Source organism: Kocuria sp. CPCC 205258 (assembly GCF_040981005.1).
Lineage (GTDB): Bacteria > Actinomycetota > Actinomycetes > Actinomycetales > Micrococcaceae > Kocuria > Kocuria rosea.
Genome location: NZ_JAVKPS010000004.1, coordinates 225,874 through 282,953, shown reverse-complemented (window position 1 = coordinate 282,953; position 57,080 = coordinate 225,874). Strand labels below are relative to the sequence as shown.

General features: G+C 73.9%; 47 protein-coding genes and 4 tRNA genes (1 of these 51 running past the window's edge). 28 read left to right on the top strand and 23 right to left on the bottom strand.

Translation table 11 applies throughout. The features are described 5' to 3' along the window. A protein-coding gene (locus RF644_RS09640; protein WP_368796347.1) for a bifunctional [glutamine synthetase] adenylyltransferase/[glutamine synthetase]-adenylyl-L-tyrosine phosphorylase crosses the window boundary here: on the top strand, window positions 1–9 show its 3' portion. It extends 3,057 nt beyond the left edge of the window; only the last 9 of its 3,066 coding nucleotides appear in the window; the start codon falls outside the window, past its left edge; its stop codon occupies window positions 7–9. A 106-nt stretch (window positions 10–115) separates the two neighbouring features. Here the strand turns inward: RF644_RS09640 and glnA are convergent, their stop codons facing one another. After that, window positions 116–1,540, bottom strand: coding sequence for a type I glutamate--ammonia ligase (glnA, locus tag RF644_RS09635; RefSeq protein WP_368796346.1), 1,425 nt, complete (start codon window positions 1,538–1,540; stop codon window positions 116–118). Window positions 1,541–1,736: 196 nt separating this feature from the next. Between glnA and RF644_RS09630 the strand changes: the two genes are divergently transcribed. After that, window positions 1,737–2,183, top strand: coding sequence for an RDD family protein (locus RF644_RS09630; protein WP_368796345.1), 447 nt, complete (start codon window positions 1,737–1,739; stop codon window positions 2,181–2,183). Window positions 2,184–2,291: 108 nt separating this feature from the next. Here RF644_RS09630 and RF644_RS09625 read toward each other — a convergent pair whose 3' ends face one another. The 3 genes from RF644_RS09625 to lipB all read right to left on the bottom strand — a co-directional run bounded on the left by RF644_RS09625 (window position 2,292) and on the right by lipB (window position 4,996). Further along, a complete protein-coding gene (locus RF644_RS09625; RefSeq protein ID WP_109268761.1) occupies window positions 2,292–3,089 on the bottom strand; it encodes a DUF4191 domain-containing protein in 798 nt (265 codons plus the stop codon). Window positions 3,090–3,216: 127 nt separating this feature from the next. After that, window positions 3,217–4,224, bottom strand: a complete 1,008-nt coding sequence (gene lipA, locus RF644_RS09620; RefSeq protein ID WP_017834152.1) for a lipoyl synthase — start codon at window positions 4,222–4,224, stop codon at window positions 3,217–3,219. Window positions 4,225–4,294: 70 nt separating this feature from the next. After that, window positions 4,295–4,996: a lipoyl(octanoyl) transferase LipB gene (gene lipB, locus RF644_RS09615; protein ID WP_368796344.1), complete on the bottom strand. Its 702-nt coding sequence runs from the start codon at window positions 4,994–4,996 to the stop codon at window positions 4,295–4,297. Between the two features lie 95 nt (window positions 4,997–5,091). Between lipB and RF644_RS09610 the strand changes: the two genes are divergently transcribed. Beyond that, a complete protein-coding gene (locus tag RF644_RS09610; protein WP_368796343.1) occupies window positions 5,092–6,759 on the top strand; it encodes a hypothetical protein in 1,668 nt (555 codons plus the stop codon). Window positions 6,760–6,808: 49 nt separating this feature from the next. On the opposite strand, the gene RF644_RS09605 is transcribed toward RF644_RS09610, so the two are convergent. From RF644_RS09605 to RF644_RS09590, 4 genes are all read right to left on the bottom strand, one after another. Continuing rightward, entirely contained in the window at window positions 6,809–7,156 is a 348-nt protein-coding gene (locus tag RF644_RS09605) for a hypothetical protein (protein WP_035924038.1), read from the bottom strand. A gap of 132 nt (window positions 7,157–7,288) precedes the next feature. Next, window positions 7,289–9,577 carry a 2-oxoglutarate dehydrogenase, E2 component, dihydrolipoamide succinyltransferase gene (sucB, locus tag RF644_RS09600; protein WP_368796342.1) on the bottom strand — a complete coding sequence of 763 codons (2,289 nt, stop codon included), beginning with the start codon at window positions 9,575–9,577 and terminating at the stop codon, window positions 7,289–7,291. Window positions 9,578–9,686: 109 nt separating this feature from the next. Further along, entirely contained in the window at window positions 9,687–11,054 is a 1,368-nt protein-coding gene (gene lpdA / locus RF644_RS09595; protein WP_017834157.1) for a dihydrolipoyl dehydrogenase, read from the bottom strand. A gap of 143 nt (window positions 11,055–11,197) precedes the next feature. Further along, window positions 11,198–12,751, bottom strand: a complete 1,554-nt coding sequence (locus RF644_RS09590) for a leucyl aminopeptidase (protein ID WP_368796341.1) — start codon at window positions 12,749–12,751, stop codon at window positions 11,198–11,200. Window positions 12,752–13,018: 267 nt separating this feature from the next. Between RF644_RS09590 and RF644_RS09585 the strand changes: the two genes are divergently transcribed. The 4 genes from RF644_RS09585 (at window position 13,019) to RF644_RS09570 (ending at window position 18,578) form a co-directional block, all read left to right on the top strand. After that, complete coding sequence (locus RF644_RS09585) at window positions 13,019–13,936, top strand: proteasome assembly chaperone family protein (RefSeq protein WP_017834159.1); 918 nt, start codon at window positions 13,019–13,021, stop codon at window positions 13,934–13,936. Between the two features lie 93 nt (window positions 13,937–14,029). Continuing rightward, on the top strand, window positions 14,030–15,325 hold the full coding sequence (locus RF644_RS09580; protein WP_368796340.1) for a nitrate/nitrite transporter: 1,296 nt from the start codon (window positions 14,030–14,032) through the stop codon (window positions 15,323–15,325). Between the two features lie 120 nt (window positions 15,326–15,445). After that, window positions 15,446–16,894 carry a DUF4192 family protein gene (locus RF644_RS09575; protein ID WP_368796339.1) on the top strand — a complete coding sequence of 483 codons (1,449 nt, stop codon included), beginning with the start codon at window positions 15,446–15,448 and terminating at the stop codon, window positions 16,892–16,894. A gap of 187 nt (window positions 16,895–17,081) precedes the next feature. Next, window positions 17,082–18,578: an RNA polymerase sigma factor gene (locus RF644_RS09570; protein ID WP_031283343.1), complete on the top strand. Its 1,497-nt coding sequence runs from the start codon at window positions 17,082–17,084 to the stop codon at window positions 18,576–18,578. A 158-nt stretch (window positions 18,579–18,736) separates the two neighbouring features. Here the strand turns inward: RF644_RS09570 and RF644_RS09565 are convergent, their stop codons facing one another. Beyond that, window positions 18,737–18,937 (bottom strand): hypothetical protein, encoded by a 201-nt coding sequence (locus RF644_RS09565; protein ID WP_017834164.1) that lies wholly within the window; start codon window positions 18,935–18,937, stop codon window positions 18,737–18,739. 265 nt (window positions 18,938–19,202) lie between these two features. On the opposite strand from RF644_RS09565, the gene RF644_RS09560 reads away from it, so the two are divergent. Both RF644_RS09560 and RF644_RS09555 read left to right on the top strand, forming a co-directional pair. Next, window positions 19,203–21,311, top strand: coding sequence for a type IIA DNA topoisomerase subunit B (locus RF644_RS09560; protein WP_095651741.1), 2,109 nt, complete (start codon window positions 19,203–19,205; stop codon window positions 21,309–21,311). A 92-nt stretch (window positions 21,312–21,403) separates the two neighbouring features. Then, complete coding sequence (locus RF644_RS09555) at window positions 21,404–22,456, top strand: malate dehydrogenase (protein ID WP_368796338.1); 1,053 nt, start codon at window positions 21,404–21,406, stop codon at window positions 22,454–22,456. A gap of 3 nt (window positions 22,457–22,459) precedes the next feature. Here RF644_RS09555 and RF644_RS09550 read toward each other — a convergent pair whose 3' ends face one another. Further along, complete coding sequence (locus RF644_RS09550; protein ID WP_368796337.1) at window positions 22,460–24,961, bottom strand: DNA topoisomerase (ATP-hydrolyzing) subunit A; 2,502 nt, start codon at window positions 24,959–24,961, stop codon at window positions 22,460–22,462. A 127-nt stretch (window positions 24,962–25,088) separates the two neighbouring features. Here RF644_RS09550 and RF644_RS09545 point away from each other — a divergent pair, with 127 nt between their 5' ends. Genes RF644_RS09545 through RF644_RS09530 form a run of 4 tightly spaced genes read left to right on the top strand, consistent with a single transcriptional unit; the run spans window position 25,089 to window position 31,295 of the window. Further along, window positions 25,089–27,785, top strand: a complete 2,697-nt coding sequence (locus RF644_RS09545) for a GNAT family N-acetyltransferase (RefSeq protein WP_368796336.1) — start codon at window positions 25,089–25,091, stop codon at window positions 27,783–27,785. A gap of 15 nt (window positions 27,786–27,800) precedes the next feature. Beyond that, entirely contained in the window at window positions 27,801–29,366 is a 1,566-nt protein-coding gene (locus RF644_RS09540; protein WP_368796335.1) for a protein kinase, read from the top strand. A 46-nt stretch (window positions 29,367–29,412) separates the two neighbouring features. Next, window positions 29,413–30,123: a DUF5998 family protein gene (locus RF644_RS09535; RefSeq protein ID WP_035924032.1), complete on the top strand. Its 711-nt coding sequence runs from the start codon at window positions 29,413–29,415 to the stop codon at window positions 30,121–30,123. A 5-nt stretch (window positions 30,124–30,128) separates the two neighbouring features. Next, window positions 30,129–31,295, top strand: coding sequence for an alkaline phosphatase family protein (locus RF644_RS09530; RefSeq protein ID WP_368796404.1), 1,167 nt, complete (start codon window positions 30,129–30,131; stop codon window positions 31,293–31,295). Between the two features lie 132 nt (window positions 31,296–31,427). Here RF644_RS09530 and RF644_RS09525 read toward each other — a convergent pair whose 3' ends face one another. Both RF644_RS09525 and sepH read right to left on the bottom strand, forming a co-directional pair. After that, entirely contained in the window at window positions 31,428–32,168 is a 741-nt protein-coding gene (locus RF644_RS09525; protein WP_368796334.1) for a hypothetical protein, read from the bottom strand. A 157-nt stretch (window positions 32,169–32,325) separates the two neighbouring features. Beyond that, window positions 32,326–33,735 carry a septation protein SepH gene (gene sepH / locus RF644_RS09520; RefSeq protein WP_368796333.1) on the bottom strand — a complete coding sequence of 470 codons (1,410 nt, stop codon included), beginning with the start codon at window positions 33,733–33,735 and terminating at the stop codon, window positions 32,326–32,328. Window positions 33,736–34,034: 299 nt separating this feature from the next. Between sepH and RF644_RS09515 the strand changes: the two genes are divergently transcribed. Next, complete coding sequence (locus RF644_RS09515; protein ID WP_017834172.1) at window positions 34,035–34,334, top strand: DUF4193 domain-containing protein; 300 nt, start codon at window positions 34,035–34,037, stop codon at window positions 34,332–34,334. A gap of 94 nt (window positions 34,335–34,428) precedes the next feature. Here the strand turns inward: RF644_RS09515 and RF644_RS09510 are convergent, their stop codons facing one another. After that, complete coding sequence (locus RF644_RS09510) at window positions 34,429–34,950, bottom strand: DUF3093 domain-containing protein (RefSeq protein WP_368796332.1); 522 nt, start codon at window positions 34,948–34,950, stop codon at window positions 34,429–34,431. Window positions 34,951–35,004: 54 nt separating this feature from the next. Here RF644_RS09510 and dut point away from each other — a divergent pair, with 54 nt between their 5' ends. From dut to RF644_RS09490, 4 genes are all read left to right on the top strand, one after another. Continuing rightward, complete coding sequence (gene dut / locus RF644_RS09505; RefSeq protein WP_017834174.1) at window positions 35,005–35,490, top strand: dUTP diphosphatase; 486 nt, start codon at window positions 35,005–35,007, stop codon at window positions 35,488–35,490. A gap of 71 nt (window positions 35,491–35,561) precedes the next feature. Next, a complete protein-coding gene (locus RF644_RS09500; RefSeq protein WP_368796331.1) occupies window positions 35,562–36,293 on the top strand; it encodes a DUF3710 domain-containing protein in 732 nt (243 codons plus the stop codon). A gap of 3 nt (window positions 36,294–36,296) precedes the next feature. Then, a complete protein-coding gene (locus RF644_RS09495) occupies window positions 36,297–36,701 on the top strand; it encodes a hypothetical protein (RefSeq protein ID WP_255250988.1) in 405 nt (134 codons plus the stop codon). Continuing rightward, on the top strand, window positions 36,698–37,423 hold the full coding sequence (locus tag RF644_RS09490) for a DUF3159 domain-containing protein (RefSeq protein ID WP_017834177.1): 726 nt from the start codon (window positions 36,698–36,700) through the stop codon (window positions 37,421–37,423). Before RF644_RS09495 ends, RF644_RS09490 begins: the two co-directional genes overlap by 4 nt. A 15-nt stretch (window positions 37,424–37,438) precedes the next feature. Here RF644_RS09490 and RF644_RS09485 read toward each other — a convergent pair whose 3' ends face one another. Both RF644_RS09485 and RF644_RS09480 read right to left on the bottom strand, forming a co-directional pair. Then, window positions 37,439–38,122 (bottom strand): TrkA family potassium uptake protein, encoded by a 684-nt coding sequence (locus tag RF644_RS09485; protein ID WP_017834178.1) that lies wholly within the window; start codon window positions 38,120–38,122, stop codon window positions 37,439–37,441. Beyond that, a complete protein-coding gene (locus RF644_RS09480) occupies window positions 38,122–38,868 on the bottom strand; it encodes a TrkA family potassium uptake protein (protein ID WP_368796330.1) in 747 nt (248 codons plus the stop codon). Before RF644_RS09480 ends, RF644_RS09485 begins: the two co-directional genes overlap by 1 nt. Window positions 38,869–38,955: 87 nt before the next feature. Between RF644_RS09480 and RF644_RS09475 the strand changes: the two genes are divergently transcribed. The 4 genes from RF644_RS09475 to dxs all read left to right on the top strand — a co-directional run bounded on the left by RF644_RS09475 (window position 38,956) and on the right by dxs (window position 47,565). Further along, complete coding sequence (locus RF644_RS09475; RefSeq protein ID WP_017834180.1) at window positions 38,956–40,956, top strand: APC family permease; 2,001 nt, start codon at window positions 38,956–38,958, stop codon at window positions 40,954–40,956. After that, on the top strand, window positions 40,953–42,365 hold the full coding sequence (locus tag RF644_RS09470; protein ID WP_368796329.1) for a class I SAM-dependent RNA methyltransferase: 1,413 nt from the start codon (window positions 40,953–40,955) through the stop codon (window positions 42,363–42,365). Before RF644_RS09475 ends, RF644_RS09470 begins: the two co-directional genes overlap by 4 nt. Before the next feature lie 167 nt (window positions 42,366–42,532). After that, window positions 42,533–45,358, top strand: a complete 2,826-nt coding sequence (locus RF644_RS09465) for an aconitate hydratase (protein ID WP_368796328.1) — start codon at window positions 42,533–42,535, stop codon at window positions 45,356–45,358. A 167-nt stretch (window positions 45,359–45,525) separates the two neighbouring features. After that, a complete protein-coding gene (gene dxs / locus RF644_RS09460) occupies window positions 45,526–47,565 on the top strand; it encodes a 1-deoxy-D-xylulose-5-phosphate synthase (RefSeq protein WP_109243812.1) in 2,040 nt (679 codons plus the stop codon). 7 nt (window positions 47,566–47,572) lie between these two features. On the opposite strand, the gene RF644_RS09455 is transcribed toward dxs, so the two are convergent. Continuing rightward, window positions 47,573–48,010, bottom strand: a complete 438-nt coding sequence (locus RF644_RS09455) for a Rieske (2Fe-2S) protein (protein ID WP_035924026.1) — start codon at window positions 48,008–48,010, stop codon at window positions 47,573–47,575. A 246-nt stretch (window positions 48,011–48,256) separates the two neighbouring features. On the opposite strand from RF644_RS09455, the gene RF644_RS09450 reads away from it, so the two are divergent. Then, window positions 48,257–48,700 (top strand): hypothetical protein, encoded by a 444-nt coding sequence (locus tag RF644_RS09450; RefSeq protein WP_368796327.1) that lies wholly within the window; start codon window positions 48,257–48,259, stop codon window positions 48,698–48,700. Window positions 48,701–48,844: 144 nt separating this feature from the next. Here the strand turns inward: RF644_RS09450 and RF644_RS09445 are convergent, their stop codons facing one another. The 3 genes from RF644_RS09445 to msrB all read right to left on the bottom strand — a co-directional run bounded on the left by RF644_RS09445 (window position 48,845) and on the right by msrB (window position 51,450). Then, window positions 48,845–50,140 carry an HRDC domain-containing protein gene (locus RF644_RS09445; RefSeq protein ID WP_035924024.1) on the bottom strand — a complete coding sequence of 432 codons (1,296 nt, stop codon included), beginning with the start codon at window positions 50,138–50,140 and terminating at the stop codon, window positions 48,845–48,847. 103 nt (window positions 50,141–50,243) lie between these two features. Then, window positions 50,244–50,903, bottom strand: a complete 660-nt coding sequence (locus RF644_RS09440; protein WP_368796326.1) for a DUF3000 family protein — start codon at window positions 50,901–50,903, stop codon at window positions 50,244–50,246. Window positions 50,904–51,015: 112 nt separating this feature from the next. Further along, entirely contained in the window at window positions 51,016–51,450 is a 435-nt protein-coding gene (gene msrB / locus RF644_RS09435) for a peptide-methionine (R)-S-oxide reductase MsrB (protein WP_368796325.1), read from the bottom strand. A gap of 168 nt (window positions 51,451–51,618) precedes the next feature. Here msrB and RF644_RS09430 point away from each other — a divergent pair, with 168 nt between their 5' ends. Continuing rightward, the gene (locus RF644_RS09430; RefSeq protein ID WP_368796324.1) at window positions 51,619–52,932 is read left to right on the top strand and encodes an alpha/beta hydrolase family protein; all 1,314 of its coding nucleotides are present in this window, start codon (window positions 51,619–51,621) and stop codon (window positions 52,930–52,932) included. Between the two features lie 25 nt (window positions 52,933–52,957). Here RF644_RS09430 and RF644_RS09425 read toward each other — a convergent pair whose 3' ends face one another. The 3 genes from RF644_RS09425 to RF644_RS09415 are packed head-to-tail and all read right to left on the bottom strand — an operon-like array spanning window position 52,958 to window position 54,827. Next, a complete protein-coding gene (locus RF644_RS09425) occupies window positions 52,958–53,449 on the bottom strand; it encodes an aminoacyl-tRNA deacylase (protein WP_368796323.1) in 492 nt (163 codons plus the stop codon). 17 nt (window positions 53,450–53,466) lie between these two features. Next, window positions 53,467–53,922: a SufE family protein gene (locus tag RF644_RS09420; protein WP_035924019.1), complete on the bottom strand. Its 456-nt coding sequence runs from the start codon at window positions 53,920–53,922 to the stop codon at window positions 53,467–53,469. Then, the gene (locus tag RF644_RS09415; protein WP_368796322.1) at window positions 53,919–54,827 is read right to left on the bottom strand and encodes a sulfurtransferase; all 909 of its coding nucleotides are present in this window, start codon (window positions 54,825–54,827) and stop codon (window positions 53,919–53,921) included. The genes RF644_RS09420 and RF644_RS09415 overlap by 4 nt, the downstream gene beginning before the upstream one ends. A gap of 280 nt (window positions 54,828–55,107) precedes the next feature. On the opposite strand from RF644_RS09415, the gene zapE reads away from it, so the two are divergent. Beyond that, window positions 55,108–56,169, top strand: coding sequence for a cell division protein ZapE (zapE, locus tag RF644_RS09410; RefSeq protein ID WP_115162584.1), 1,062 nt, complete (start codon window positions 55,108–55,110; stop codon window positions 56,167–56,169). Window positions 56,170–56,305: 136 nt separating this feature from the next. On the opposite strand, the gene RF644_RS09405 is transcribed toward zapE, so the two are convergent. Continuing rightward, window positions 56,306–56,377 (bottom strand) — tRNA-Val (locus RF644_RS09405). Between the two features lie 298 nt (window positions 56,378–56,675). Here RF644_RS09405 and RF644_RS09400 point away from each other — a divergent pair. From RF644_RS09400 to RF644_RS09390, 3 genes are all read left to right on the top strand, one after another. Beyond that, window positions 56,676–56,748: transfer RNA gene (locus RF644_RS09400), tRNA-Gly, on the top strand. A gap of 60 nt (window positions 56,749–56,808) precedes the next feature. Continuing rightward, a tRNA-Cys gene (locus tag RF644_RS09395) sits at window positions 56,809–56,879 on the top strand. Window positions 56,880–56,929: 50 nt separating this feature from the next. Then, a tRNA-Val gene (locus RF644_RS09390) sits at window positions 56,930–57,004 on the top strand. Window positions 57,005–57,080: the final 76 nt, after the last annotated feature.

The following is a 57,080-nucleotide window of genomic DNA, read 5'->3' as shown; positions in this document are numbered from 1 at the left end:
GGGCACTGACGGTGCCACCGACGGTGTCGTCGTGCCGCCCGCGGCACGGGGAAGGCCCCGGACCCCCGCGCGGGGTCCGGGGCCTTCCCCGTGAAAAGCGGTCGATCCGTGCGGATCAGACGCCGTAGTACATCGAGAACTCCAGCGGGTGCGGGACCACGGACAGCGGCTTGAGCTCGAACTCGCGCTTGTACTCGATCCAGGACTGGATGGTGTCCTCGGTGAAGACGTCACCGGCGAGCAGGAACTCGTGGTCCGCCTCGAGGGCCAGCAGCGCCTCCTCGAGCGAGGCCGGGGCCTTCTTGATGTCCTTGGCCTCCTCGGCGGGCAGCTCGTAGAGGTCCTTGTCGATCGGGTCGGCCGGCTCGATGCGGTTGCGGATGCCGTCGAGGCCCGCCATCAGCTGGGCGGCGAACGCCAGGTACGGGTTGCACGAGGGGTCCGGGGCGCGGAACTCGAGGCGCTTGGCCTTCGGGTTGGTGCCCGTGATCGGGATGCGGATGCCGGCGGAGCGGTTGCCCTGCGAGTACACCATGTTGACCGGCGCCTCGAAGCCCTTGACCAGGCGGCGGTAGGAGTTCACCGTCGGGTTGGTGAAGGCCAGCACGGCCGAGGAGTGCTCCAGGAGGCCGCCGATGTACCAGCGGGCGATGTCGGACAGGCCCGCGTAGCCCTTCTCGTCGTAGAACAGCGGCTCGCTGCCCTTCCACAGGGACTGGTGGCAGTGCATCCCGGAGCCGTTGTCGTTGTAGACGGGCTTGGGCATGAACGTGGCCGACTTGCCGAAGGCGTCCGCGGTGTTCTTGATGACGTACTTGAACTTCTGCAGGTCGTCGGCCGCCCGGGTGAGGGTGCTGAACTTGTAGTTGATCTCGGCCTGGCCGGGACCGCCCACCTCGTGGTGGGAGCGCTCGACCTCGAGGCCCACCTCGTCCAGGGCCACGCACATCGCGTCGCGCAGGTCGGCCTGCTTGTCGACCGGGGAGACCGGGAAGTAACCGCCCTTGGTGGCGGTCTTGTTGCCCAGGTTGCCGCCCTCCTCCTTGCGCCCGGTGTTCCAGGACGCCTCGTCGGAGTCGATGGCGTAGAAGGAGCCCTGCGGCTGGATGTCGTAGCGGACGTCCTCGAAGATGAAGAACTCGGCCTCGGAGGCGAAGTTGGCGACGTCCGCGATGCCGGTCGACGCCATGTACGCCTCGGCGCGCTCGGCGACGCCGCGGGGGTCGCGGTGGTAGGGCTCACCGGTGCGGGGGTTCACGATCGAGCAGGTGACCACGAGGGTCTTCTCGACCCGGAACGGGTCCACGAAGGCCGACGTCGGGTCCGGGATGAGCTGCATGTCGGACTCGGCGATGCCCTGGAAGCCCCGGATGGAGGAGCCGTCGAACAGCTGCCCGTGCTCGAAGAAGTCGTCGTCCACGGACTTGGCGGGGAGGTTGAAGTGCTGCTGCACGCCGGGCATGTCCGTGAACCGGACGTCGACGAAGACGATCTCCTCGTCCTTGATGAACGTGAGGACTTCCTCGGGTGTCTGGAACATGTGCTGTTCTCCTTGTTAGGTGGGCTGGACCGCCGTGCCGGGAATGCTCGTGCGGCGTCCGTTTCCGGGGACAACGCTACGGACCGGGCATTAAGGCCCCGTGTCCCGGGTGTTTCCTCGGTGTTACGCGGAGGACCTCCGGGGAGCCACGGTCTCCCGTCAGTCTAGGGGAGTCCCGCCCCGATACCCTGAGGGGATGATCGACAGACGTGACGTGGGCTCGTGGCTCGAGGGGCCGGGGACCGGGCGGCAGCAGTACCCGGGGCAGCGCCTCGGGCGACCGGAGCAGGGGCCGGGCTCCGTGGGACGCGTGGGGCGGCGGATCGTGGCCCTGGTGGTGGACTGGTTCCTGTGCTGGGGCCTCGCCGAGTGGCTCGTGCCCCAGTGGAACGAGGAGGGCCTGATGACCCTGGCGTTCCTGTTCGTGCTCAACGTGCTGCTGGTCGGCGCGACCGGCCACACCCCCGGGCACCTGCTCCTGGGCCTCCAGGTGCAGGCGCTGGCCGGGCGGCCGGCGGGGTTCGCCCGCGCCGCGGTCCGCTCCCTCCTGCTGTGCCTCGTGATCCCGGCGGTCGTGTTCGACCCGGACCAGCGCGGCCTGCACGACCGGGCGGCGGAGACGATCCTCGTCCGCACGCGCTGAGCGCGGCGCCGGGCGCGGCACCCGGCACGACGACGACGGAGCCCCCCGCCTTCCGTGGAAGGCGGGGGGCTCCGAGCGTGTCGTGGTGCGTGTCGTGGGGCCCGCGGCTCAGCGGCCGCGCATGGCCCTGCGGTCCGGGCGGGCGCGCATCGGGTCCACGCCCTTGGGGATCGGCAGGCGGTTGCCCAGGGTGCTGATCCGCTTGTGCACGGTCTGCACCTCCTGCTGGGTGAGCTTCTTGTCGAGCTTCTTCATCCGCTTGGACAGCTCCCGCAGGGGCACCTGTCCCTCGCCCTTGCCGGTCTTGATGACGTGGATCGGCACGTTCTGGATCACGGGGCCGATCCGGCGGCGCTCCTTGGCGACGAGCTTGTCGACCCGCCCCGCGGGGCCCTCGGTCACGAGGACCACCCCGGGCCGGCCGATGGCCCGGAAGATGAGGTCGCGGGTGCGCGGGTCCATGGCGGCCGGCTGGTCCTCGACGATCCAGCCGCGGCGCAGCGCGGACAGCGCGGCGCCGGCGGCCCCGGGCTGGTCCTCGATCCGGGCGAACGCGGCGCGCTCGGCCCGCCGGGACAGGTAGAAGGAGGCGGCCAGCAGGGCGAACGGCAGGCCGATGAGCAGCCCGGTGATCCAGTTGCCGAGGAGCACGCCGATGAGCAGGAAGACCAGCAGGACCCCGAGGCCGATCAGCAGCATCCACCAGCCGATGTTGGGCTCGACCTCGCGGGTCATCTTGAAGACCTGCTTGATCTGGCCGAGGAACCCGGGTCCCTTGGTCGCCTTCCGCTGCTTCTTCGCCTCGCGCTTCTGCGCCCGGGTGGGCTTCCCGGACGGCTTGCCCGCCGGCTTCCCGGGGGAGGTGGATCGCGACGCGGGGCGCGACTTGGCGTGGGAAGGTGACACGGTGAGACCTCGTCCTGTGGTGCGGTGGCGGTGTTCCGGGGGGACCCGCGGCGTCAGGGCGTCAGGGTGCCCGGCCGTGGTCCGTCCTCCAGTTTAGCGGGTGGGCGGGGCCGCGCCCCGCCGGACCTCAGCGGAGTCGCTGGACGAGCGAGGAGGCCTCCTGGGAGGCGCTGCCGGTGTCCTCGATGTGCGCCAGGTGCTCCGGGATCGCCCGGCCCGACTTCTCCATGGCGCGGGCCCACAGCCGTCCGGCCCGGTAGGAGGAGCGGACCATGGGGCCGGCCATGACGCCCAGGAAGCCGATCTCCTCGGCCATCTCGGAGAGCTCCACGAACTCCTCGGGCTTGACCCACCGGTCGATCGGGTGGAACAGCGGGGAGGGGCGCAGGTACTGGGTGAGCGTGATGATGTCGCACCCGGCGTCGTTGAGGTCGCACAGCGCCTCGTAGATCTCCTGGTTCGTCTCGCCCATGCCGAGGATGAGGTTGGACTTGGTGATCATCCCGGCGTCCTTGCCCTGGGTGATGACGTCCAGGGAGCGCTCGTAGGTGAACGCGGGCCGGATCTGGCGGAAGATGCGCGGGACCGTCTCGACGTTGTGCGCGAAGACCTCCGGCGCGGCGTCGATGACCTGCTGCAGCCGGTCCGGCTTGCCCTGGAAGTCGGGGATCAGGATCTCCACACCGGTGTTCGGGTTCAGCGTGTGGATCGCGCGGATGGTCTCCGCGTACAGCCAGGCGCCGCCGTCGTCGAGGTCGTCACGGGCCACGCCTGTCACGGTCGCGTAGCGCAGGCCCAGCTCCTTGACGGACTCGGCCACCTTGCGGGGCTCGGTGACGTCCAGCAGGTCCGGCTTGCCGGTGGCGATGTCGCAGAAGTCGCAGCGGCGGGTGCACTTGGAGCCGCCGATCAGGAACGTGGCCTCCCGGTCCTCCCAGCACTCGTAGATGTTGGGACAGCCCGCCTCCTCGCACACGGTGTGCAGGCCCTTGCCGCGGGCCAGCGACTTCAGCTCCTGGAACTCGGGGCCCATCCGTGCGGTGTTCTTCAGCCAGGACGGCTTCTTCTCGATCGGCGTCTCGGCGTTGCGCGCCTCGACGCGCAGCAGGCGGCGGCCCTCGGGGGCAACGGTCATGGTCGGTCTCCTTGTCGAGATGTCGACGGTGGTGCGCTCACGGTCCCGGCGGTCCCGGGGGCGGCGCGGGTCAGCTGACGGCGGTGGGCCAGGGCAACGGACCCGGGGTCCCTGACGGGACGAACTGTTCGCACAACTCGTCCCGGCGGGCGGATATTTCCTGCTCCACGCGCGCGACCACCGTCTCCGGGGTCACGAGCCGGCCCGTCTCCTGCGAGAGGCTCGTGACGGAGGCGTCGGTGATGCCGCAGGGGATGATCCTGCCGAACGGCCGCAGGTCGTTGGAGCAGTTCAGGGCGAAGCCGTGCATGGTGACCCGCTTGGAGACCTGCACGCCGATGGCGGCGATCTTGCGGTCCGGCCCGTGCTCGTCCGCGAGCACCCAGGCCCCGGAGCGTCCCGCCACGGTGGTGGCCTCCACCCCGAGGTCCGCGACGACGGCGATGATGATCTCCTCGAGCAGGCGCACGAAGCGCACGACGTCGATGGGCGTGGTCAGCCGGACGACGGGATAGCCCACGAGCATCCCGGGGCCGTGGTAGGTGAGCTTGCCCCCGCGTCCGATCTCCACGACCTCGGCCCCGTCGGTGGGGTACTCGTGGGGCTCGGTGCGCCGTCCGGCCGTGTAGACCGGGGGGTGCTCCAGCAGCAGCACGGTGTTGTCCCGCTCGCCCGCGACGACCTCCCGGTGCACGTTCTTCTGCAGCTCCAGCGCCGAGCGGTAGTCGACGAGGTGCGGGTCGAAGCCGAGCCGTTCGAAGCAGATGGACATGTCCCCAGCCTATCGCGCGGCGGGGACAACGCGCGCCGGACGGGGGCTGTGGACGGCGCCCACGGCCCGCGGCGGCGGGCGGGCATGCTGGAGGCATGGAGCAGCGCCCCGCCGCGCACGGCGGCCACCACGAGCCCTCCCGGGCCCCGTCCGTCTCCGCCCGGGCGCGGCTCGCCGCGGCCGTCCGGGACGACGGTGCGGGTTCCCTCCCCGGCACGCGGGCCGAGGACACGCCTCCGCGGCTCCCGCCGGAGGACGGCCTGGAGCCGGTGCGCCGCCTGGGCGGCCGATCGTGGCTGGTGCGGGAGGCCCGGTCGGGGGAGCACTTCGTCCTGCGGCCCTGCCCTGACGAGCCCGGACCGGAGCGTGACCGGTCGAGGGCCGCGCTCCGGTCGCTCGCGGTCGCCCTGGCGGGCCGGGACGAGGCCTGTCTCGTGGCCGTGCGCGGCCTGCTGGGCCCGGCGGCGGCACCGGTCGGGCTGGTCGAGGACTTCCTGCGGGGCGGCTCCCTCGCCGACCGGCTGGCCGAGCGCGGCCGGCTGGCGCCCGCCGAGGCCGCCGCGGTGCTGCGGGACGCCGCGACCGGCTTGGCCGCCCTGCACGCCCTCGGCCGGTGCCACGGGGAGCTCTCCGCCCGGCAGGTCCTGTTCCGCGGCACCGTGACCCCTCCGGAGAGCCCGGCCGCGGGCCCGGCGGAGAGCACAGGGGAGCGCACGGCGGCCGCGGACGGCGCGGGGCACGTCGCCGCGGTGCGCGCGGGCACCGCGGCAGGGAGCCCGGAGGAGGATGTCCGCGCGCTCGGGGCCCTCGGGTGGGCGGCGCTCACCGGGCGGGCCCCGGCCCGGGAGGCGCGGCGGGCGCCCCTGTCCCTGCTGTGCCCCGGCGCCCCGCCCGGCCTCGTGCGGGCGGTCGAGGCGGCCCTCGCCCCCGACGCCTCGGCTCGGCCCACGGCGGCGGAACTGGCCGACCGGTTCGCGCGGGCCCAGGAGCCGGACCCCGGCGGGCGGCGGGTCGCCGCCGCCCGTCCGGAGCCGGTCCGGACGGGCGGCGGTCGCCGGGCCGTGCTCGTCGGGGCGGCGGCGCTGCTGCTGGCCGCCGGGGGCGCGGTCCTGCTCCCCCTGGGCGGGGCCGGCCCGTCGCCGGACCCGGCGGCCGATCCGGCGAACACGCCGGCGGCCACGGCGCCCCCGGCGCGGTTCCCCTCTGCGGCGCGGTCGGGCCCGTTGGCGCCGGGGTCCGTCGTCGACCCGCCGCAGGACTCCGTCGAGGACGCGGACCCCCGGCGGGCGCTGGGAGAGCTGGTGGCGCGGCGGGGAGAGGCCCTGCGCACCGGTGACGTCCGGTTGCTGGACGAGGTGTACGCCCCCGGCGCCCGGGCCGCGGCGGCGGACCGGGACACCATCGCCCGGGCGGACGGCGGTTTTCCCGGCCTCGTCCTCGAGGCCGAGAGCGTCCGCGACGGACCGGCGGGCTCCGCGCCGCCGGGCGGGGTCGTGCTGATGGCCGAGGTGCGGGTGGACGGCCACCGCGGCGGGCCGGGCACGGTCCCGTCCGTGGTGCCGGCCGGGGACGGATGGGTGCAGACGGTCCTCGTCGAGCTGGTCCACGGGGAGCAGGGCTGGCGGCTGGCCGAGGTGGAACCTGCGGCGGGGGCGACGGCCCCGCCGGGAACCGGCTCGGACGGGCAGCCGCGGAACGGACGGGGGCCTGACGGGCAGGAGCCGGACGGACGGGAACCGGCACGGCAGGACCCCCGGGGCTGACGGGCAGCGCCGGGGGTCCGGTCGTCGATGGTGCGGTGGCGGGCGGGGCTCACCAGAGGGTGGCGACCGCCATGTTGATCAGCGCCAGCCCGCCCACGGCGTGGGCGAGACCGGTCGAGACCGTCTCCCCGCGCCTGGTCCTCCGCTGGCCCACGAAGGCGGCGACCGCCACGGCGAGGGCGACCAGCAGCTTCACGGCGACCTTGGCGTGGTTGACGTCAGCCTCGCCCATTTCGTGGACCGCCACGAGCAGGAGACCGGTCACCAGGCTCAGCAGCGAGGCGTGGAACTGGCCGGGGGACACCGTCGGGCGCTTCATGGTGTAGATCCAGGTGCCCACGATGATCGCGGCGCCGACGAGGTGCAGGAAGACGAGGAGTCCGGTCAGGAAGGTCATGCCGTCGAGCCTATCGGAGCGCCGCCGGCGGACGCCGAGAGGGCGTGCCCCTGTGACCAGGAACACGCCCTCTCGGCGTCCGCCGGCCCTCCGCAGGTGCTCAGCGGGGGCCGTGGACCGGCACGGGGCCGGTCAGAGACCGACCTCGGACTCGAAGCGGCCCTCCTCCAGGCGCGCCTTGAGCGCCTGGAGGAAGCGGCCGGCGTCCGCGCCGTCGACCAGGCGGTGGTCGTAGGTCAGCGACAGGTAGCACATCTGGCGGATGGCGATGGTGTCGTTGCCGTCGGCGTCGGAGACCACCATGGGGCGCTTCACGATCGATCCCGTGCCGAGGATCGCGACCTGCGGCTGGTTGATGATCGGGGTGTCGAACAGGGCCCCGAACGACCCGAGGTTCGTGATCGTGAAGGTGCCGCCGGTGAGGTCGTCCGGCGTGATGTTGCCGTCCTTGGCCCGGGAGCCGAGGTCTGCGATCTGCTTGGCCAGGCCGCCGAGGTTGAGGTCGCCGGCGTTCTTGATGACCGGCACCAGCAGGCCCTTCGGGGTGTCCACCGCGATGGCGATGTTCTCCGAGCCGTTGTAGACGATCTCCTTCTCGGCCTCCTTGAAGGTGGCGTTGAGCTTCGGGTGGGCCTGCAGGGCCTCCGCCACGGCCTTGGCGAAGAACGGCAGGTAGGTGAGCTTGGCGCCCTCCCGCTCCTGGAACTTCGCCTTCGCCCGGCCGCGCAGCACGGCCACCCGGGTCATGTCGACCTCGGTCACCTGGGTCAGCTGAGCGGCCTCCTGCAGCGACTCGCGCATGCGCTGGGCGATCGTCATCCGGATCCGCGGGGCCTTCTCGGTGGTCCCGCGCTTGGCGTCCGCCTTCGGCACGGCCGGGGCGGCCTCCTTCGCCGGAGCGGCCGCGGCCGTCTCGGCCGGGGCCTCGGCGGCCGGTGCGGCCGCGCTCTTCTGCTGCTCGGCGGCGGCGAGCACGTCCTGCTTGCGGATGCGGCCGCCCACACCGGTGCCGGTGAGCGCGGAGAGGTCCACGCCCTCCTTCTTGGCGAGCTTGCGCACCAGCGGGGTCACGTAGGACGAGTTGTCGCCCGTCGGCGCCTCCGCGTTCTCGGTGCGGGCGCCGTCGCGCTGGGCGGCGTCCTGCTGCTCGTCCCCGGAGGTGTCGGCCAGCACGGGCTCGTCGGTCTCGACCAGGGCCTCGTCGCGGGACGGCGCCTTCTCCTGCTTCCCGGAGGAGGAACCCTCGTAGCCCTCGCCGCCGGCGGAGGCCTGCTTCGCCGGCTTCTCCGCGGCGGAGGTGTCCGCGGCGGGCTTGTCCCCGGACGGGGCGGAGCCGGAGCCGATGACCGCCAGGACCTGGCCGACCTCGGCGTCCTCGTCCTCCTGCACCCGGATCTCCAGCAGGGTCCCGGCCACGGGGGAGGGGACCTCGGTGTCGACCTTGTCGGTGGAGACCTCCAGCAGCGGCTCGTCGACGGCGACCTCGTCACCGACCTGCTTGAGCCACCGGGTCACGGTGCCCTCGGTCACGGACTCGCCCAGTGCGGGCAGGGTGATCTCGCTGCCCTCGCCCGTCTGCTGGGCCTCGGCCTGCGGGGCCTGCTCCTGACCGGAGGACTCCTGGCCGGAGGACTTCTGCTCGGCGGCCTCGTCGGTCGCCTCGGGGGTCTCGGCCTCGGTCGCGGCGTCCTCGGCCTCCTCGGCGGAGGTGTCCGCGGCGGGCTTCTCGGCGGGCTTGTCCCCGGACGGGGCGGAGCCGGAGCCGATGACCGCCAGGACCTGGCCGACCTCGGCGTCCTCGTCCTCCTGCACCCGGATCTCCAGCAGGGTCCCGGCCACGGGGGAGGGGACCTCGGTGTCGACCTTGTCGGTGGAGACCTCCAGCAGCGGCTCGTCGACGGCGACCTCGTCACCGACCTGCTTGAGCCACCGGGTCACGGTGCCCTCGGTCACGGACTCGCCCAGTGCGGGCAGGGTGATCTCGCTGCCCTCGCCCGTCTGCTGGGCCTCGGCCTGCGGGGCCTGCTCCTGACCGGAGGACTCCTGGCCGGAGGACTTCTGCTCGGCGGCCTCGTCGGTCGCCTCGGGGGTCTCGGCCTCGGTCGCGGCGTCCTCGGCCTCCTCGGCGGAGGTGTCCGCGGCGGCCTCGTCCTGGCCGGAGCCGCCGCCGGAGCCGGAGCCCGAGCCGTCACCGATGACGACCAGCGGCGCGCCGACCTCGACGTCCTCGTCCTCCTCGACGAGGATCTCCTCGATCACGCCCGCCACGGGGGAGGGGATCTCGGTGTCGACCTTGTCGGTGGAGACCTCGACCAGGGGCTCGTCGACGGCGACCTCGTCACCGACCTGCTTGAGCCACCGGGTCACGGTGCCCTCGGTCACGGATTCGCCCAGTGCGGGCAGGTTTACGGTTTCTGACATGGTCCGACCGTCTCTCTTTCGGTGCCTTCGATGGTGCGGTCCGGGCGCCGGGCCCGGGTCCGGGGTAGTGGGGGAGGCCCCGCCCGGGAGGGGCGGGGCCTCGACGCGGTCAGCCGTGCAGCGGCGTGCCCGCGAGTGCCATGGCGGCCTCGCCGATGGCCTCGTTCTGGGTGGGGTGCGCGTGCACGAACGCGGCGACGTCCTCGGGGTAGGCCTCCCAGTTGACGATGAGCTGGCCCTCGCCGATCTGCTCGCTGATGCGCTTGCCGATGGCGTGGAAGCCGATGATCGGCCCGTCCTTCTCGCGCACCAGCTTGATGATGCCGCCGGTGCCCAGGATCGAGCTCTTGCCGTTGCCGGCGAGGTTGTACTCGGCGACCTCGACATTGTCCTCGCCGAACTTCTCCTTCGCCTTCGGCTCGGTGTAGCCGACCGAGGCGATCTCCGGCTCGGTGAACGTGACCTTGGGGATGTTCACGTCGTCGACGACGGCCGGGTTCAGGCCGGCGATCTCCTCGGCCACGAACCGCCCCTGCTGGTAGCCGCGGTGGGCGAGCTGGACCCCGGGGACGATGTCGCCGATCGCGTAGATGTTGCCGACGCCGGTGTGCAGGCGCTCGTTCGGGGTGACGAAGCCGCGGTCCATGGGGATGCCCTGCTCCTCGTAACCCATGTCGGCGGTGTTCGGGCCGCGGCCCACGGCGACCAGCACGATGTCGGCCTCGAAGACCTTGCCGTCGGCCAGGGTGACCTTCGCCCCGTTGTCGTCCTGCTCGACCTTCTCGAAGAAGGTGCCGAGGCTGGACTTGATGCCGCGCTTCTTGAACTCCCGCTCCAGGATCTTGATGAGCGCGGGGTCCTCGTTGGCGACCAGGTGGGGGAGACCCTCGATCACGGTGACGTCCACGCCGAAGGACTTCCACATGGAGGCGAACTCGCAGCCGATCACGCCGCCGCCGAGGACGATGGCGCTCTTGGGCACGAAGTCGATCTCCAGCGCCTCGGTGGAGGTCATGATCCGTCCGCCGATCTCGACGCCCAGGGTCTTGGAGATCGAGCCGGAGGCCAGCACGATGTGCTTGCCGGTGTAGGTGGTGCCGTCGACCTCGACGGTGTTCTCGCCCGTGAGCTTGCCGACTCCCTCGATGACCTTGATCTTGCGCATCTTCATCAGACCCGTGAGGCCCTTGAACTTGCCGGCGACGATCTTGTCCTTGTACTCCCGCACGGCCGCCATGTCGATGGAGTCCAGCGTGGTGTGGATGCCGTACTTGGAGCTCTCGCGGGCGTCCTCGGCCAGCTCGGCGGAGTGCAGGTACGCCTTGGTCGGGATACACCCCCAGTGGAGGCACGTGCCCCCGAGCTTGTTCTTCTCCACCAGCGCCACGGTGAAGCCGAGCTGGACGGCCCGCAGCGCGGCGGCGTAGCCGGCACTCCCTCCGCCGAGGACGAGGATGTCGAATTCGTTGTCGGCCACGTGTTTGGCTCCCTTGCGCGTTGACGTCGTTCCGGGTGGGTCGCACCCGTCCCGTGACGGGTTCGTTTCGTACATACCTTAGCCCTACGCCGGAGGGAGCGACCAGGCGGGCGCTCCCTCCGGCGCAGGGGTGTCGCGGGACCTCAGCCGCGGTCGGTGACCGCGTCCTCGAGCAGCCGCACGAGCGTGCGCACGCCCGCGCCGGTGCCCTCCGCCGGGGTGTAGCCGTAGGGCGATCCCTCGTTGAAGGAGGGGCCGGCGATGTCCACGTGCGCCCAGGGCACCCGTGCCCCGTCGGTGCCGCCGACGAACTCGCGCAGGAAGATCCCGGCGACGAGCATCCCGCCGTTCTTGTCCCCGATGTTCTTGAGGTCGGCGACCTTGGAGTCCAGGGACGGGCGCAGGTGCTCGGGCAGCGGCATGGGCCAGCCGTCCTCGCCGGCGGCGCGGGCGGCCTCGGCCACGGCGGTGCGCACCGTCTCGTCGCCCATGATCCCGAACGTCCGTGCGCCGAGGGCCACCATCTGCGCGCCGGTCAGCGTGGCGATGTCGACGACGGCGTCCGGGGCCTCCTCGCACGCGGCCACGAGACCGTCGGCCAGCACCAGGCGCCCCTCGGCGTCGGTGTTGAGCACCTCGACGGTGCGGCCGCCGCGGATGGTGATGACGTCGCCGGGGCGGGTGGCGGTCGACGAGGGCAGGTTCTCGGCCAGGCACAGCCACCCCGTGACCTTCACGGGCAGGCCCAGCTCGGCGGCGGTGAGGACGGTCGCGAGCACGGCGCCGGCGCCGGCCATGTCCGACTTCATGGTCATCATCGAGGCCGGGGGCTTGAGGGAGAGGCCGCCCGAGTCGAAGGTGATGCCCTTGCCCACGTAGGCGTAGTGCTTCGCGGCGCGCGCCGGGGCGTACTCCAGCTTGACGAGGCGCGGGCCGTGCACGGAGCCCTGTCCCACTCCCAGGAGCCCCCCGTAGCCGCCCTTGGCGAGCTCCTTCTCGGCGAGCACGGTCACGGAGACCTTGGTGCCCCTGGCGGCCCGGCGGGCGTAGTCCGCCACGGCCTCCGGGTACATGACGTTGGGGGAGAGGTCCACGAGGGTGCGGGCCGCGCGGACGCCGCGGCCCAGGGCGGCGGCGCGGTCGAGGCACCGGCCCAGCGCGGCGCGCGCCACGCCCGGGGCGTGCACGACGGCGGAGGCCAGCGGGTCCTGCACGGAACCGGCGGTCGCCGCGCGCTGGTGGGCGAAGGCGAAGGCGCCGAGAGCGGCGCCCTCGGCGACCGCCGCGGCGTCCTGCTCGGAGTCCACGGGCAGGGCGAGCACCGCGGAGTCGGTGCCGGCGAGCCGCCGCACGGCGGCGCCCGCGGCCCGGCGCAGCACCTCGGCGCGCTCCGCGGTCCCGGCGGGCAGGGCGCCGACCCCGGTGAGGACCACCACGGTGAACGGCAGCCCGGACGGCGCCGGCACCACGGTCACCTCGTCGGCGGCGCCCTTCACGCGCAGCGCCGCCGCGGCCTCCACCACGGGGGCGAGCCGTCGCTGCTCGCCGGCGGGGAGCAGGACACGGCCCGAGCCGTCGCCGTCCTGTCCCTTCGCCACACCGAGCACGAGCGCGTGGGCCGGCGTCCGGCCCAGGGCCTTGTGCGTGGCGGTGAGCTCGATGCCCCGGGGTTCGAGAAGGTCCTGTACGTCGGGCATGGATCGTCCTTTCGCTGAGGTCTGGACCGGCGGTGCCGGTCCGGTCCGCGGTCGGCGGCCCGGCCCGGCCCGGCAGGCGTGCTGTCGATCCTATCCCCGGCCGGCGCGCCGCCGGGGCCCGGACGCACGGGGCGGGCCCCGCGGGATCGGCGGGGAATAACGCGGTGCCCGCGGACGGTTGACATGATCCGGGCGCGCCGTCGGAGGCGTGCTCCCACCGGTCTCCCCACGGACGCCCGGAACCGACCCACCCCAGGAGGAAGAGCTGTGCTGGACCCCACCTCGCTGTACCTGAGCAACCCCGCTCTGCTCGAGGACGCCCGGGTTCGCGGACTGCCGCTGATCGTCGCCCTGTCCGGCTACGCGGAGGCGGGGCACGTGGCCGTGCAGATCGAGCACACCATCACCGAGGCCCTCCCGCACGAGGTCGTGGCCCGTTTCGACCTGGACCAGCTCTACGACTACCGGGCCCGCCGCCCGCACGTGAGCTTCGTGGAGGACCACTTCGAGGGCTTCCAGACCCCCGAGCTGTCCCTCCGGCTGGTCACGGACGGTCTGGGGCGCAGCTTCGCGCTGCTGACGGGCCCCGAGCCGGATCTGCAGTGGAACCGGTTCACCGAGGCCGTCGTGGGCCTGGCCCGGCGGATGGACGTGTCCCTCGTGGCCATCGTCTCGGGAATCCCCATGCCCGTCCCGCACACCCGTCCGTTCATCGTCTCGGTGCACGGCAACCGGGCCGACCTGCTCCCCGCCGAGCACGCGTGGAAGCCGGTCGTGGAGATGAGCTCGTCGGCCGCGCAGCTCCTCGAGATCCGGCTGGGCGAGGCGGGGATCGACAACATCGGCTTCACCGTGCACGTCCCGCAGTACCTGGCCGAGGCGCACCTGCCGCATGCCGCCGTGGCCGCCCTCGAGCACATCAGCGCCGTGACCTCGCTGACCCTGCCCTCGGACGAGCTGCGCGAGGCGGCCCGCGAGATCGAGCGCCAGATCGACCAGCAGGTCGGCGCCTCGCCCGAGGTGCAGGCGGTCGTGGCAGGACTGGAACAGCGCTACGATGACGTCGTCGACGCCTCGGTCCCGCGCTCCCTGCTGGTGGGAGACGAGTCCGAGCTCCCCGACGCCGACGAGATCGGCGCCGCGGCCGAGGCCTTCCTCGCCGCCCAGGAGGACGACCAGGACTGAGCCCGGCCGGCGCGCGGGGCGGTCCGGCGCCGTCCGGGGCGGCCCCGCCGTCCCGGGTCCCGGCCCGGCCCCGTCCCCCCGAGAGCGAAGTGCATGCCGTCCGACCGGTACCGGGCCCACGAGCCCGGCAAGGACTCCCGCCGCGCCTACCTGGTCTTCGCGATCGGTACCTTCGCCTACTTCAGCGCCGTGGCGCAGCGCACCAGCTTCGGTGTGGCGTCGGTCGACGCGGCCGAGCGCTTCGGCACCGCGGCCTCCGCGCTGTCGATGTTCTCGCTCATGCAGGTCCTCGTCTACGCGGCGCTGCAGATCCCCGTCGGCGTGCTCGTGGACCGCTTCGGCTCCCGCGTGATGGTCGCCGCCGGGGCGCTGCTCATGACGGCCGGCCAGATCCAGCTGGCCCTGGCCGACACGGTCGGCGAGGGCGTGGCCGCCCGCGTGCTCGTGGGCGCGGGCGACGCGACCACCTTCGTGTGCGTGATGCGCCTGATCCCCGCCTGGTTCTCCGCGCTGCGCGTGCCGCCGCTGACCCAGTTCCTGGGCGTGGTCGGCAACCTCGGCCAGCTGGTGTCCGTCATCCCGTTCGCGTGGCTGCTCGAGCTCACCGGGTGGTTCCCGTCCTTCGCGGCGCTGGCCTCCCTCGCGCTGCTCGCCGCCGTGCTCGCCGCGACCCTGCTGCGCAACGCGCCCCCCGGGGTGGAGGTCCTGAACCCGGCGCTGGGCCTGCGGCGGACCGGCCGGGTGCTCCGGGAGAGCGTGGCCGAGCCCGGCACCCGGCTCGGCTTCTGGGTGCACTTCACCACCCAGTTCGCGGGCAACACGTTCGTGCTGATGTGGGGCTACCCCTATCTCGAGTACGCCCAGGACCTGTCGGACACCACGATCTCCCTGGTGATGACCTCCTTCGTGGTGACCAACCTGGCCGTGGCCCTCGGCCTCGGCGGGCTCTCCGCCCGCCACCCGCACCGCCGGGTGCGGCTGTCGCTGGGGGTGACCGCCGTGATCTTCGCGGCGTGGACGGTCCTGCTGATCTGGCCCGGGACGGCCCCCGTCCCGGTGGTGCTGGCCGCCGTGTGCGTCATCGCGATCAGCATGCCGGCCTCCATGATCGCCTTCGACATCACCCGCAGCTTCAACCCGGCCCGCCGCTCGGGCACCGCCACGGGCATCGTCAACGTCGGTGGCTTCACGGCCTCGGTGCTGGCCATCTTCGTCACCGGCTTCGTGCTCGACGTGCTCCACGCCGCGGGCTTCCGCGACGAGCTGTACGCTCCCGACGCGTTCCGGGTCGCGATCGCGGCGCAGTTCCTGGTCGCTGCGGCGGGCGCCGCGGGCGTGCTGGCCACCGTCCGGCGGGTGCGCCGGCAGCACGGGCACGACGCCGCCTGACCGGCCGGCCGGTCCCGTCGGCACTGCACCGCGCCGGGCGCCGGGTCCCCGACCCGCCGGCCGTCCACAAACCGCGCCCCGGCAGGTGCTCCCGGACCGGCCGGTGCCCAGGCTGGGCGCATGAGACAGCACCCCATCCGAGACCCCTTCGTCCCCGTCGTCCGGTGCGCGGCCGACCTGCTGGCCGTCGTGCCGCACACGCTCGGCTACTGGCCCGCCGACTCCCTCGTCCTGTTCGCCGCCGGCGGCGGGACGGCAGGGGCGTGCGTGCGCGTCGACCTCCCGGCCGGCCCGTCCGACGAACGCCTCGGGGAGGCCTTCGTCGCCGAGCTCGCCGACCTCGTCGCCCACGACACCCTGAGCGACCGGGTCTTCGTCATCGTGTACACGTCGCCGCCGCCCGGGGACCCGTCCGGGGCGGCGGCGCCACCCGCCGCGGTGGACGGTGTGCTCGCCGTCGTGGACGAGGCCGCCCGACGCGCGGGGCGGGCGGTGGCGGCGCGCTGGATCGTGGCCGGCGACCGCTGGTGGCCGGCCGAGGACCCGGCCGACGTCCAGGACGTCGCGGACATCGAGGACAGCGCCGTCAACGCCGCGCTCGTGGCCTCGGGCAGCTCCTACGCGGCCGCCCCGCGGCTCGCCATGGACCAGGAGTACGGGGCGCTGCCCGCCGGCACCGCCCGTGCCGCCGGGCAGGCCGCGGTCCGCTGGTCACGGGCCGGTGCGGACGCGTGGCACCACCTGGACCGCCTCGGGCCCGCACTGTCCGTCTGGACCGACGTGCTCGCCACGGTCCGGGGCGCGCCGGGGGATGCGGTGCCCGCGGTGCTGGACCACGACGACGACCTGCTCGGCTTCCTGGCCGCGAGCCTGGCCGACCCCGTGCTCGCCGACCTGCTCCTGGCCGCCTGCGCCACGGACGACCTCGACGGCGTCCTCGCGGCCGCCGCGATGTGGGCCGAGCTGTGCGACGACGTCGACGACCGGGTGGACGGACCCGACGCCCCGGGCGTTCCGATCGGGCCGACCCGGGCGCCCCTCCCTCCGGGCGTCCCGCCGCTGCCCCGCCGACCGGCGGCCGGTCGCGGCGGCACCGCGTCCGGCCCGGCCGCGGCCCGGGTGCCCGTGCCGGACGCGGGGGAGCTGGTCCGGCTCTCCCGCGTGCTCTCCGGCGAGTGGGCGGAGACCCCGCACTGGTCGCTGCTCGACACTCTCTACCGGGTGCTCCAGGTGCTCGGCTGGCTCCTGGAGCCCACGGGGCTGGGACCGGGGCCCGGACCGGAGCCCGGTGCGGGGGCGGCGGGCGGAGCGGCCGAGGATTCCGCGGGGACGGGCGACGCGGCGCGGACGGACGACGAGGCGCGGGGCCGGGCCGTGCTCGCGGGCGTGCTGGTCGAGCTCGCGCAGCTCAACCGGTTCCGGGCGCGCGGCTCCCACACCGCGCACTTCGTGCGCCGGGCCACGGCGCTGCTCCCCGGACACCCGCCCGCGCTGCGCGTGCTGCGCCTCGCCGACGCCCGGCCCGTGCCGCTCTGGGCCCGGGACCGTGCCACCGCCTGGCACTCCTGACCCGCGCGCGCCGAGCTTTTTCGGGTCCGTCCGGTCGAGCGGGAACAAATCCCGCCCACGGGTGGTTCCGGCTGTCAGGACCCTTCAAGCCCGCCGCGCCGGACACTGCCCGGCGCACGGACTTGACAGGGTCATAGGCGTGTTGCCCCGAGGGCGGACGCCTTGACCGCTCAACGAAAGGCTCTCAGTGTCACCTGCCGCCAGCAACAAGACGACGGACACCGCCGCCGAGACCCCGGGCACCGGGGACGCTCGGTCGCCGTCCGGCACCACGGGCACGTCGCCGCGGGCGAAGACCGCCGCTGCGAAGTCGACCGCGACCAAGAAGACCGTGGCCGCGAAGAAGACCACGGCGGCGAAGTCCACCGCCGCGAAGTCCACCGCTCCCAAGAGCGCCACCGCGGCCGCCTCGACGAAGTCCACGGCCGGCCGGTCGACCGCGACCAGGACCGCCGCGAGCAAGCCCCCGGCCGCACCGAAGGCCGCGGGCCGCAAGAAGGCTGCGGCCCCGGCGGACAAGGACGCCCTGGCCGTCGCCGGGGAGCCCGAGGAGGACGTCGTCGTCACCGACGACGCCGACATCGAGACCGCCCTGACCGACGAGGCCGGGGTGATCGAGCCGGACGTGGACGAGGACGCCGACGCGGAGGAGGAGGCCGCGCCCGAGGACGCGCCGGCCGTCCCCGCGCCCAAGGACGAGAAGACCTCCGGCTTCGTCATCACCAACAACGACGACGACGACGCCCCGGCCCAGCAAGTCGTCTCCGCCGGCGCCACCGCCGACCCGGTCAAGGACTACCTCAAGCAGATCGGCAAGGTCGCGCTGCTGAACGCCGAGCAGGAAGTGGACCTGGCGCTGCGGATCGAGGCCGGCCTGTACGCGGAGCACAAGCTCGCGGACGGGAAGGACAGCCTCGACCCGCAGACCCGCAAGGAGCTGCGCTGGGTCATCCACGACGGCAAGCGCGCCAAGAACCACCTGCTCGAGGCCAACCTGCGCCTGGTCGTCTCGCTCGCGAAGCGCTACACCGGTCGCGGCATGCTGTTCCTGGACCTCATCCAGGAGGGCAACCTCGGACTGATCCGTGCGGTCGAGAAGTTCGACTACACCAAGGGCTTCAAGTTCTCCACGTACGCCACGTGGTGGATCCGCCAGGCCATCACCCGTGCCATGGCCGACCAGGCCCGCACCATCCGCATCCCGGTGCACATGGTCGAGGTCATCAACAAGCTCGCCCGCGTCCAGCGCCAGATGCTGCAGGACCTCGGCCGGGAGCCGACCCCGGAGGAGCTGGCGAACGAGCTCGACATGACGCCCGAGAAGGTCGTCGAGGTGCAGAAGTACGGCCGAGAGCCGATCTCGCTGCACACCCCTCTGGGGGAGGACGGCGACTCGGAGTTCGGCGACCTCATCGAGGACTCCGAGGCCGTGGTCCCCGCGGACGCCGTGAGCTTCACGCTCCTGCAGGAGCAGCTGCACTCGGTCCTGGACACCCTCTCCGAGCGGGAGGCGGGGGTCGTGGCGATGCGCTTCGGCCTGACCGACGGCCAGCCCAAGACGCTCGACGAGATCGGCAAGGTCTACGGCGTGACGCGTGAGCGCATCCGGCAGATAGAGTCCAAGACGATGTCCAAGCTGCGCCACCCGTCCCGCTCGCAGGTGCTGCGCGACTACCTCGACTGACCGGCCGCTCCCGCGCCCGGAGATCCTCCGGGCGCGGGGCGACCACGTCCGGACCCGCGCACCGCTCCGGTGACCGGGGCGAGGACCGGACACGCAGGAGGGCCCCGACACCAGGTGTCGGGGCCCTCCTGCGTCGACCGCCCTCGGCGGTCGCCCGGTCAGGAACCGATGCGCTCGGTCTCGTCCTGCCAGGTGGCGGCCAGCGGCCGCAGCTTCTGCTCGTTCTTGCGCGCGTGGTGAGCGCAGAACAGCAGCTCACCGCCCGTCGACTCGAGGATCACTCGGACGTAGGCCTGGGCGCCGCACGCGTCGCAGCGGTCGGTCGCATTGAGCTCTCGGCTCTCCAATGTTGCGTTCACGGGATCCTCCTCCTGGGTCGTACTCGTTGCACGGGGCACGGGGCCGCCGGTGCGGGTACCCGGGGTCTCGTGGACGCGTCGGGGTACTGCTCTATACAACCACGACCCTCGGACAATCGATTCCGGCGGAGGCCGTTTTTCGCCCCGGGCGTAGGTCACGGTGCCGACCGGGGAGCGTCCCCGCCACCGGCGCCCGGCCCTGCGGTGTCCGCCGCCGGGACTACAGTGGTGGGGAATCCCGCCGTCCCCCAGGAGTCGTATCCCCGTGACACCGTCCCGTTCCGAGTACAACGCCCGCCACCTCTCCGTCCTCGAGGGCCTCGAGGCCGTCCGGAAGCGGCCGGGCATGTACATCGGCTCCACCGACTCCCGCGGGCTGATGCACTGCATGTGGGAGATCATCGACAACTCCGTGGACGAGGCCCTCGCCGGTTTCGGCCACCAGATCACGGTGGTCCTGCACGCCGACGGCGCGGTGGAGGTCCACGACGACGGCCGCGGCATCCCCATCGACCTCGAGCCGCGCACCGGGCTGACCGGCGTGGAGGTCGTCTTCACCAAGCTGCACGCGGGCGGGAAGTTCGGCGGCGGCTCCTACAGCGCCTCCGGCGGCCTGCACGGCGTGGGCGCCTCGGTCGTCAACGCGCTCTCCGCCCGCCTGGACGTCCAGGTGGACCGCGGCGGGAAGACCTACCAGATGTCCTTCCGGCACGGCGAGCCCGGCCGCTTCGTGGACCAGGGCCGGCCCTCCCCGCACGCCCGGTTCGAGCCGTTCGTGGAGGGGTCGGTGCTCGACGTCGTCGGCAAGGCCAAGCGGGGGGTCACCGGCACCCGGATCCGGTACTGGGCGGACGAGCAGATCTTCACGGCGGACGCCCGGTTCAGCTACGAGGAGCTCGCCAAGCGGGCCCGCCAGACCTCGTTCCTGATCCCCGGGCTGCGCATCACCGTGCGCGACCAGCGGGGCCTGCCCGGCACGCCGGGGGAGTTCGGGACCCACGAGGAGGTGTTCCAGCACGACGGCGGGATCTCCGAGTTCGTGGAGTACCTCGCCGCCGACAGCTCGGTCACCGACGTGTGGCGGTTCCAGGGCGAGGGCCGGTTCAAGGAGAACGTCCCGGTCCTGGACGAGAACGGCCGCTCCAAGCTCACGGAGCTGGACCGCACGTGCGAGGTCGACGTCGCCCTGCGCTGGGGCATCGGCTACGACACGTCCCTGCGCTCGTTCGTGAACATCATCGCGACCCCCAAGGGCGGCACCCACCAGGCCGGCTTCGAGGCGGCCCTGCTGAAGACGTTCCGGAAGCAGATCGAGGCCAACGCCCGCAAGCTCAAGGCCGGCAGCGACAAGATCGAGAAGGACGACGTCCTGGCCGGGCTCACGGCCGTGCTCACGGTGCGGCTGGCGGAGCCGCAGTTCGAGGGCCAGACCAAGGAGGTCCTGGGCACCCCGGCCGTGCGCCAGATCGTGAGCCGGGTGATCGAGAAGGAGCTGACCGCCAAGCTCACGGCCACCGGCCGCCACGACAAGCAGCAGGCCGGGCAGCTGCTCGAGAAGGTCGTGGCGGAGATGAAGTCCCGCATCTCCGCGCGGGTGCACAAGGAGACCCAGCGGCGCAAGAACGCCCTGGAGACCTCCTCGATGCCGGCCAAGCTCGTCGAGTGCCGCTCGAACGACGTGGAGCGCTCCGAGCTGTTCATCGTGGAGGGCGACTCCGCGCTCGGCACGGCGCGGCTGGCCCGGTCCTCCAACTACCAGGCGCTGCTGCCGATCCGCGGCAAGATCCTCAACGTGCAGAAGGCGTCCATCACGGACATGCTGGCCAACACGGAGTGCGCCGCGCTCATCCAGGTCATCGGCGCCGGCTCGGGGCGCACCTTCGACCTCACCGCCGCCCGCTACGGCAAGGTCATCATGATGACGGACGCCGACGTCGACGGCGCGCACATCCGCACCCTGCTGCTCACGCTGTTCTACCGCTACATGCGCCCCCTCGTGGAGGCCGGGCGGGTCTACGCGGCGGTGCCCCCGCTGCACCGGGTGGAGATCGTCAACGCCGGCGGCAAGGCCAACGAGATGGTCTACACGTACTCCGAGCGCGAGCTCACGGACCTGCTCGCCCGGCTCGAGGCGGAGGGGCGGCGGTACAAGGAGCCCATCCAGCGCTACAAGGGCCTGGGTGAGATGGACGCGGACCAGCTCGCGGAGACGACCATGGACGTCCGGCACCGGATGCTGCGCCGGATCCGGGTGGAGGACGCCGAGGCCGCCGAGCACGCCTTCTCCCTGCTCATGGGCTCCGAGGTGGCCCCGCGCAAGGACTTCATCATCGAGGGCGCCACGCACCTGGACCAGGAGCGCATCGACGCCTGAGCGCGCGGGACGGCGGGCGCACCGGGGCCGGTGCCCCGGTGCGGCCGCTACGCTGGGCAGGGACGAGCGACCGTCCCCGAGGAAGGACCCGCATGACCGCCACCGGCCCGCACACCCCGTCCCCCGCACCCGGCCGGCCCCGGCCGGTCACCGTCACCGTGACCGGTGCCGCGGGCCAGATCGGCTACGCCACTGTCTTCCGGGCCGCGGCGGGCGACCTCCTCGGCCCCGGCACCCCCGTCCGCCTGCACCTGCTCGAGCTCCCGCAGGCGCGGCGGGCCGCGGAGGGCACGGCCCTGGAGCTGCAGGACGGGGCGTTCCCGCTGCTCGACGGCGTGGAGGTCTTCGAGGACGCGGACGCCGCGTTCGACGGCGCCTCGGTGGGGCTGCTCATCGGGGCCCGCCCCCGGTCCCGGGGCATGGAGCGGGCCGACCTGCTCGAGGCCAACGCCGGGATCTTCTCGGTCCAGGGGCGGGCCGTCAACCGCGGCGCCGCCGAGGACTTCCGGGCCGTGGTGGTCGGCAACCCCGCCAACACCAACGCCTACATCGCCGCCTCGCACGCCCCGGACGTCCCGCGCGAGCGGTTCACTGCCCTGACCCGGCTCGACCACCACCGCGCGCTGGCCCAGCTCGCCGCGGCCACCGGGGCCCGCGTCGACGAGATCGACGGCGTGGCCGTGTGGGGCAACCACTCGGCGAGCCAGTACCCCGACCTGACCCACGCCACGGTCGGGGGCCGGCCGGCGCTCGAGGTGCTGGCCGGAGGAGGCCACGACCTCGCCTGGGTGGACGGCACCTTCATCCCCCGGGTGGCGCGCCGCGGCGCGGAGATCATCGACGTGCGCGGCGGCTCCTCGGTGGCCTCGGCGGCCCACGCGGCCCTGTGCCACGTCCGCGACTGGGTCCTGGGCACCCCCGAGGGCACGTGGACGTCCATGGCGGTCGCGTCCGACGGCTCCTACGGCGTGCCGGAGGGACTCGTCAGCTCGTTCCCGGTGGTCTGCCGGGACGGCCGGGCAGCGATCGTGCCGGACCTCGAGCTGGACGAGTTCTCCCGCGCCCGCATCGACCGCTCCGTCCGGGAGCTCGAGGAGGAGCGGGCGGCGGTGGAGCAGATGGGGCTGCTCGGGCCCCGCCGCTGAGCCTCAGCCGTAGGCCGGGCCCACCGCGTCGATCACCTGGTCGGTGGGCACGCCCGAGCCGTCCCGGCGGCCGTGCTCGGTGGGCAGGGCCCGGGCCACGCCCGAGGCCGCGACCGCCTTGGCCGGTCCGTGCCCCACCCAGGCCAGGGCCAGTCCCGTCTCGCCCTTGAGGAACCGGTGCGCGCGCACCCCTCCGGTGGCCCGGCCCTTGGGCGGGTACTCCGAGAACGGGGTGACCTTCACCGAGTACTGCGACATGCCGGGCAGCACCTCGTCGGCGCGGGCGAGGGTCACGACCACGGGCGTCTCGTCCGCGGCGCGCACCGCCCCGAAGAAGACCACGGCGTCCCCCGCGACCAGCTTGACCCCGGCGACGCCGCCCGCGGTCCGGCCCTGGGGGCGCACCGCACCGGCCTCGAAGTGCAGCAGCTTGCCGTCCCGGGTCACGAACACCAGCGCGTCCTCCGCGACGGCGGACTCGGCGAGGCCGACCACCTCGTCGTCGTCCTTGAGCGTGATGACCTCCCAGTCCTCGCGGTTGAGCGGATACTCGGGGCTGACCCGCTTGACCACGCCGTTGCGGGTGCCCAGGGCCAGCACCGCGTTGAGCGGCGCGAGCCCCACGAGCCGCTCCCCGCGGCCGAGGGTGAGGAAGTCCTTGACCGGGACGCCGTCGCCCAGCTTCGGGGTGCCCTCGAAGGCGGTCAGCACGGGCACGTCCATCACCTGGACGCGCAGCATGCGCCCGGTGGACGTGACCGCCCCGATCTCCCCGCGGGCGGTGGCGCGCACCGCGGAGACCAGGGCGTCGTGCTTGATCCGCCGGGGCGGGTCCACCAGCGGGACCTGGGAGGGCGTGCGGGCGAGCTGGCCCGAGGTGGACAGGAAGACCCAGCAGGGGTCGTCGGCGATCTCGAGCGCCAGCCCGCCCGCCGCCGTCCGCCCCGGAGCGGGGGCCGCCGCCGCGGCGACGGGCGCCGGCAGGGCCTCCGACTCGAGCAGCTCGGTGCGCCGGTCGTCGCCGTGGACCTCCGCGACCTCCGCGAGCTCCGCGGAGACCAGGGCCCGCAGCCGCGAGTCCGAGGCGAGGGTCTCCTCGAGCTCGGCGATCTCCCGGCGCAGCTCCTCCTGCTCCTTCTCGAGCTCGATCCGCGAGTACTTGGTCAGCTGCCGCAGCCGCAGCTCGAGGATGTGGTCGGCCTGCACGCGGCTGAGGTCGTACACGGCCATGAGCCGTTCCCGGGCCACGGCGGTCTCGTCGGAGGAGCGGATGATCTGGATGACCTCGTCGATGTCGACGATCGCCACGAGCAGGCCCTCGACCAGGTGCAGGCGGTCGCGCCGCTTGGCCAGCCGGAAGCCGGTGCGCCGCCGGACCACCGACAGCCGGTGCTCCACGTAGACCCGCAGCAGCTCGAGGAGGCCCATGGTGCGGGGCCGTCCGTCCACGAGGGCCACGTTGTTGATCCCGAAGGAGTCCTCCATGGGCGTGTACTTGTAGAGCTGCTGGAGGACGGCCTGCGGGTTGAAGCCGTTCTTGACCTCGATGACCAGCCGCAGGCCGTTCTTGCGGTCGGTGAGGTCCACGACGTCGGAGACGCCCTGGAGCTTCTTCGCCTGCGCCGCCTCCTTGATCTTCTCGGTGACCTTCTCGGGCCCCACCATGTAGGGCAGCTGGGTGACGACGATGCCCTGCTTGCGGGGGGAGATCTGCTCGACCGAGACCTTCGCGCGGGTCTTGAAGGAGCCCCGCCCGGTCCGGTAGGCGTCCCGGATCCCGTCGAGGCCCACGATCCGCCCGCCCGAGGGCAGGTCCGGGCCCGGGACGAAGCGCATGAGCTCCTCGAGCGTCGCCTCGGGGTGCTCCACGAGGTGCCGGGCGCCCGCGACGACCTCGCGCAGGTTGTGCGGGGCCATGTTCGTGGCCATGCCCACCGCGATGCCGGAGGAGCCGTTGACCAGCAGGTTGGGGAACGCCGCGGGCAGCACGCCCGGCTGGGTGAACTGGTTGTCGTAGTTGGGCACGAAGTCGACGACGTCCTCGTCGAGGTCGGCCGTCAGCGCCAGGGCGGCCGGGGCCATCCGGGCCTCGGTGTAGCGGGAGGCGGCGGGGCCGTCGTCGAGGGAGCCGAAGTTGCCGTGCCCGTCCACGAGCGGCAGGCGCATCGCGAAGGACTGGGCGAGCCGGACCATCGCGTCGTAGATGGCGGAGTCGCCGTGCGGGTGCAGCTTGCCCATCACCTCGCCCACCACGCGGGCGCTCTTGACGTGGCCGCGGTCCGGGCGCAGCCCCATCTGGTTCATCATGAACAGGATGCGCCGCTGCACGGGCTTGAGCCCGTCCCGGGCGTCGGGCAGGGCGCGGGAGTAGATGACGGAGTACGAGTACTCGAGGAAGCTCGTCTCCATCTCGGAGGTCACGTCGATGTCGACGATGTTCTCCCGGAAGTCGGGGGGCAGCTCGTCCTCGGCGGACGGGCGGGAGGGCGCACGGCGGCGTGCCATCACAGCGGGGGGTCCTTCGGTCGTGGGTCGGTCCGGGGCGGGCCCGGCGGCTCGGCGTTCGAGATCGTCCGGGGACGCACCGGGACGCACCGTTGACGGTGCAGGTTTGTCTACTAGCCTGAAGTCTATGGTTCCAGAGACCGCGGACACGGACGACGCCGGGCAGTACCCCGAGTACTGGGAGGCCGACGTCATCCTCCGTGACGGCGCGACGGCGCAGCTGCGCCCGATCTCCCCGGAGGACAAGGACGCGCTCCTGGCCTTCCACCAGTCGCAGTCCGAGAACTCCATCTACCTGCGCTTCTTCTCCTACAAGCCCACCCTCTCCGCCCGGGAGCTGGAGCGGTTCACCCGCGTGGACCACCGGGACCGCGTCTGCTTCGTGCTGCTGCTGGCGGACCGGATCATCGGCGTGGGCCGCTACGACCGCACGGACCGGCACGACGACGCCGAGGTCGCGTTCATGATCTCGGACGCCCACCAGGGGCGGGGCATCGGCTCGATCCTGCTGGAGCACCTCGCCGCGGCCGCGCGCGAGAACGGGATCGACCACTTCTCCGCGGAGGTCCTGCCCGAGAACCGCAAGATGCTCCGCGTGTTCGCGGAGGCGGGCTACGAGCTCACCCGCAAGTTCGACGACGGCGTGGTGGTGGTGGGCTTCGACATCGACCCGACCGAGAAGTCGCTGGCCGTGATGGCCGCGCGGGAGCACCGCGCCGAGGCCCTCTCCATGGCCGACCTCCTCTCCCCGTCCTCGATCGCCGTGATCGGGGCGTCGCGGGACCCCGGCCACGCCGGGCACGCGCTGGTCGAGCACCTCGTCGCCTCCGGGTTCGCCGGCCGGCTCAGCGGGGTGAGCCCCACGCCCTTCGAGCGGGAGGGCATGACCCACGCCACCTCGATCGGGGAGGTCCCCGAGCCCGTGGACCTCGCCATGGTCGCCGTGCCCGTCGACCAGGTGGCCGACGTCGTGGACCAGTGCGGCGCGGCGGGCGTGCGCGCCGTCGTGGTGGTCACGGGCGGGTACGCCGAGGCCGGCGCGGCGGGCCGGGCCCGGCAGACCGAGCTGGTGCGCCGCGCGCGCTCCTACGGGATGCGCGTGGTCGGCCCGGCGAGCCTGGGGCTCTACAGCACGGCCCCGGAGTCCCGCTTCAACGCCTCCATCCTGCCCACCGTGCCGCGGGAGGGCCCGCTGGGGCTGTTCAGCCAGTCCGGGGCCATCGGCATGATGCTCAACGCGGCCGCGCTGCGCCACGACGTGGGCGTGTCCACGTACCTCTCCGCCGGCAACCGGGCCGACGTCTCCGGCAACGACATGATGCAGTACTGGGAGGACGACGCCGCGACCCGCGCGTGCGGGCTCTACCTGCAGTCCGTGGGCAACCCGCGCAAGTTCTCCCGGATCGCCCGCCGGCTGTCCCTGACCAAGCCCGTGATCGTGGCCAAGAGCGAGGTCACCGGTCTCCGGCTGCCGCCCGGCCACACCGGGCGCACCACCCAGGCCCCGCCGGGGGCCCTGGACGCGATGTTCCGGCAGGCCGGCGTGATCCGCGCGGACACGAGCGAGCACCTCATGGACGTGGCCGGGATCCTCGCCGGCCAGCCCCTGCCCGCGGGCGCCCGCACGGCCCTCGTCTCCAACGCGCTGGCCCTGGGCCAGCTCATGGAGGACCGGTGCATGCAGCTGGGACTAGACGTCGCGGTGACCCAGGCGGGGGTCCGGACCGCGGACGGCGGGGAGGACGCCCTTGAGGCGCTGCGGGCGGCCGTCGACAGCTGCCTCGGCGCCGAGGCCGTCGACTCCGCCGTGGTCACGCTGATGCCGATCCCGGGCACCACGCCGGAGCGCGTGGCCGAGCTCGTGGGCCGGGTGGGGCGGGAGCACGGCAAGACCGTGGTGGTCGTCTTCACGGGCAGCACCGAGCCCGGAGCGGTCTCCGCCCTGCACCACGCCGAGGACGGACTGGACGTGCCCTGCTTCGACTCCCCGGGGGCGGCCCTGCGCGCGCTCGCCAAGGTGGTGGACTACACCCGGTGGCGCGCCCAGGACCAGGGCAGCCTCGCCGAGCCGAAGGGCATCGACGCGGAGGCGGCCGAGACCTTCGTGGAGAAGATCCTGCCCAGCGTCACCGGCGACGAGCTGCTCGAGCTGGACGGGGACCAGGCGCGGGAGCTGCTGGAGACCTACGGCGTGGGCCTGCTGCCCAGCGAGCGGTTCACCGACCCCGAGGACGCCCTGGCCGCAGCCGACCGGCTCGGCTACCCCGTGGCCCTGAAGACCACCGACCCCAACCTCCGGCACCGCCTGGACCTGGGCGGCGTGCAGCTCAACATCCAGGACGACGCGCAGCTGCGCGCGGCCATCGAGACCATGCACCGGGCGCTCGCTCCCTTCGGCACCTTCGACCTCGAGGTGCAGGCCATGGCCCCCACCGGCCAGTCGGTAGTGCTCCGGGCCATCGAGGACCCCCTGATCGGCCCCGTGGTCTCGTTCGGGATGGCCGGGGACGCGGTGAACCTCCTCGAGGACTGGGCCCACCGGGTGCCGCCGCTCACCGACCAGGACGTGCGGCGGATGGTCCGCGAGCCCAAGGCCTCGCGCAAGCTCTTCGGCCACCAGGGGGTCCCGGCCGCGGACGTCGACCGGCTCGAGGACCTCGTCTCCCGGGTGGCGCTGCTCAAGGACCGGCACCCCGAGATCGCCCGTGTGGAGCTGAACCCCGTGCTCGTCTCCAGCGGCTCCGTGACCGTGCTGGGGGCCTCGGTCGGCATCGGCAACGCCCGGCAGCGGACGGACAGCGCGCGCCGGGCCATGCGCAGCTAGGCGGGCCCGGACTTCGTGGCGGACACCATAGCCGGTCGGTACACCCTCATCGACCCGATCGCGCGCGGCGGCAGCGGCTCCGTGTGGCGGGCCTGGGACGGCCGGCTCCAGCAGCTGTGCGCGGCCAAGGTGCTGCGCCAGCGCGACTCCGCGGACCTGCTGCGCTTCGCGCGGGAGCAGTCGGTGAAGCTGGACCACCCGCACGTGCTCGCCCCCTACGGGTGGGCTGCGGAGGACGCGCACGTGGTCATCGCGATGCCCCTCGTGCACGGCGGCACCCTGGAGTCCGCGCTGCTCGACAACGGCGCCGCCTCGGCGGAGCTGACCGAGGAGGTCCTCGCCCAGCTGCTCCAGGCACTGCAGTTCGTGCACGCCCAGGGCTGGGTGCACCGGGACGTGAAGCCGGGCAACCTCATGCTGGACAGCACCGGGACGGGCCGCCCCCACGTGCTCCTCTCCGACTTCGGCATCGCGGTGCGCGTCCAGGACGCCCGGCTGACCCGGACGGGCACGGTGGTGGGCACGCCCGGCTACCTGCCCCCGGAGGCCTATGAGCTCACCGACCCGAACCCCGCGCAGGACCTCTACGCGGCGGGCATCACCGCGCTGCGGATGCTCGACCCCTCGCTGGAGCCGCAGGAGAGCCTGGGGCCCAACGACGCGCGCGCCGTGGTGGGGGAGCAGGGCGACCTCGCGGAGCACCTCGCCGCCCTCCTCACCCCGGACCCCGCCCAGCGCCGCGACGCGGCCGTCACCGTGCTCCACGAGCTCACCGCGGGCGCGGCGCGGCGACGCTTCGACCCTGCCCGCACCCGGGACGGGGAGCCGTTCGAGGTCTTCGACGTCCTCGAGCCGCTGCCGGAGCCGTGGGCGAGCCGGGTGCTGACCGGATGGGACGGAACGGAGGGGACGGACGGGACGACCGGCGCCGGGCTCGACGGCGGAGCCGCCGCGGGCACGGAGACCGGCGGCCGGTTCCCCGACGGCCCCGACACCCTGGGCACCGGCTCCGGGAGCACCGACTCCGCCGGCACCGCTCCCGGCAGCACCGGGCAGCGGACGGCCGGGACCACGGTGGGCGGCGGCGGGGCGGCCGGCACCGGCGGCGCCGGCAACGGGGGATCCGGTGCCGGGGGAGCCGACACCGGGCCGGGCGACGACGAGGTGCCGGATCCTGCCGGGGCCGGGCGCGACGGCTCCGGGCACGGCGGGTCCGGCGCCGGCGACGGCGGGGGCACCGGGACCGACCCCGGCCGGGACCGGGTGGGCCGCGGGCCCGCCGGGGGGAGGGCCACGGAGGCGCTCCCACGGCCCGCGGGGACCGGGCGGCGCCGCGGCGGCCGCGCCGTGACCGGCGTGTTCGTGGTCCTCGTGGGGATGACCGCGCTGCTGAGCGGATACCTGCTGCTGGACCCCCTGGGCTCCGCGGACCGGGTGCCCGGTCCCGGGAGCTCGCCCACGGCCACGCGCAGCGCCGACACGACCCCGAGCCCGGCGCCGGAGGAGAGCCCCGTGGTGCTGGAACGGGTCTGCGAGGACGTGGGTGGCGGGGAGGAGCGGTGCTACTTCCGGGTGCCCTGAGGGCCCGTGTTGGGCACTGGCGCGGCCGTGGGGGAAAATGGCCCCCATGACGTATTCAGGTGAGCGCGGCCAGCGGCTGGTCGAGGACATCAACAAGGCCGGCTTCTACCCGCAGCTGGTGATCGACGTGGTCCAGGACTCCCTGGACGGCCGGTCCCCGGTCTCCCACCTCGTGCAGCTGGAGACCCACATCGACCGGACGGAGGTGCACCGCCACACCACCGTGCTGGTGCTCGCCGAGGACGTGCTGCACGTGACGCACGTGGACGACGAGGAGTTCGACGAGGGCGGCCGGGACGTGGTGGCACGGGTCTCCACGGAGACGGTCGGCATCTCGCAGATCCGCTCGGTCACGCTGAGCTATTCGTACTACCAGCCGGCCAACTACCGGCCGGACAGCCCGATCTCCGAGGTGACGCTCGCCATCGCCTGGACGGGCACCCTGCACGTGGACCTGGCGCCCGCACTGTGCGAGGACCCCCAGTGCCAGGCCGACCACGGCTACACCGGCACGGCCGCCCGGGAGGACATCGTGCTGCGGATCAGCGCGGAGGCCGACGGCCCGACCGCCGTGGAGGGCGCGCGGGAGTTCGCGCGCACGCTGCGCCGGGCCAACCTCTCCCCGCTGACCGACGGCGCGCAGATCGCCCAGCCGGCCCACGGGCGCACGCCGGCCCCGCGACGGGCGGCCGCCGCCACACCGCGCACCCGGTTCACCGACCGGTTCACCGGCCGGGACAGCGGCGCCGCCCGGTGAGGGCGGTGCAGGAGGTCCTGCCCGCGCTGCCCGCCGACCTGCCGGGGCCACCGCGCTACGGCAGCCGCTCGGTCGCGGAGGTCATGTCCTCGGCCGCGGCGTCCCTGGGCGTGCCCGGCTTCCGGGACGCGCTGGGGCTGCCCGCCGCCCGGCGGGTCGTCGTCGTCATGGTGGACGGTCTGGGACGGGCCCAGCTGCGGGCCCGCGCCGGGCACGCCCCGGGCCTGGCCGGCGCGCAGGGCCTGGCCACCCTGGACGCGGCGTTCCCCACGACCACGGCGGCCTCGCTGGCGTCCCTCGGCACGGGCGCGGCCCCCGGGGCGCACGGACTCGTGGGCTACGACGTGCTGGACCCCGACCGGGACCGGGTCGTGAACCAGCTCGGCGGCTGGGACGCCGCCGTGGACCCCCGGGTGTGGCAGCCGCTGCCCACGGTGCTCGAGCGCGCCGCCGAGCACGTGGACGTGGTCACGGTCAGCCGGCAGCGCTTCGCCGGCTCCGGGCTCACCGACGCGGCCCTGCGCGGGGGCCGGTTCGTGGCCGCGGACGGACCGGCCGCGCGGGTCAGCACCGCGCTCGACCAGCTCGCCGCGGGACGCGACGCCCTCATGTACTTCTACTGGGACGAGCTCGACCGCACCGGCCACGCCCGGGGCTGGGAGTCCTGGGAGTGGACGGCCCAGCTCGAGGAGCTCGACGCGTCGCTGCGCCGTTTGGTCGCGCGCGTGCCGGCCGGCACCACGGTGCTGGTGACCGGTGACCACGGCATGGTGGACGTCCCGCGGGACGCGCGCGTCGACTTCTCCGAGCTCCCGGGACTGCTGGACGGTGTCCGGCACACGGCCGGCGAGCCCCGCGCGGTGCAGCTGCACCTGGAGCCGGACGCGACGGCGCAGGACGTCCGGGCGCTCGTGGCCGCCTGGCGGGAGCAGTTCGGGTCCCGCGTGTGGATCCTCTCCCGGGAGGCCGCCCTCGACGCCGGCTACTTCGGTCCGCCGGCGATCGTGCGCGACGCGGTGCGCGGGCGCATCGGCGACCTCCTCGTGCTGGGGCGGGAGCCCCTGGCGCTGTTCGACCTGGGCCGGGTCCGCCCGAGCGTCCTGTCCATGGTCGGCCAGCACGGCTCGCTGACGCGCGCCGAGCGGGAGGTCCCGCTCCTGCGCCTGGCCTGAGCGCCCGCGCACCGGGAGCCGGCCCAGGGACGCCGCGACCGGGTTGCCGCGCCGGATGAGCCGCCACGGGGCCGCCTCGCAGCGCCGCGGTCCGGCTGCCGTGCCGGGTGGGCCGCGGCCGGGGGCGTGCGCTCAGGGTGCCGGCGAGGGGTCCTCGGCCGTGTCCTCCGTGGTGGCCGCCTCGGCCCCCGCCTCTTCGGTCCCCGCCTCTGCGGCGGCCGGGCCGGCGTCCTCCTCGGGCGCGTCCTCCTCGTCCGTGTCGACGTCCTCCGCGCCGGCCTCGTCGTCCTCCGCGGGCGCTCCGGGGGTGGTGGGGCCGAGATCCGCCGGGGCCGGTGCGGACGGGGCCGGCGCCGGCGGCGGGGGTGCGGGGACCACGGGCTGCGGCGGGACCGGGGCGGGCACCACGGGTTCGGGCACGACGGGCTCGGGGACCGCGGGTGCCGGGGGGACGTACGGCGCCGGGGGCGCCACGGGCTCCGGGGCCGGGGGCGGCGGTGCCGGCTCCTCCGCCGAGGGGCTCGGCGTGGGGGAGGGCGTGCGCGAGCGCGACGGCGTGGGCGACGCGGTGGGCGTGGTGGACGGCGAGCTGGTCACCGCCGGGGCCGGGGTGAACTCGGCCTCCTGGCCGGCGCCGAAGAGGTCGCGACCCACGCCGCCCAGGTAGAGCGCACCCGCGCCGACCAGGACCACGAGCACGACCGCGCCGAGGACCAGCCCGGCGACGAACCGTCCCGGCCCGGAGCCGCGGACCAGGTCGGCCGGCGCCTCCGGAGCGGCGGAGGCGCCGCGGGCACCGGGGTCGCCGGGGTCCGGGGCGGCGGCGTCGCGCTCGTCGTCCCCGAAGAGGTCGTCCTGGATGGAATTGCCCATGTCGTGCTGCCCCTGACGTGGTGTCGTCCGTCCGGGCCGCGCGCGGGATGGGGGAGCGCACGAGCCCGGAGGGACGGCGCGGAGCCGTCCCCTGCTGCGTGCACTCTAGCGCGTGCCGGGCCGGCGGCGCCGGACGGCGCGCACCGGCGCCGGGGGCTCAGTCGGACGAGCTGCCGAAGACGATCTCGTCCCAGCTGGGCACCGAGGACCGCGCGGGGCGCCGTGCCTTGGCGGTCCTGTTGCGCGGGCGGGGCCGTTCGGGCGTGGTCTCCTCGGCGGGGCCGGAGTCCTCGGGCTCCTCGCCGGGGACCGCGGGGGCCGGCCCGGCGGAGCGGTCGCCCCGGACGTCGTCGTCCCGGGAGCTCCCGGCCGCGGAGTCCTGGGGCGCGGAGTCCTGGGCTGCGGAGTCCTCGGCCGCGGGCGCCTCGTCCCGGGAGGCCGTGGTGTCCGGTCGCGCCGCGGACCGCTCGGTGCCGTCGTCGACCCCCCGCTCCCGTCCGGCCTCCCGGAAGGTCTCCGAAGCGGTCTCCTGAACGGTGTCCCGGGCGCCGGCGCGAGCGGCGGGCGCGGTGGGCTCGGCGACGGGATCGTCGGCGGGCTGCACGGTGGCGGGTCCGTCCGTCCGGGGTGCGGGCTCACCGGCCGGTGCCGGCTCCGGCGCGGGACCCGGCTCGGGGAACCGGGTGGCCGGCTGGAAGGGGCGGTCGAAGACGGAGCTGTCCTCGGGTGCGGCCAGAGGGCGGGGCCGCCGCTCGACGTGCCCCATGCCGCGGCCCAGGATCTCGGCGAGGGCGTCGTCCCCCTCGGCGTCCTCGCCGATCCGCTGCCCGCGGCGGGCCTGCAGGACGTCGAGCAGGTCGTCGGCCTCCACGGCGGACCGGCGCAGCTGCGTGAGCTCGGGGTCGAGGCCCCCGTCCAGGACGCCGAGGCCCGTGCCGAGCGGCGTGTCCGGGGTGCCGGCCTCCGTGAGAGCCTCCGCCCACGCGTTCGTGGGACGGACGCTCTGGTTCGCCGGGTTGTAGAGCCACTCGGCCAGCGGCTCGTCGTGGGCGGGCGCGGCGGCGCGGTCGACCACGGAGAACCGGGCGACCACCGCCCACAGGTGGTCCTCCCGCTGCCAGGAGTCCCAGTCCAGGGAGGAGGGGTCCACCCCGAGGTCGGCGGCCCGGTGGGCGACGGCGCGGCCCAGGGTGAGGGGTTCGCCCTCGAAGACGGAGTGGTAGCCGCGGTGCGCGGAGCGGTCCTCGATCTCGACCTTCTGGGCCTCGGTGGCGATGTGGGCGCGCTCGGCGAGGATCGGCCACTCGTAGCGGCGGACCCGGGAGGCCTCCCACCCGCTCTCGGCCACGATCTCCTCGACCGTGGCCCCGGAGCGGAACCGGGCCTGGATCTCACGCGGCCCGAACTGGCCCGTTCCCCGCTGGCGGGCGCCCGGCAGCCGCCGGGCGCGCTGGACGGCCAGGCGCAGCTCCTGGTCGATCCGCAACAGGTGGCGGGTGCCTGCCTCGTCCTCGACGACCAGGTGCTCACCGTCGTCGTGCACACCTGCCAGGCGCAACTGCTCCATGCTGTCATTCCTCCGGGTGGTTCTCGGGTGCGCTCGGGGTCGTCGAGCGGGCGCTGCGGGGCGGGTCCGTCGGTCGCGGCCGACGTGCCGGCCCGGACCCGCCCCCAATCCTACTGGCCGTCGCGCGCCCCGGCCGGAGGCCGCCCGCGGACGGGCCCGGCCGCGTGTTCGCGGGCCCGGGACGGGGTTGGATTTTTGCCCTCGGATGGTGAACAATCTACGCGACACAGAGCCCGGAGGGCGGCGCACAGCCGTGCCGGAGCCCGCCCACGGACCCCGTATTGGAGCGAAGACCGGACATGGCCACTGATTACGACGCGCCGCGCAAGCAGGAGGACGAGCTCAAGGAGGACTCGATCGAGGAGCTGCAGACGCGCCGCACCGATGCGCAGTCGGGCACCGTCGACGAGGACGAGGCGGCGGCTGCCGAGAGCTTCGAGCTGCCGGGTGCGGATCTCTCCAACGAGGAGCTGTCCGTCGTCGTGCTGCCGGCCCAGGAGGACGAGTTCACCTGCGGCTCGTGCTTCCTGGTGCGCCACCGCTCCCAGATCGCCGAGGAGCGGGGCGGGGTCAAGTACTGCGTCGAGTGCGTGGGCTGAGCCCCGCGGGGCCGAGCTCGTCCGGAGAACCGGAAGAACCCCGTCGCGACGGTCGTCGCGGCGGGGTTCTTCCGTGCGGTGGCGGCGGGCGCGCTCACGGGCGCGCGGACAGCACCTCGACGATCCGCTCCGGGTGCCGGGTGGAGGTGAGCCAGTACGGCGTGGGGTCCACGGGGTCGGTGATCCGGATCCGCACCACCGGGCCCACGGACGCCCGGAAGTTCATGAAGGCCCGCCCGTCCAGCTCGGGGCCGCGGACCCGGCGGACGTCGTCGCCGCGGAAGGCCTCGGCCTCGCCCACGAATCGTCGCTCGATGCGGGCCCGGCCGACCTGCAGGGACTCGTCGGTGACGACGATGGTGGTGCTGGAGGCGACGAGGGCCACGGCCGCGCCGCCGCCGACCACGACGGCCGCCGCTCCGGCCACCCACGGGTCGATGGGGGCGAGCGCGACGAGGGCGACGACGCCGGCGAAGAGCACGAGCAGCCACATCCACCACGCGGGGGTGAGCTTCTCCTGGTAGAGGATCTCGGCGCCGGGCCGCTCGGGGGAGGACCGGCGGGGTTCGCGGGGGCCGTCGGCCGGGGACGCACTGGAGGACGCAGGACGGGACATGCCTCTAGCGTCTCACGACTGTGCCCGGGGTCCGGCGCGTTAGAGTAGGGCACTGTGAACGACCAGTCGACAGGCCACCGGCCGCCGTCGGGCAACGGGCGCCCGCTCAGCATCGCGCTGCAGGCCCTCGACCCGGACCTTCCCCTGCCCGTGTACGCGAAGCCCGGAGACGCGGGCGCCGACCTGCGCTCGCGCGAGGACGTGGTCCTCGGCCCCGGTCAGCGGGCCCTGGTGCCCACGGGGGTGGCGATCGCGCTGCCCGAGGGGTACGCCGGGTTCGTGCACCCCCGCTCGGGGCTGGCGGCCCGGCACGGGATCACGGTGGTCAACGCCCCGGGCACGGTGGACTCCGGCTACCGGGGCGAGATCATGGTCACCCTGCTCAACACGGACGGCGCCGAGCCCTTCACCGTCCGCCGCGGCGACCGCATCGCCCAGCTCGTCGTCCAGCGCGTCGAGCAGGCCGTCTTCGAGCTCGTCGACGTGCTGCCCGGCTCGGCGCGCGGCGGGACGGGGTTCGGCTCCAGCGGCACCGCCTGAATCCACGAGCAGACCCCCCACGAGCTCACGCCACGAGCCGGCACCGCGTGCCGGCGGAGGAGAACGACACCATGTTCGGTCGCAAGAAGAAGAAGGCCGCGGCGCAGGACGCCGCCCCGCAGCAGCTGGAGGCCGCGCCGAGCGCGGAGGACGCCGCGGCGGCGCGGCGGCGCGAGCCGCAGGGCCCGCTCGACGTCTCCCAGGTGGAGGACCGGGACGGCTACCTCGATCTCGGCGCCGTGCTCGTGCGTCCCCGCCCGGGGCTGGGGGTGCGGCTCGAGGTGGACGAGCGCACGCAGCGCCCCCGTGCCGTCGCCCTCGACCTCGACGGCGGCTCGGTCCAGGTCCAGGCGTTCGCCGCGCCCCGCTCCGAGGGGCTGTGGGACGAGGTCCGCCGCGAGCTGGTGCAGTCGCTGCGCTCGAGCAACGGCGAGCCGACGGTCGAGGAGGGCCCGTTCGGGCTCCAGGTCGTCACCCGCTTCCCCGCCACCGCCTCCGACGGGACCCGCGGCTTCCGCCTCGCCCGCTTCGTGGGCGTCGACGGGCCGCGCTGGTTCGTGCGGGCCGTGTTCACGGGCACCGCCGCGGTGACCGCGGAGTCGGCCGCGGCCCTCGACGAGGTCGTGCGTGAGCTCGTGGTGGTGCGCGGCGACCGGCCCATGCCCCCCCGGGAGCTGCTGACGCTGGTCGTGCCCGAGGACGCGGTCCGTTCCCCCGCCCCGGACACGGAGCCTGAGCCTGAGCCGGCGCCGGAGCCCGTGCGGCCGCCGCGGCGCGGACCCGAGATCACCGAGATCGGCTGAGCCATGACGAGAACAGGCACCGGCGAGTTCCGGCCGACACCGGGAACCGGGTCCATCGACGTGGTCGCCGAGGCGCCCGTGTGCGCGGGCGACCTCGACCCCTCGACCGCCGCCGGGAGCCGGCGCCGGGTGATGGCGACCGGTCTCGTGGTGGAGGTGACCGTGCCCCCGGTGACCGGCGCGCAGAACTACACCGCCCTGCTCGCCCCGGACTGCCCGCAGGCGCCGGGGGACGAGGGCGTGGCCGCCCCCCGGCCGCTGCGCCTCGTGTGGCACGGCCAGCGCACCGTGCCGGGCGTCACCGCGGGGACGCGGCTGCGCTGCGTGGGCGTGGTGAGCTTCCGGGACGGGCGCCCCTCGATGTTCAACCCGCGCTACGAGATCATCGCGAAGCAGGTCAGCAGATGACGGATCCCCAGGAGCCCGGGAGCGCCGCGGACGGGCCGGGGCGCGGCCACGACGTGGAGCGCTCGATGGCCGCCTACGCCGCGCGCTCGGGCATGCGCCGCAAGGACAACGGGCAGCTCGACGTGCTGCACGCCGTCGGCGGCTGGCGCGGTCTGGCCGAGACGATCCTGCCGGGCTTCGTGTTCCTCGCCGTGCTGCTCGTCGGCAACACCCTCGGGGTCGCGCTCGCCGCGTCCCTGGGCACGGCCGCCCTGTTCACCGTGCTGCGCCTGGTCCAGCGCCAGAGCCTGGTCCAGGCCGTGTCCGGGTTCGTGGGCGTGGGCGTCTGCGCGCTGTTCGCGCGGGCCACCGGCGAGGCGCTGGACTACTACGTCCCCGGCTTCTGGATCAACGCGGCCTGGTTCGCGGGCCTGGGCGCGTCCCTGCTCCTGCGCTGGCCGCTGCTCGGCGTCTTCTACGGCTACATCCGCGGGGAGGGCGCGCAGTGGCGCGACGTCCCGGTGCGCCGCCGCGCCTACCAGGTGGCCACGGTCATGCTCATGGCGATGTTCGCGGCCCGCCTGCTCGTGCAGGTGCCCCTGTACTTCGCGGAGAACCTCACCGGCCTGGGCGTGGCGCGGCTGGTCATGGGCGTGCCGCTGTACGCGCTGACCCTGTGGCTCGCCTGGCTCGTCTCCCGGCCCCCGGAGCAGATCGCCGCCCAGGAGCAGGACACCCCCTGAGGCCCCGGGCCGCGCTCAGCTCCGGTGCGGCTCGTGCCGGCCGGCCGTCGTGAACATCGCGCGCAGCTGCGCCTCGCCCTCCGTGGTGGAGACGAAGAACAGCTGGTCGGCGCCCTCCACCACGTCGTCCCCCGAGGGGGTGATGGGCACCCCGTCGCGCAGGATGGCCACGAGCGTCACGTCCGGCGGCCACGGCACCTGGGAGACCATCGTGGCGATGATGGGGTGCTCGTGCGGCACCGTGTAGGCGGAGAGGGTCGCCCCGCCCGTCTGCAGGGTCAGCAGCCGCACCACGTCGCCGACCTCGACCGCCTCCTCCACGAGCGCGGTCATCAGCCGCGGCGTGGACACGGCCACGTCCACCCCCCACGCGTCGTCGAAGAGCCACTCGTTCTTCGGGTTGTTGACCCGGCCCACCGTGCGGGGCACGCCGAACTCGCTGCGCGCCAGGAGGGAGACCACCAGGTTCGCCTTGTCGTCGCCCGTGGCGGCGACGACGACGTCGGTCTCCTCCAGCCCGCCCTCCCGCAGCGTGGAGAGCTCGCAGGCGTCACCGATGATCCACTGGGCCCCGCGCAGGTCCGAGCGGCCGATGACCTCGGGCTTCTCGTCGAAGATCACCACCTCGTGCTGGTGGGACAGCAGCTCCCGGGCGATCGAGGCGCCCACGGCGCCCGCGCCCACGATGACCACGCGCATCAGGATCCTCCCCGGGAGGTGTCGTCGGAGCCGGGCACGTCGTCGGACTCCCGGCGCAGGGAGTTGGCGAAGTCGAGCACGTCCGGGCCGGGCGGGCGGGACAGGACGCGGGACACGGCCTCGACGTCGTCGGTGCGCATCATGGCGTGCACCACGTCCCCCTGCTGGTAGCTCATGTCGGGACCCGGCAGCACGCCCTCCCCGAAGCGCGTCACGAACGCGATCCGCACCCCCGTGGCCTCCTGGATCGCGTCCAGGTGCAGCCCCGACCACGAGTCGTCCAGGGACAGCTCGCCCAGCTGCAGCCGTCCCGAGGCCTCGCGGAAGTCGGCCGTGATCGTCTGCTCGGGCAGGATCCGGCGCAGCGCCTGGTCGGCGCTCCAGCGCACGGCGGCGACGGTGGGGATCCCCAGCCGCTGGTAGAACTCCGCCCGGGAGGGGTCGTAGATGCGGGCCACCACGTGGCGGACCTTGAACGTCTCGCGCGCCACGCGCGCCGCGATGATGTTGGAGTTGTCCCCGCTCGAGACGGCCGCGAAGGCGTAGGCCTCCTCGATCCCGGCCCGGCGCAGCACCTCCTGGTCGAAGCCGAGGCCGGTGACCTTCTTGCCCTCGAAGGACTTGCGCAGCCGCCGGAAGGCGCGGTCGTCCTGGTCGATCACCGCCACGGTGTGCCCGGAGTCCTCGAGGGTGTGGGCGACCATCACGCCGACGCGCCCCACTCCCATGATCACGAAATGCGCCATGCCTCTCAGCCTAGGTCACCCCGGGGGGGCGCGGCCCGCACGGGGCGCGGCGGACAATCGGTGCGGGACGGACTACCGTGGGGAGCCGTGCAGAGCATTCCCCGGGCGCTGAGGCGAGCCCTCGTCGGCAAGCCCATCCACAACGAGCGGTTCAGCGACGCCGTGCTGCCCAAGCGCACGGCGCTGCCGGTGTTCTCGGCGGACGCCCTCTCCTCGGTGGCCTACGCCCCCGACGAGATCATCCTCACCCTCGCGCTCGCGGGGACCACCGCCGTGGCGGTCTCCCCGTGGGTGGGCCTGGCCGTGCTCGTGGTGCTCACCGTGGTGATCACCGCCTACCGGCAGAACGTGCGCGCCTACCCCTCCGGCGGCGGCGACTACGAGATCGTCTCCAAGAACCTCGGCCGCACCGCGGGGGTGGGCGTGGGCGCGGCCCTGATGGCCGACTACGCCCTCGTCGTGGCGGTGTCCATGGCCACCGCCGCCCAGTACGTCACCGCGGCGCTGCCCGCGCTCGCCGGGCGGCGGGTGGAGCTGGCCGTGGCCGGGATCCTCTTCGTGGGGCTGCTCAACCTGCGCGGGCTGAAGTTCATGGGCCGGGCCGCGGCCGTGCCCACCTACTTCTTCCTCGCGGTCCTGACCGCGCTGCTGCTCGTGGGCCTGGGCCAGGACCTCACCGGCTCCCTGGGGGACGCCCCCAGCGCCGGCCGGGAGGTCCTGCCCGCCGCCGGCTTCGACGCGGGGCTGGCCGGTCTCGCGGGCGCCCTGCTGGTGCTGCGGGCCTTCTCCTCCGGGGCCGTGGCACTGACCGGCGTGGAGACCATCACCAACTCGGTGCCCTACTTCCGCAAGCCCCGCGCCGCCAACGCCGCGGCCACCCTGGGCGTGCTCGGGGCGATCTCGGCGGCCCTGCTGGCCGGGGTGCTGTACCTCGCGGACCGCACGGACGTCGTGGTCGTCGGCGACCCGGAGGAGCAGCTGCTCGTCGACGGCCGGCTCCCCGGCCCCGACTTCTTCCAGGACCCCGTGCTGGGCCAGCTCGCGAAGACCGTCTTCGGCACCGACTCCCTGTGGTTCTTCGTGCTCGTCGCCGCGACGGTGGGCGTGCTGATCCTCGCCGCGAACACCGCCTTCTCCGGCTTCCCCACGCTGGCGTCCCGGCTGGCGCGCGACGCCTTCCTGCCCCGGCAGCTGCAGGCGCGCGGGGACCGCTTCGCGTTCACCAACGGCATCCTGCTGCTGCTGCTCGTCGCCGTGGTGCTCACCGTGGCGTTCGGGGCCAACGTCAACAGCCTCATCCAGCTCTACATCGTGGGCGTGTTCGTCTCCTTCACGCTCACCCAGGCCGGCATGGTCCGGCACTGGGCGCGCGTCCGGCGGATGCGCCCGCACCCCGGGGTCCGCCGCGAGCTGTTCGTGCGCCGGGCCGTGGCCCTGGTCGCCTTCGTGCTGTGCGCGGCGGTCCTCGTCGTCGTCCTGGTCACCAAGCTCACCCAGGGCGCGTGGATCACCATCGTGGCCATCGTGGTCCTCAGCGCGGTCATGGCGGGGGTCCGGCGGCACTACGACGCCGTGGACGCCGAGCTCGCGCTGCAGCCCGACTCCCCGGTCCGGGCCCTGCCCTCGCGGGTGCACGCCATCATCTACGTCTCCTCCGTCCGCAAGCCCCTCATGCGCGCCCTGGCCTACGCCCGGGCGTCCCGGCCCTCGACCCTCGAGGCCGTCGTCGTGGACACGAACGCCGCCGCCACCCGCCGGATCCTCGACGAGTGGCGCCGCCTCGAGATCCCGGTGCCCGTCACCGTGCTCCACGCGCCCTACCGGGACACCATCGGCCCGGTCCTCGACCACGTGCGCGGGGTGCGCCGCAAGTCGCCCCGGGACCTGGTCGTGGTGTACCTGCCCGAGTACGTCGTGCGGCACCGGTGGGAGCGGCTGCTGCACAACCAGGCCATCCGGCCGCTGCGGGCCCGCCTGCACCAGGAGCGCGGGGTCATGACGGCCTCCGTGCCCTGGCACCTGTCCTCCGCCTCCGGCCAGGACACGGGCCCCGAGTCCGCCCCCGAGCAGAGAGCGTCCCGCCCGTGACCCCGTCCCACCCCCCGGCGCCCGCCGAGCCCGCCGTCCCCGTCGAGCTCGAGCTGCGCCTGGGCCCCGTCGCCCACGGCGGCCACACCGTGGCCCGCACCGGCGAAGGCCGCGTGGTGTTCGTCCGCCACGGCCTGCCCGGCGAGCTCGTCCGCGTCCGCCTCACCGACAGCGGCCCCGAGGCCCGGTTCTGGCGCGGCGACGTCGTGGCCGTCCTCGAGGCGGACCCCCACCGCCGGACCGAGCACGTGTGGGCCCCGGCCGACCCCCTGCTGACCTGGCGGCGCGGCGAGCCGCCCGTCGGCGGCGCGGAGTTCGGCCACGCCGAGCTGGAGGCCCAGCGCGCCCTCAAGGCCGCGGTGGTCACCGAGCAGCTCACCCGCCTGGCCGGGCTCGAGACCGAGCTCGTCGTCGAGGCCATGCCGGGGGAGGACCCGCAGGGCCGCGGCTGGCGCACCCGGGCGCACTTCGCGGTCGACCCCGCGGGGCGGATCGGGATGCACCCCCACCGCAGCGCGGCCGTCGTCCCGGTGGACGGCTTCCCGCTCGTGGTCCCCGCCATCGACGCCCTGCGGCTCGGACGGCTCGACCTGCGCGGGGCGGAACGGGTCGACGTCGCGGCCCCCGCCGACGGCGGGACGCCACTGGTGCACCTGAGCCTCGCCGCCGGGGCCGACCGGCACCGGCTGCGCCGCGAGCTGGCCCGGCTCACCGCGGACCGGGACGTCTCCGTCACCGCCCGCGCCGAGGGGCAGCGCGAACCCGAGACGTGGGCGGGCCGGCCGTCGGTCGCCGAGCACGTGGGCCCGCACCGGTGGGAGGTCTCCGCCGAGGGGTTCTGGCAGATCCACCGCGCCGCCCCCGCCCTGCTGCACCGGGAGGTGCCCGCGGCCGCCGCGGCGCGCCCCGGGGAGCACGCCCTCGACCTCTACGCCGGCGCCGGACTGTTCACGGCCGCGCTCGCGGACGCCGTGGGGGAGACGGGCACGGTCCTGGCCGTCGAGGGCTCGCCGGTCACCAGCGCCGACGCCCGCCGCGCCTTCGCCGGCCGGCCGGCGGTCCGGATCGAGCGCGGGAGCGTCGACAAGGTGCTCGCCCGGACCTGGCCGCAGGCGGCGCCGGCCCGTGGCCGCCGGCCGGCGCGGGGCGGCCGCCCGGCCCGCAGCGGCGCGGCCCGCCCCGACGTCGTGGTCCTGGACCCGCCCCGGGCGGGCGCCGGGCGGACCGTCGTGGACCAGCTCGTGGCGCTGGCCCCGCGCCGGATCGTCTACCTCGCGTGCGACCCGGCCACGCTGGCGCGGGACCTGGGCCGGTTCCGCCGCGCCGGGTGGCACGTGCGGTCGGTGCGCGCCTTCGACATGTACCCGAACACCCACCACGTCGAGACCCTGGCGGTCCTGGAGCCCTGACGGACGCCGCCGCCCGCTGCGTGACGGCGACCGCCGGGTGACGTTCGGAGTCACCGGGCTCACACGGGCTACACTGGCGGATGACTGTTCACGGGAGAACCTCCGGCCCTTCGCCGGTGTCCTCCCGCGGGCGTTTCCAAGACGGTGGCGAGAGGAGTTCCACGCATATGAGCACAGTGGACAGCTTCGGGGCCAAGGGCGTACTCGACGTCAAAGGCACCGAATACGAGATTTTCCGACTGAACACGCTGGAGGGTGCGCAGAAGCTCCCGTACAGCCTGAAGGTTCTGCTCGAGAACCTGTTGCGCACCGAGGACGGCGCCAACATCACCTCCGAGCACATCGAGGCCCTGGCCAACTGGGACCCCACGGCCGAGCCCAGCATCGAGATCCAGTTCACCCCGGGTCGCGTGATCATGCAGGACTTCACGGGCGTGCCCTGCATCGTGGACCTCGCGACGATGCGCGAGGCCATCGCGGACCTCGGCGGCGACCCCGCCCGCGTGAACCCGCTCGCCCCGGCCGAGCTCGTGATCGACCACTCCGTGCAGATCGACTCCTTCGGGACCTCGGACTCGATCGGGATCAACATGGACATCGAGTACCAGCGCAACGGGGAGCGCTACCAGTTCCTGCGCTGGGGCCAGACGGCGTTCGACGACTTCAAGGTCGTCCCCCCGGGCATGGGCATCGTCCACCAGGTCAACATCGAGAACCTGGCGCGCGTCGTGATGACCCGCGAGGTCGACGGCGTGCTGCGCGCCTACCCGGACACCTGCGTGGGCACCGACTCGCACACCACCATGGAGAACGGCCTGGGCGTGCTCGGCTGGGGCGTGGGCGGCATCGAGGCCGAGGCCGCGATGCTCGGCCAGCCCATCTCCATGCTCATCCCGCGCGTGGTCGGCTTCAAGCTGACCGGCCAGATCCCGTCCGGGGCCACCGCCACCGACGTGGTGCTGACCATCACGGAGATGCTCCGCGAGCACGGCGTGGTCGGCAAGTTCGTCGAGTTCTACGGCGAGGGCGTCGGCGCCGTGCCCCTGGCCAACCGCGCCACCATCGGCAACATGAGCCCCGAGTTCGGCTCCACCGCCGCGATCTTCCCGATCGACGACGTCACCCTCGAGTACCTGCGCCTGACCGGCCGCTCCGACGAGCAGATCGACCTCGTCGAGGCGTACGTCAAGGAACAGGGCATGTGGCACGACCCGTCCGAGGAGATCACCTTCTCGGAGTACCTCGAGCTGGACCTCTCCACCGTGGTCCCCTCGATCTCCGGGCCGAAGCGGCCGCAGGACCGCATCTCGCTCACCGACGCGAAGGCGCAGTTCCACGAGGACATCAAGAACTACGCCACGCACGTCGACGACAACGCCTCCGGCGACACCGTGGACGACGTCGCGGCGCAGTCCTTCCCGGCCTCGGACGCCCCCGGCTACACCGCGGACGACCACCAGTCGGAGGCGGACCGCCCGCGCGAGCACCACGCCTTCGCCGAGGACGGCCGCCCGACCAAGCAGGTCCCCGTGACCATGCCCGACGGCCGCGAGTTCGAGCTCGACCACGGCGCGGTGTCCATCGCGTCGATCACCTCGTGCACCAACACCTCGAACCCGTCGGTCATGATGGCCGCCGCGGTGCTGGCGCGCAACGCCGTCGAGAAGGGGCTCAAGGCCAAGCCCTGGGTCAAGACCTCGATCGCCCCGGGCTCGAAGGTCGTCACCGACTACTACGAGAAGTCCGGTCTGGTGCCGGCGCTCGAGGAGCTCGGCTTCTTCATCGTGGGCTACGGCTGCACCACCTGCATCGGCAACTCCGGTCCCCTCGAGGACGAGATCTCCCAGGCCATCCAGGACAACGACCTGGCCGTGACCTCGGTGCTCTCGGGCAACCGCAACTTCGAGGGCCGGATCAACCCGGACGTGAAGATGAACTACCTGGCGTCCCCGCCGCTGGTCATCGCCTACGCCCTGGCTGGCAACATGGACTTCGACTTCGAGAGCGAGTCCCTGGGCCAGGACGCCGACGGCAACGAGGTGTACCTCAAGGACATCTGGCCGGACCCGGCGGAGGTGCAGAAGATCATCGACGCGTCCATCGACACGGAGATGTTCACCCGCGAGTACGGCACCATCTTCGACGGCGACGAGCGCTGGCAGAACCTGGACACCCCCACCGGAAAGACGTTCGAGTGGAACCCCGAGTCCACCTACGTCCGCAAGCCCCCGTACTTCGAGGGCATGACGATGGAGACGACCCCGGTCGAGGACATCACGGGCGCCCGCGTGCTGCTGAAGCTGGGCGACTCGGTCACGACCGACCACATCTCCCCGGCGGGCTCGTTCAAGTCCGACACCCCGGCCGGCAAGTACCTCATCGAGAACGGGGTCCAGCGCAAGGACTTCAACTCGTACGGCTCCCGCCGCGGCAACCACGAGGTCATGATCCGCGGCACCTTCGCCAACATCCGGATCAAGAATCAGCTCCTGGACGGCGTGGAGGGCGGCTACACCCGCGACTTCACGCAGGAGGGCGGCCCGCAGGCGGCCGTCTACGACGCCTCGATCAACTACCAGGAGGCCGGCGTCCCGCTGGTCGTGCTGGGCGGCAAGGAGTACGGCTCCGGGTCCTCCCGCGACTGGGCCGCGAAGGGCACCTCCCTGCTGGGCGTCAAGGCCGTCATCGCCGAGAGCTACGAGCGCATCCACCGCTCGAACCTCATCGGCATGGGCGTGCTCCCGCTGCAGTACCCGGCCGGGGAGTCCGCGGACTCCCTCGGCCTGGAGGGCACGGAGACCTTCGACATCCAGGGCGTGACCGGGCTCAACGAGGGCACCACCCCGAAGACGCTCAAGGTCACCGCCACGAAGGAGGACGGCTCCACCGTCGAGTTCGACGCGGTCCTGCGCATCGACACGCCGGGCGAGGCGGACTACTACCGCAACGGCGGCATCCTGCAGTACGTGCTCAGGAACATCGCGAAGTCCTGATCCCAGGGCGTTCGCAGCGCGCAGGGGCCCGGTCCGGGAACGGACCGGGCCCCTGCGCGTCGTCGGCCCTGTCGGGGCGAACGAGTAGGATCGGGGGAGCGCGCCGCCCCGGCCCCCCGGGACCGACGGCGCGAGCGACCACGACGCCGAGGACTGCGGGAGAAACCATGAGCGTGCTGGAGCGGGTGTCCGGGCCCGAGGACCTCGCGGGACTGAGCCGCGCGGAGCTGGGCCGGCTGGCCGAGGAGATCCGCGAGTTCCTCGTCACCCACGTCTCCGCGACGGGCGGCCACCTGGGACCCAACCTGGGCGTCGTCGAGCTGACCCTCGCGGTGCACCGGGTCTTCGACTCGCCCAAGGACTCCGTCGTCTTCGACACCGGGCACCAGTCCTACGTGCACAAGCTGCTCACCGGCCGCAAGAACTTCGAGACCCTGCGCCAGGAGGGCGGTCTCGCCGGCTACCCGGACCGGCGCGAGTCGGAGCACGACATCGTCGAGTCCTCGCACGCGTCCTCCTCCCTGTCCTGGGCCGACGGCATCTCGCGCGGCTACGCGATGACCGGTCAGCACGACCGGCACACGGTGGTGCTGGTGGGGGACGGGGCGCTCACCGGCGGGATGGCCTGGGAGGCCGTCAACAACATCGCCTCCGACCGCGACCGCAAGGTCGTCATCGTGGTCAACGACAACGGCCGCTCCTACGCCCCGACCGTCGGCGGCTTCGCCAACCACCTCGCGGAGCTCCAGGCCAGCGTGCAGCAGGGCGTGGACGCCGTGCGCACCGACCGCCGCTACGAGCAGACCCTCGAGACCGTGAAGGACCTGCTGAAGCACTCCGGCCCGGTCGGGGAGATGTTCTACCGCGGTCTGCACGGGATGAAGCAGGGCATCAAGGACGTCGTGGTGCCCCAGGGCATCTTCGAGGACCTCGGCATGAAGTACGTCGGCCCCGTCGACGGGCACGACCTCGAGGCCGTCGAGCAGGCCCTGGGCAACGCCAAGAACTACGGCGGGCCGGTCATCGTGCACGCGATCACCGAGAAGGGCCACGGCTACGGGCCCGCCACCGCGAACGTGGACGACCAGTTCCACGCCGTGGGCGTCATCGACCCCGTCACCGGCCGCTCCACGGCCACGAGCTCCGAGCGCAGCTGGACGGCCGTGTTCCGCGACGAGATCGCCCGGATCGCCGACGAGCGCGAGGACGTCGTCGGCATCACCGGCGCCATGCTCATCCCCGTGGGGCTGCAGAAGATGCAGGCCGCCCACCCCGACCGGGTCGTGGACGTGGGCATCGCCGAGCAGCACGCCATCGCCATGGCCGCCGGCATGGCCTACGGCGGCCTCCACCCCGTGGTCGCCCTCTACGCGACGTTCCTCAACCGCGGCTTCGACCAGCTCCTCATGGACGTGGCACTGCACCGGGCCGGCGTCACGGTCGTCCTCGACCGGGCCGGGGTCACCGGCCCGGACGGCCCCAGCCACCACGGCATGTGGGACCTCGCGCTGCTCCAGATCGTGCCCGGGCTCCACCTGGCCGCACCGCGCGACGAGCCCACCCTGACCGAGGAGCTGCGCGAGGCGGTGGCCGTCGACGACGCCCCCACCGTCATCCGGTACCCCAAGGGCGCCGTGGGCGCCCCCGTCCCGGCAGTCGAGCGGCTGGCGGACGGGGTGGACGTGCTCGCGCGCCGCGGCGGCGAGAGCGGGACCGAGGGCGCCCGCCGGGACGTCCTGCTCGTGTCCGTCGGCGCCATGAGCGCTCTGGCGCTGGACGTGGCCGACCGGCTCGAGGCCCACGGCGTCACCTCCACCGTGGTCGACCCCCGCTGGGTGCTGCCCGTGCCGGCCTCGGTCATCGAGCTCGCCGCCCAGCACCGGATCGTGGTGGTCGTCGAGGACGGCGTGCGCGCCGGCGGGATCGGCTCCCGGATCCGCCAGGAGATGCGGGCGGCGGGCGTCGACACCGCCCTCAACGAGGTGGGGCTGCCCACGGAGTTCCTCCTGCACGGCTCCCGCTCCCAGGTCCTCGCGCGGGTCGGGCTGACCGCCCAGCGCGTCGCCCAGGACACGCTGGCCTCCGTGCTCGGCACCCGTGTGCCCTACGCGCGCCCGGTGCAGGGCGCGGCCGGCGGCCAGGGAGCCGTGCCCGACACGGCCGAGGACGCCCGCGGGGCGTCGCTGCCGCGGTCGCACCGGGGCTGAGCCCCGCTCAGCCGAGCAGGATCCGCCCGTCCGCCACGCTCGCGGGGTACGGCTCCAGCCCGGACTCGGCGGGTCCGGCCAGGACCTCACCGGTCGTGAGGTCGAACTGCGAGGAGTGGCACGGGCAGACGTAGAGCTCCTCCTGCGGGGCCACCATGCACCCCTGGTGCGGGCACACGGGGGAGAACGCGACGACCGTGTCCGGGTCCGGGCGGCTCACGACGGCCTGTACGCCGTCCCGGTCGAACTTCACCGCCGAGCCCACCGGCAGGTCCTCGACGGCGCCCGCGTCCACGGGGCCGGAGCCCGCGGGGGCGGGGCCGCCGCCCGTCGACGGCGGGGCGTCGCCGGCGCACGCGGTAAGTGCCGCGGTCGAGCCGGCCCCGGCCAGGCCGAGGACCGTGCGCCGGGACGGGGCGGACGGGGTGGTCGGGCGCTCGGGCATCGGGGTCCTCTCGACGGCGGGGTGCGGGTCCGCCGTCAGTCTAGGCGCCGGGCCCCACCCCAGGGCGCTGCCTGCCCGAGGGCGCCCCGTGCGGTGATCGCTGTGAGCGGAGCCGCACAGGGCCGGTGTCCGCCGCGCCGGTTCATCAGTAGGATGATGAAGACATCAGTCAGCGGGACGGGCCGTGCACGACCGGCTCGTCCTCGGGCCCGGCCGCCGCGCCGGGACGGACGGAAGGACAGCACCATGATCAAGCGACTCATCTTCGTCACCGGATTCGGGGTCGGCTTCGTGGTCGGCTCGGCCTCGGGCCGCAAGAGCTACGAGGCCCTCAAGCAGAACGCCGTGAAGACGTGGCACGACCCCAAGGTCCAGGAGAAGGTCTCCGAGGGCACCGACTGGGTGAAGTCCGAGGTGCCCGTGGTCGGCGGGAAGCTGGCCGACAGCGCCAAGAAGGCCGCCGACACGGTGGGCACCAAGGCCGCCGACGCCTCCTCGTCCGTCAAGGAGAAGGTCTCCGGGTCCTCGGCCGGCACGGAATCCTCCAGCGGTGCCGCCGCCACCGGGGCTTCGACCACCGGGACGTCGACCACCGGCTACGCCGACCTGCAGGACGCGAAGCCGGTGACCCCGGAGAACCCCCTGGACCCGGCCGAGCCGCACCCGGCCCCCGGCGACACGCAGCACTGACCCGCCGGCGCCCGCCCGCAGCACCGCTGCCGCAGCACCGTTGACGCAGGACGCGGGCCGCGGGGCGAGCGGAGCCCGGCCCGCACAGGAGGAAGGGCCCCGGCCGACGGCCGGGGCCCTTCCTCCGTCCCCGGGGGGAGCGGCTCACGCTGCGGGCTCGTCCTCGTCCCCGACGGGCGGCTGGTCGCGCTCCACCTGGCGCGCCGCGCGCTTGCGGGCCCGCAGCTCCCGCCAGGCCGGGCCGAGGACCGGGGCCGTCAGCTCGACCTGCCACCGGCGCGCCCCGAGGTCCCGCAGGCGGTCCGCCACCGCCTGGTCGGTGGTGCTCTTCGGCGGCTGCCAGCAGAAGCGCCGCAGGTGCTCGGGGGTGAGCAGGTTCTCGGTGGGCAGCTCGTGCGCCTCTGCGAGCTCGGCGACGAGCGGCTTCAGGACCCGCAGCCGTGCTGCGGCCTCGGGGCGCTTGACCTCCCACGCCTTCACGGGCGGCAGGGCGTCGGACTTCACGGTGAAGGGGACGAGCTCCGTGGCCGTGCGGGCCTCGGCGATCGCCCGCAGCCATCGGGGCGCCTCCCGCGCCGCGAGCCGGCCGTGGAAGCCGGGGGTGTCGAGGAGCTGCGGCACGGTGCGCGGCATGGCGGCCGCGGCGGCGACCAGGGCGGCGTCGGGCAGCAGCCGGCCGGGGGCGACGTCCTTGTGCTGGGCGAGCCGCTCCCGCTCCTCCCACAGCCCGCGCAGCGCGGTGAGCTGGCGCCGGCCCTTCACCTTGTTGATCCCCGACGTCCGGCGCCACGGGTCCTGGCGCGGGGGAGCGGGCTCGGCGGTGCGCACGGCCTCGAACTCCTGGAGCGCCCAGTCCAGCTTGCCCTTCTCCCGCAGCAGCTCCTCCATGGCCCAGCGCAACTGGATGAGCATCTCCACGTCGAGCGCGGCGTAGTTCAGCCAGTCCCTCGGCAGGGGCCGCTTCGACCAGTCCACCGCGGAGTGCTCCTTGGCCAGCGTGTAGCCCAGCAGCTCCTCCGTCTCCGCGGCCAGGCCCACGCGCCGGAGCCCCGCGATGCGCCCGCCCAGCTCGGTGTCGAAGAGCCGGTCCGGCTCCATGCCGAGGGCGCGCAGGGAGGGCAGGTCCTGGGTCGCGGCGTGCAGCACCCACTCGACGCCGGAGAGCGCCTCCCCCAGCACGGCCAGCGAACCGGTGGCCTCCGGGTCGATCAGCACGGTGCCCACGCCCTCGCGCCGCAGCTGCACGAGGAAGGCGCGCTGCCCGTAGCGGAAGCCCGACGCCCGCTCGGTGTCGATCGCCGCCGGGCCGGAGCCCGCGGCGACGGCGGCGGCGGCCCGCTCCAGTCCTGCCACGGTGTCGATGACGGGCGGGATCCCGTCGAACGGCGCCGCGAGGTGGACGCTGTCGGGGATCTCGAAGTCCTCGAATCCGGCGACCACGGGGGTCGAGGGCTCGTCGGGCGCGGATCGGCGGTCGGCTGGGCTGGTCAAGGAGCGTCTTCGATTCTGTGTCGGCCCCGGCGGGGCGCGGTCGGTTCGGTGGTCAGCGGCGCGGGTGCAGCACGGTCACGCCCCGGGGGTACGGCGGCAGGCCCGCGAAGGTGCAGACCGTGTCGGCCCAGGCCGCCAGGTGCGGTGCCACGTCGGAGCCGTCGGGCGTCCAGGAGGCCCGCAGCTCGACGTCGGCCCCCTCCTCCTGGTCGCCGAGCAGACCGAAGCCCTCGGCGAGGACCCGGGACGCGGTGCCGCCCTCCCGAGAATATCCGGCCCGGTGGCGTTCCAGGGCCTCGAGGAGCAAGGTCCACGCGTTCGCGCCCGCCGTGTCGTCGCAGCCGATCTCGCGGCTCGCGGCCGCGCGGGCCCAGGTGACGATGCGGAACGGTCCGCCCCACGCCGTCGGCTCGGACGGGTCGTGCAGGAGCACGAAGCGTCCCGTGGCGAGCTCGTCCTCCGGGGCGCCGGGCGCCCGGTCCGGGACGGCGGCCGCGCCGGCGGCCTGCGCCGCCGCCGGACCGGCCGTGAGGGCCGGGGCGCGCGACGGTGCGGGGGGTCGGCGCACCTCGGCGCGCACCGCGGCCGCGAACGGCGCTAGGTGCGTCGGGGCCGGGATCGCCGTGAGCTCGACGCCCTCCCGGTGGCCGGTGCGGCGCAGCTGCTCGAGGGCGTCCTGGAAGTCCTGGTACACCTCGGTCAGGCCGTTCACCGCGCTCACACTGGAAGGGTAGGCCGTCGGGGCGTCCCGGCCCCTCGTGCCACGCCGCGAGCGCGCGATCGGCGTGGTCCCGGTCACCCCGGTCCCGTCCGGGCGGGTCCGCTCAGGAGCCGGCGGGCACGAGGCGGACGGAGACGGAGTTGATGCAGTACCGGAGGTCCGTGGGGGTCGGGAAGCCCTCGCCGCCGAAGACGTGGCCCATGTGCGAGTCGCAGGCGGCGCACCGGACCTCCACCCGCTCCATGCCCAGGGCGGTGTCCTTGATGTAGCGGACCCGGTCCTCGGCCAGCGGCGCGTAGAAGGAGGGCCAGCCGCAGTGCGCGTCGAACTTGGTGTCGGAGCGGAAGAGCTCCGCCCCGCACGCGCGGCACTCGTAGACGCCCTCGGCCTTCGTCTCCCAGTACTCGCCGGTGAAGGGCCGCTCCGTGCCCGCCTCGCGCAGCACGTGGTACTCCTCCGGGGACAGGATCGAGCGCCAGTCCTCCTCGGTCCGTCCGGTGGCGTCGGGGCGGTCGCCGTGCCTGGTGGTCTTGCTCATGGTGTGGTCCTCCGGGATGTGGTCGGTGCTCCGGGCGGCGGTCCCCGCACGGGGCCCACCCGGCGGTCCGCACGGGGCGGCGCGGGGCCTGCGGGGCGCGGACCGCCCGGCCAGCACAACGACGCGTCCCTCCCGGTTATGCCCGGGCTGCATGGAAGACTGGGGGGCATGCCCCGTCGCCCCCTGCCGGTCCCCGCCGCCCCCGAGCCCCAGTCCGCGACGCAGTGGGCGCGCGGCGCCGTGGTGGGCGCGGCCGTCACGGTGGGGGCGGCGTCCCTGTCCTTCGGGCTCTCCAGCGCGGCGGCCGCCTACTTCGCGCGGCAGGTGGTGGTCCCGCCGAAGTACCGCTCCGAGGACCTGCAGATCCTCGGCGTCACCCGCACCGGCGAGGACGGCGACCCGTCCGCGACGACGCTCGTGCGGCTGCCCGCCACGGTGGACACGACCGTGGCGGGGACCTACAGCCTGCGCTTCGAGGCGGGCCGCGGTCACGCCCGGATCGGCGCCATCCGCTCCTACTCCCCCCGGGAGGGCACCGTGACCCGGGTGGTCGAGGAGGTCTACTCCGGGGACCTCTCCTGGGCGACCCGCGGCTTCTGGTCCGGGACGGTCTACCCGGACCCCGGGGCGGCGGGCCTGCCGTTCGAGGAGGTGGAGATCCCGATCGAGGTCGGGCCCGCGCCCTGCTGGGTGGTCCCCGCGGAGGGCGGGCCGACCCCGGAGGGCGAGCGGCCCCGGGTGCTCCCGGGTCCGTGGGCGATCATGGTGCACGGGCGCGGCGCCAACCGGATGGAGACGGTCCGTGCCGTGCCGGTGGCGCGGGAGCTCGGGCTGACCTCCCTGCTGATCTCCTACCGCAACGACCGGGAGGCGCCGCCCACGCACGACTTCCGATACGGGCTGGGCTTCACGGAGTGGAAGGACGTGCAGACGGCGATCAGCTACGCGAAGTCCCGCGGCGCCACCCAGATCGTGCTCTTCGGCTGGTCCATGGGCGGGGCGATCTCGCTGCAGACGGCGGACCTGTCCTTCTACCGGGACGACATCGCGGCCCTCGTGCTCACCGGCCCGGTGGTCGACTGGTTCGAGCTGATCGCCCACCACTCCCGCTCCCGCCGGATCCCCTCGGGAATCGGCCGGCTGGCCACGAACCTGATCTCCCACCCGGCGGGGCGGATGCTGACCGGTCTCGCCGCTCCGGTGGACCTCCAGGCCCTCGACTGGCTCTCCCGGTCCGAGCACCTGCGCACGCCCACCCTGGTGCTGCACTCCGTGGACGACGAGTTCGTCCCGGCCGCCAGCTCCCGCCGGCTCGCGGAGCTCAACAGGCTCGTGGAGTTCGTGCCCTTCGCCCGCGCCCGGCACACCAAGGAGTGGAACGTGGACCCGCAGCGCTGGGAGGACGCCGTGCGGCGCTGGCTGCCCGCCCGGCTGGCCCAGGACGCCGGGACCCTCGGGCCCGTGCGCGCGCAGCGGAGCTGAGGTCCGGTCCGGACCGCGGCGCGGGTCAGGAGCGCAGCGCGGCGGTGCACCCGCCCGTGAGCCGTAGCAGCTCGGCCGGGGGCAGCTCGACGTCGAGCCCGCGCCGCCCGCCGGAGACGAGGACCGTGGGCCAGGCCTCCGCGGAGTCGTCGAGCAGGGTGGGGGAGGGCGTCTTCTGCCCGAGGGGCGAGATGCCGCCCACCACGTACCCGGTGCGCCGCTCCGCGAGCCGGGGCTCGGCCAGGGCGGCCCGCTTCCAGCCCAGGGCGGCCGCCGCCGCGCGCAGGGACAGCCGCGCGGAGACGGGCAGCACGGCGACCGCCCAGTCCCGCTCGTGCACGACCAGCAGCGTCTTGAACACCTGGCCCGGGTCGCGCCCCAGCGCGGCGGCGGCCTCCAGGCCGTAGGACGCCGCCGCCGGGTCGTGGACGTACTCGTGCACGGTGAAGGCCACGTGCTCGAGCGCCAGGAGCGCGACGGCTGCGGTGGGGCCCGCCCCCCGGGACGCCTTGGCCATGCCGGTCCCCCGGGGCCTCAGGCGTCCTGGAGCTCGCGGACGCGCCGCTTGATCCGGGCCAGCATCGCGGACATCCCGCGCATCCGCAGGGGCGAGACCAGCTGGGTGAGCCCGAAGCGCTCCGGCAGGTCGTCGGGGACGTCCAGGACCTGCTGGGCCGGGAGCCCGTCGAGGCCCTCGTGCAGGATCGAGGCGAAGCCGCGGGTGGTCGGGGCCTCCGCCGGGGCGGAGAAGAACAGCCGCACCGGGGCGCCGGGGCCGGGGACGGCGCCCTCCTCCCACTCGACGGTCAGGAACAGCGGCGACTGGCACTCGACCACCTGCTCGAGCTCCTCCGGGTGCTCCCCCAGGCGGTCCGGCAGCGCCGGCAGGGAGCGGGAGAAGTCGAGCAGCAGCTCGAGCTTGTCCTCCTGCGGCACGGCGGTGAAGTCCGCGACGAGCTCCTCGAGCTGGGCGGGCAGGGCCCCGCTCATCGGGCCGACCCCGGGACCTCGCCGGGCTCCTCGCCGCGGACGATCGGCACGCGCACGGAGTTGCCCCACTCGGTCCAGGAGCCGTCGTAGTTGCGGACCCTGTCGTAGCCCAGCAGGTGCTTGAGCACGAACCACGTGTGGCTGGAGCGCTCGCCGATGCGGCAGTACGCGATGATGTCGTCGTCGGGGGCGAGCCCGACCTCGTCGCGGTAGATCGCCTCGAGCTCCTCGCGCGAGCGGAACGTGGCGTCCTCGGCGGCGGCCCGCGCCCACGGCACGGACGCCGCGGTCGGGATGTGCCCGCCGCGCAGCGTGCCCTCCTGGGGGTACTCGGGCATGTGCGTGCGCTCGCCCGTGTACTCCGGCAGGGACCGGACGTCGATCAGCGGCTGCTCGCCCAGGTGGGCCAGCACGTCCTCCTGGAAGGCGCGGATCGGGGCGTCGTCGCGCTCGACCACGGGGTAGTCGGCGCGCTCGGGCACGACCTTCTCCGTGGACAGCTCACGGCCCTCGGCGACCCACTTGTCCCGCCCGCCGTTCATGAGCCGCACGTCCGGGTGGCCGAACAGCTCGAACACCCACAGCGCGTAGGCGGCCCACCAGTTGGACTTGTCCCCGTAGACCACGATGGTGGTGTCGCGGGAGATGCCCTTGCGCGCCATGAGCTCGGCGAACTCCGCGGCGTCGACGTAGTCCCGGGTGTCGGGACGGTTCAGGTCGGTGTGCCAGTCGATCTTCACGGCGCCGGGCACGTGGCCGGTCTCGTAGAGCAGGACGTCCTCGTCCGACTCGACCACGACGACCCCGGGGTCGTCCCGGTGCTCGGCGACCCACTGGGTGGACACGAGTCGTTCGGGGTGCGCGTACTGCGCGAATTCTTCGTTGTTCTCCACGGCAACGCCCATGGGGACTCCTTCCGGGGTGGGGATCAGGGGAACGGGTCCTCGCGGACCGGCTTCCCCTCCAGGGTAGTGGTCCCGGCGGCGGACCGCCCCCGCCGGGGAGCCGCCGGGGCCCCGGCCCGGCCCTGCCGCGGCCCCGGCGCGGCGGTGCCGCCGCCCTGATGACGCGGCGGGCGCGCCCCGGGCGACGAGGAGCCGGTAAAATCGCCGGAGCACGCGCGTGCGCCGCTCGGCGCGCCGAACCAGCGAACCGCCGGGCGCGGCGGACAGAGAGGTCTCCCAAGTGAGCATCCAGATCGAACACCTCACCGAGCGGCGCCCCCAGGTGTCGGCCGACGAACTGCTGTCGGCGTTCCGGCCCTCGGAGCGCTTCGGGGAGGTCTCGTTCGACACCTACCGCCCCGACCCGCAGCAGCCGTCCCAGGCGGAGGCGGTGCGGGAGCTGCGGAAGTTCGCGGAGTCCGTCAACCGCTCGACCGGCTCCGGCGGCGGGTTCTTCACGAGGCTCTTCGGCGGAGGCCCCCGCAAGGACGAGGTCCGGACGGGGATCTACCTCGACGGCGGCTTCGGGGTGGGCAAGACCCACCTGCTCGCGTCCCTGTGGCACGCGGTCCCCGGTCCCAAGGCGTTCGGCACCTTCGTGGAGTACACCAACCTCGTGGGGGCCCTGACCTTCCGCAAGGCCGTCGACGCCCTGAGCGCCTACAGCCTCGTGTGCATCGACGAGTTCGAGCTCGACGACCCCGGGGACACGGTCCTCATGTCCCGGCTGATGCGCGAGCTCGCCGACTCCGGCGTGCGGATCGCGGCGACGTCCAACACCCTGCCCGGATCGCTCGGCGAGGGCCGCTTCGCCGCGCAGGACTTCCAGCGGGAGATCCAGGTGCTGGCCGACCAGTTCGAGGTGCTGCGCATCGACGGCGAGGACTTCCGCCACCGGGGCCTGCCGCAGGCCCCGGCGCCGCTGTCCGACGGCGAGCTCGACCGGGCCGTGGAGGAGCACTTCCCGGGCCGCGTCGTCGCCGCCGACCGGTTCGCCGACCTCGTGGAGCACCTCGCGAGCGTGCACCCCTCCCGGTACCGCAAGCTCCTCGAGGGGATCGACGCCGTGGTCTGGCGCGACGTGCACACCATCGAGCAACAGGCCGTCGCCCTGCGCTTCGTGGTGCTGGCGGACCGGCTCTACGACAAGAACCTGCCGATCATCGCCTCCGGCCGGCCCTTCGACGAGGTCTTCACGGCCGAGATGATGGCCGGCGGCTACCAGAAGAAGTACTTCCGCGCCGTCTCCCGCCTCACGGCGCTGGCCCGCGAGGGCATCCTCGGGGACGTCTCCGCGGTCTGAGCGCCCGCACCCCCTCCGGGCGCCGCGGCGCCCGGAGGGACGGGTCCGGCGCCGGGCCCGCGCGTCGTCTGGACGCACCGACGACGACAGAGGGCCCCGGCTGGAATTCCAGCCGGGGCCCTCTGTGCACTGCTCGTGCGCGATACTGGGTTCGAACCAGTGACCTCTTCGGTGTGAACGAAGCGCGCTACCACTGCGCCAATCGCGCTCACTGCTCGAAAACCATAACCCACATCCCGGCCGCGGGCCAATTCGGGGGCGGGCACGGTCCGCCGGCACCCACCGCGCCGCGGCTCCCCGGGGGATTTGGCGTTTCGGAAAAGGGTCCCGTAAAGTCTCCACCTGTCAGGAACACCGACGGGTTCCGGCGAGCGGAGCGGCTGCGAGGCCGCCCGGGACACCGATCCCGTCGACCCCTGCACGCCCCGGACCGGCGCGAACACCGCCGGAACGGTTGTGCTAGAGTTCCTGATCGGAAGATCGAGAGATCGGCCGAAGCAAGACATGCGGACGTAGCTCAGCTGGTAGAGCACCACCTTGCCATGGTGGATGTCGCGGGTTCGACTCCCGTCGTCCGCTCGCAGTGATCGGCATGAACGATGTCGTGACCGACGGCCCTGTCCGCAAGGACCAGGTCCCGGTGGGGTGGCCGAGTGGTTAGGCAGCGGCCTGCAAAGCCGTCTACGCGGGTTCGAATCCCGTCTCCACCTCGGTGCACACCCACCACGCTTGACGGTCTCCCTCGGGAACCGCCGGTCGAGCGCGATTGGCGCAGCGGTAGCGCGCTTCCCTGACACGGAAGAGGTCACTGGTTCGATCCCAGTATCGCGCACCACCTGGAAGGCCCCGGCTCCACGAGCCGGGGCCTTCGTCGTGCCCGGACACGGCACCGCCCGCCGGGCGCCGTGTCC

Coding starts and splice junctions, on each gene's coding strand:
- RF644_RS09555 (WP_368796338.1), top strand. CDS start 21,404: ATGACCGCCACCGGCCCGCACACCCCGTCCCCCGCACCCGGCCGGCCC.
- RF644_RS09455 (WP_035924026.1), bottom strand. CDS start 48,010: ATGCCCGAGCGCCCGACCACCCCGTCCGCCCCGTCCCGGCGCACGGTC.
- RF644_RS09485 (WP_017834178.1), bottom strand. CDS start 38,122: ATGCGCGTGGTCATCGTGGGCGCGGGCGCCGTGGGCGCCTCGATCGCC.
- lipA (WP_017834152.1), bottom strand. CDS start 4,224: ATGACCGTTGCCCCCGAGGGCCGCCGCCTGCTGCGCGTCGAGGCGCGC.
- lipB (WP_368796344.1), bottom strand. CDS start 4,996: ATGTCCATCTGCTTCGAACGGCTCGGCTTCGACCCGCACCTCGTCGAC.
- RF644_RS09495 (WP_255250988.1), top strand. CDS start 36,297: ATGACGAGAACAGGCACCGGCGAGTTCCGGCCGACACCGGGAACCGGG.
- RF644_RS09605 (WP_035924038.1), bottom strand. CDS start 7,156: ATGACCTTCCTGACCGGACTCCTCGTCTTCCTGCACCTCGTCGGCGCC.
- RF644_RS09590 (WP_368796341.1), bottom strand. CDS start 12,751: ATGCCCGACGTACAGGACCTTCTCGAACCCCGGGGCATCGAGCTCACC.
- RF644_RS09430 (WP_368796324.1), top strand. CDS start 51,619: ATGCCCCGTCGCCCCCTGCCGGTCCCCGCCGCCCCCGAGCCCCAGTCC.
- sucB (WP_368796342.1), bottom strand. CDS start 9,577: ATGTCAGAAACCGTAAACCTGCCCGCACTGGGCGAATCCGTGACCGAG.
- RF644_RS09425 (WP_368796323.1), bottom strand. CDS start 53,449: ATGGCCAAGGCGTCCCGGGGGGCGGGCCCCACCGCAGCCGTCGCGCTC.
- sepH (WP_368796333.1), bottom strand. CDS start 33,735: ATGGAGCAGTTGCGCCTGGCAGGTGTGCACGACGACGGTGAGCACCTG.
- RF644_RS09465 (WP_368796328.1), top strand. CDS start 42,533: ATGAGCACAGTGGACAGCTTCGGGGCCAAGGGCGTACTCGACGTCAAA.
- RF644_RS09480 (WP_368796330.1), bottom strand. CDS start 38,868: ATGGCGCATTTCGTGATCATGGGAGTGGGGCGCGTCGGCGTGATGGTC.
- msrB (WP_368796325.1), bottom strand. CDS start 51,450: ATGAGCAAGACCACCAGGCACGGCGACCGCCCCGACGCCACCGGACGG.
- dxs (WP_109243812.1), top strand. CDS start 45,526: ATGAGCGTGCTGGAGCGGGTGTCCGGGCCCGAGGACCTCGCGGGACTG.
- glnA (WP_368796346.1), bottom strand. CDS start 1,540: ATGTTCCAGACACCCGAGGAAGTCCTCACGTTCATCAAGGACGAGGAG.
- RF644_RS09630 (WP_368796345.1), top strand. CDS start 1,737: ATGATCGACAGACGTGACGTGGGCTCGTGGCTCGAGGGGCCGGGGACC.
- RF644_RS09510 (WP_368796332.1), bottom strand. CDS start 34,950: ATGTCCCGTCCTGCGTCCTCCAGTGCGTCCCCGGCCGACGGCCCCCGC.
- RF644_RS09550 (WP_368796337.1), bottom strand. CDS start 24,961: ATGGCACGCCGCCGTGCGCCCTCCCGCCCGTCCGCCGAGGACGAGCTG.
- RF644_RS09500 (WP_368796331.1), top strand. CDS start 35,562: ATGTTCGGTCGCAAGAAGAAGAAGGCCGCGGCGCAGGACGCCGCCCCG.
- RF644_RS09575 (WP_368796339.1), top strand. CDS start 15,446: ATGAGACAGCACCCCATCCGAGACCCCTTCGTCCCCGTCGTCCGGTGC.
- RF644_RS09525 (WP_368796334.1), bottom strand. CDS start 32,168: ATGGGCAATTCCATCCAGGACGACCTCTTCGGGGACGACGAGCGCGAC.
- RF644_RS09450 (WP_368796327.1), top strand. CDS start 48,257: ATGATCAAGCGACTCATCTTCGTCACCGGATTCGGGGTCGGCTTCGTG.
- RF644_RS09515 (WP_017834172.1), top strand. CDS start 34,035: ATGGCCACTGATTACGACGCGCCGCGCAAGCAGGAGGACGAGCTCAAG.
- RF644_RS09610 (WP_368796343.1), top strand. CDS start 5,092: ATGGAGCAGCGCCCCGCCGCGCACGGCGGCCACCACGAGCCCTCCCGG.
- RF644_RS09415 (WP_368796322.1), bottom strand. CDS start 54,827: ATGGGCGTTGCCGTGGAGAACAACGAAGAATTCGCGCAGTACGCGCAC.
- RF644_RS09580 (WP_368796340.1), top strand. CDS start 14,030: ATGCCGTCCGACCGGTACCGGGCCCACGAGCCCGGCAAGGACTCCCGC.
- RF644_RS09490 (WP_017834177.1), top strand. CDS start 36,698: ATGACGGATCCCCAGGAGCCCGGGAGCGCCGCGGACGGGCCGGGGCGC.
- RF644_RS09545 (WP_368796336.1), top strand. CDS start 25,089: ATGGTTCCAGAGACCGCGGACACGGACGACGCCGGGCAGTACCCCGAG.
- RF644_RS09535 (WP_035924032.1), top strand. CDS start 29,413: ATGACGTATTCAGGTGAGCGCGGCCAGCGGCTGGTCGAGGACATCAAC.
- RF644_RS09420 (WP_035924019.1), bottom strand. CDS start 53,922: ATGAGCGGGGCCCTGCCCGCCCAGCTCGAGGAGCTCGTCGCGGACTTC.